This window comes from Klebsiella sp. 141161 (genome assembly GCF_050600815.1).
Lineage (GTDB): Bacteria > Pseudomonadota > Gammaproteobacteria > Enterobacterales > Enterobacteriaceae > Klebsiella > Klebsiella aerogenes.
Genome location: NZ_JAQIRN010000004.1, coordinates 170,772 through 226,951 on the forward strand (window position 1 = coordinate 170,772; position 56,180 = coordinate 226,951).

55 protein-coding genes (2 of these 55 cut by a window edge) are annotated in these 56,180 nt (G+C 55.9%); 23 read left to right on the top strand and 32 right to left on the bottom strand.

Annotated features, from left to right (window positions below):
* Both rpmG and mutM read left to right on the top strand, forming a co-directional pair.
* Positions 1–129: the 3' portion of a 50S ribosomal protein L33 gene (gene rpmG / locus PGR79_RS12675; RefSeq protein WP_002922510.1), read on the top strand. 39 nt of this gene lie to the left of the window's left edge; only the last 129 of its 168 coding nucleotides appear in the window; its start codon lies beyond the left edge, outside the window; its stop codon occupies positions 127–129.
* Between the two features lie 180 nt (positions 130–309).
* Positions 310–1,119 (top strand): bifunctional DNA-formamidopyrimidine glycosylase/DNA-(apurinic or apyrimidinic site) lyase, encoded by an 810-nt coding sequence (gene mutM, locus PGR79_RS12680; RefSeq protein WP_113374048.1) that lies wholly within the window; start codon positions 310–312, stop codon positions 1,117–1,119.
* Between the two features lie 78 nt (positions 1,120–1,197).
* Here the strand turns inward: mutM and coaD are convergent, their stop codons facing one another.
* The 7 genes from coaD to rfaQ form a co-directional block, all read right to left on the bottom strand.
* Complete coding sequence (gene coaD, locus PGR79_RS12685; protein WP_015703808.1) at positions 1,198–1,677, bottom strand: pantetheine-phosphate adenylyltransferase; 480 nt, start codon at positions 1,675–1,677, stop codon at positions 1,198–1,200.
* A 2-nt stretch (positions 1,678–1,679) separates the two neighbouring features.
* A complete protein-coding gene (locus PGR79_RS12690) occupies positions 1,680–2,450 on the bottom strand; it encodes a glycosyltransferase family 2 protein (RefSeq protein ID WP_087858930.1) in 771 nt (256 codons plus the stop codon).
* Positions 2,450–3,724 (bottom strand): lipid IV(A) 3-deoxy-D-manno-octulosonic acid transferase, encoded by a 1,275-nt coding sequence (gene waaA, locus PGR79_RS12695; protein ID WP_113374047.1) that lies wholly within the window; start codon positions 3,722–3,724, stop codon positions 2,450–2,452. Before waaA ends, PGR79_RS12690 begins: the two co-directional genes overlap by 1 nt.
* 92 nt (positions 3,725–3,816) lie before the next feature.
* On the bottom strand, positions 3,817–4,806 hold the full coding sequence (locus PGR79_RS12700) for a glycosyltransferase (RefSeq protein ID WP_087858932.1): 990 nt from the start codon (positions 4,804–4,806) through the stop codon (positions 3,817–3,819).
* A 30-nt stretch (positions 4,807–4,836) separates the two neighbouring features.
* The gene (locus PGR79_RS12705; protein WP_113374046.1) at positions 4,837–5,931 is read right to left on the bottom strand and encodes a glycosyltransferase; all 1,095 of its coding nucleotides are present in this window, start codon (positions 5,929–5,931) and stop codon (positions 4,837–4,839) included.
* A gap of 2 nt (positions 5,932–5,933) precedes the next feature.
* Positions 5,934–7,061, bottom strand: coding sequence for a glycosyltransferase family 4 protein (locus PGR79_RS12710; protein WP_113374045.1), 1,128 nt, complete (start codon positions 7,059–7,061; stop codon positions 5,934–5,936).
* Positions 7,058–8,134: a putative lipopolysaccharide heptosyltransferase III gene (rfaQ, locus tag PGR79_RS12715; protein ID WP_087858935.1), complete on the bottom strand. Its 1,077-nt coding sequence runs from the start codon at positions 8,132–8,134 to the stop codon at positions 7,058–7,060. The genes PGR79_RS12710 and rfaQ overlap by 4 nt, the downstream gene beginning before the upstream one ends.
* Before the next feature lie 111 nt (positions 8,135–8,245).
* On the opposite strand from rfaQ, the gene PGR79_RS12720 reads away from it, so the two are divergent.
* The 3 genes from PGR79_RS12720 (at position 8,246) to PGR79_RS12730 (ending at position 11,182) form a co-directional block, all read left to right on the top strand.
* The gene (locus PGR79_RS12720) at positions 8,246–9,208 is read left to right on the top strand and encodes a polysaccharide deacetylase family protein (RefSeq protein ID WP_045390617.1); all 963 of its coding nucleotides are present in this window, start codon (positions 8,246–8,248) and stop codon (positions 9,206–9,208) included.
* A gap of 96 nt (positions 9,209–9,304) precedes the next feature.
* Positions 9,305–9,946, top strand: coding sequence for a hypothetical protein (locus tag PGR79_RS12725; RefSeq protein ID WP_045386549.1), 642 nt, complete (start codon positions 9,305–9,307; stop codon positions 9,944–9,946).
* A 6-nt stretch (positions 9,947–9,952) separates the two neighbouring features.
* Entirely contained in the window at positions 9,953–11,182 is a 1,230-nt protein-coding gene (locus tag PGR79_RS12730) for an O-antigen ligase family protein (RefSeq protein ID WP_087858936.1), read from the top strand.
* Positions 11,183–11,202: 20 nt separating this feature from the next.
* Here PGR79_RS12730 and PGR79_RS12735 read toward each other — a convergent pair whose 3' ends face one another.
* The 4 genes from PGR79_RS12735 to rfaD are packed head-to-tail and all read right to left on the bottom strand — an operon-like array spanning position 11,203 to position 15,092.
* Entirely contained in the window at positions 11,203–12,117 is a 915-nt protein-coding gene (locus PGR79_RS12735) for a sugar glycosyltransferase (protein WP_087858937.1), read from the bottom strand.
* Positions 12,117–13,088, bottom strand: coding sequence for a lipopolysaccharide heptosyltransferase RfaC (gene rfaC, locus PGR79_RS12740; RefSeq protein ID WP_087858938.1), 972 nt, complete (start codon positions 13,086–13,088; stop codon positions 12,117–12,119). Before rfaC ends, PGR79_RS12735 begins: the two co-directional genes overlap by 1 nt.
* A 3-nt stretch (positions 13,089–13,091) precedes the next feature.
* A complete protein-coding gene (gene rfaF / locus PGR79_RS12745) occupies positions 13,092–14,150 on the bottom strand; it encodes an ADP-heptose--LPS heptosyltransferase RfaF (protein ID WP_015703797.1) in 1,059 nt (352 codons plus the stop codon).
* 9 nt (positions 14,151–14,159) lie between these two features.
* On the bottom strand, positions 14,160–15,092 hold the full coding sequence (gene rfaD / locus PGR79_RS12750; RefSeq protein WP_045390625.1) for an ADP-glyceromanno-heptose 6-epimerase: 933 nt from the start codon (positions 15,090–15,092) through the stop codon (positions 14,160–14,162).
* A gap of 212 nt (positions 15,093–15,304) precedes the next feature.
* Here rfaD and kbl point away from each other — a divergent pair, with 212 nt between their 5' ends.
* The 4 genes from kbl to PGR79_RS12770 all read left to right on the top strand — a co-directional run bounded on the left by kbl (position 15,305) and on the right by PGR79_RS12770 (position 19,398).
* Positions 15,305–16,498, top strand: a complete 1,194-nt coding sequence (gene kbl, locus PGR79_RS12755; RefSeq protein ID WP_113374040.1) for a glycine C-acetyltransferase — start codon at positions 15,305–15,307, stop codon at positions 16,496–16,498.
* Between the two features lie 12 nt (positions 16,499–16,510).
* Positions 16,511–17,536, top strand: a complete 1,026-nt coding sequence (gene tdh / locus PGR79_RS12760; protein ID WP_015369171.1) for an L-threonine 3-dehydrogenase — start codon at positions 16,511–16,513, stop codon at positions 17,534–17,536.
* A gap of 175 nt (positions 17,537–17,711) precedes the next feature.
* Entirely contained in the window at positions 17,712–18,440 is a 729-nt protein-coding gene (locus tag PGR79_RS12765) for a hypothetical protein (RefSeq protein ID WP_213317601.1), read from the top strand.
* A 166-nt stretch (positions 18,441–18,606) separates the two neighbouring features.
* Positions 18,607–19,398, top strand: a complete 792-nt coding sequence (locus PGR79_RS12770) for a glycosyltransferase family 2 protein (RefSeq protein WP_087858941.1) — start codon at positions 18,607–18,609, stop codon at positions 19,396–19,398.
* Positions 19,399–19,404: 6 nt separating this feature from the next.
* Here the strand turns inward: PGR79_RS12770 and PGR79_RS12775 are convergent, their stop codons facing one another.
* From PGR79_RS12775 to gpmM, 3 genes are read right to left on the bottom strand one after another with little or no spacing between them, the layout of a single operon-like run.
* Positions 19,405–20,352, bottom strand: coding sequence for a divergent polysaccharide deacetylase family protein (locus PGR79_RS12775; RefSeq protein WP_045390634.1), 948 nt, complete (start codon positions 20,350–20,352; stop codon positions 19,405–19,407).
* Positions 20,353–20,355: 3 nt separating this feature from the next.
* Positions 20,356–21,627 carry a murein hydrolase activator EnvC gene (envC, locus tag PGR79_RS12780; RefSeq protein ID WP_045390637.1) on the bottom strand — a complete coding sequence of 424 codons (1,272 nt, stop codon included), beginning with the start codon at positions 21,625–21,627 and terminating at the stop codon, positions 20,356–20,358.
* Between the two features lie 9 nt (positions 21,628–21,636).
* A complete protein-coding gene (gene gpmM / locus PGR79_RS12785; RefSeq protein ID WP_113374038.1) occupies positions 21,637–23,181 on the bottom strand; it encodes a 2,3-bisphosphoglycerate-independent phosphoglycerate mutase in 1,545 nt (514 codons plus the stop codon).
* A 246-nt stretch (positions 23,182–23,427) separates the two neighbouring features.
* Here gpmM and PGR79_RS12790 point away from each other — a divergent pair, with 246 nt between their 5' ends.
* The 5 genes from PGR79_RS12790 (at position 23,428) to cysE (ending at position 26,664) form a co-directional block, all read left to right on the top strand.
* Positions 23,428–23,859, top strand: a complete 432-nt coding sequence (locus PGR79_RS12790) for a rhodanese-like domain-containing protein (protein WP_015369178.1) — start codon at positions 23,428–23,430, stop codon at positions 23,857–23,859.
* Between the two features lie 105 nt (positions 23,860–23,964).
* On the top strand, positions 23,965–24,216 hold the full coding sequence (gene grxC, locus PGR79_RS12795) for a glutaredoxin 3 (protein WP_015369179.1): 252 nt from the start codon (positions 23,965–23,967) through the stop codon (positions 24,214–24,216).
* Between the two features lie 59 nt (positions 24,217–24,275).
* Positions 24,276–24,743, top strand: coding sequence for a protein-export chaperone SecB (gene secB / locus PGR79_RS12800; RefSeq protein WP_015369180.1), 468 nt, complete (start codon positions 24,276–24,278; stop codon positions 24,741–24,743).
* A complete protein-coding gene (gene gpsA / locus PGR79_RS12805; RefSeq protein WP_015369181.1) occupies positions 24,743–25,762 on the top strand; it encodes an NAD(P)H-dependent glycerol-3-phosphate dehydrogenase in 1,020 nt (339 codons plus the stop codon). Before secB ends, gpsA begins: the two co-directional genes overlap by 1 nt.
* A gap of 80 nt (positions 25,763–25,842) precedes the next feature.
* A complete protein-coding gene (gene cysE, locus PGR79_RS12810) occupies positions 25,843–26,664 on the top strand; it encodes a serine O-acetyltransferase (RefSeq protein WP_004106845.1) in 822 nt (273 codons plus the stop codon).
* An 81-nt stretch (positions 26,665–26,745) separates the two neighbouring features.
* Here the strand turns inward: cysE and trmL are convergent, their stop codons facing one another.
* The 5 genes from trmL to PGR79_RS12835 all read right to left on the bottom strand — a co-directional run bounded on the left by trmL (position 26,746) and on the right by PGR79_RS12835 (position 31,611).
* Entirely contained in the window at positions 26,746–27,219 is a 474-nt protein-coding gene (gene trmL / locus PGR79_RS12815; RefSeq protein WP_113374037.1) for a tRNA (uridine(34)/cytosine(34)/5-carboxymethylaminomethyluridine(34)-2'-O)-methyltransferase TrmL, read from the bottom strand.
* Positions 27,220–27,338: 119 nt separating this feature from the next.
* Positions 27,339–28,523: an FMN-dependent L-lactate dehydrogenase LldD gene (lldD, locus tag PGR79_RS12820; protein ID WP_113374036.1), complete on the bottom strand. Its 1,185-nt coding sequence runs from the start codon at positions 28,521–28,523 to the stop codon at positions 27,339–27,341.
* On the bottom strand, positions 28,523–29,296 hold the full coding sequence (gene lldR / locus PGR79_RS12825) for a transcriptional regulator LldR (protein WP_015369184.1): 774 nt from the start codon (positions 29,294–29,296) through the stop codon (positions 28,523–28,525). Before lldR ends, lldD begins: the two co-directional genes overlap by 1 nt.
* Complete coding sequence (gene lldP, locus PGR79_RS12830; protein WP_087858944.1) at positions 29,293–30,948, bottom strand: L-lactate permease; 1,656 nt, start codon at positions 30,946–30,948, stop codon at positions 29,293–29,295. The genes lldR and lldP overlap by 4 nt, the downstream gene beginning before the upstream one ends.
* Positions 30,949–31,248: 300 nt before the next feature.
* Positions 31,249–31,611 carry a YibL family ribosome-associated protein gene (locus PGR79_RS12835; protein ID WP_015369186.1) on the bottom strand — a complete coding sequence of 121 codons (363 nt, stop codon included), beginning with the start codon at positions 31,609–31,611 and terminating at the stop codon, positions 31,249–31,251.
* Between the two features lie 275 nt (positions 31,612–31,886).
* On the opposite strand from PGR79_RS12835, the gene PGR79_RS12840 reads away from it, so the two are divergent.
* On the top strand, positions 31,887–32,111 hold the full coding sequence (locus PGR79_RS12840; protein ID WP_087858945.1) for a hypothetical protein: 225 nt from the start codon (positions 31,887–31,889) through the stop codon (positions 32,109–32,111).
* Here PGR79_RS12840 and mtlR read toward each other — a convergent pair.
* The 3 genes from mtlR to mtlA form a co-directional block, all read right to left on the bottom strand.
* Positions 32,100–32,696: a mannitol operon repressor MtlR gene (gene mtlR / locus PGR79_RS12845; protein ID WP_020077694.1), complete on the bottom strand. Its 597-nt coding sequence runs from the start codon at positions 32,694–32,696 to the stop codon at positions 32,100–32,102. The two genes, PGR79_RS12840 and mtlR, sit on opposite strands and share 12 nt — an antisense overlap.
* Positions 32,696–33,844, bottom strand: coding sequence for a mannitol-1-phosphate 5-dehydrogenase (gene mtlD / locus PGR79_RS12850; RefSeq protein ID WP_113374035.1), 1,149 nt, complete (start codon positions 33,842–33,844; stop codon positions 32,696–32,698). The genes mtlR and mtlD overlap by 1 nt, the downstream gene beginning before the upstream one ends.
* Before the next feature lie 101 nt (positions 33,845–33,945).
* Positions 33,946–35,856: a PTS mannitol transporter subunit IICBA gene (mtlA, locus tag PGR79_RS12855; protein ID WP_047047680.1), complete on the bottom strand. Its 1,911-nt coding sequence runs from the start codon at positions 35,854–35,856 to the stop codon at positions 33,946–33,948.
* Between the two features lie 538 nt (positions 35,857–36,394).
* Here mtlA and PGR79_RS12860 point away from each other — a divergent pair.
* The 6 genes from PGR79_RS12860 (at position 36,395) to yiaY (ending at position 43,270) form a co-directional block, all read left to right on the top strand.
* Positions 36,395–36,760 carry a DUF3302 domain-containing protein gene (locus PGR79_RS12860; RefSeq protein WP_087858947.1) on the top strand — a complete coding sequence of 122 codons (366 nt, stop codon included), beginning with the start codon at positions 36,395–36,397 and terminating at the stop codon, positions 36,758–36,760.
* A 2-nt stretch (positions 36,761–36,762) separates the two neighbouring features.
* Positions 36,763–37,899: an HlyD family secretion protein gene (locus PGR79_RS12865; protein WP_113374034.1), complete on the top strand. Its 1,137-nt coding sequence runs from the start codon at positions 36,763–36,765 to the stop codon at positions 37,897–37,899.
* A 91-nt stretch (positions 37,900–37,990) separates the two neighbouring features.
* Positions 37,991–38,599, top strand: coding sequence for a glutathione S-transferase (locus PGR79_RS12870; RefSeq protein WP_113374033.1), 609 nt, complete (start codon positions 37,991–37,993; stop codon positions 38,597–38,599).
* Positions 38,600–38,704: 105 nt separating this feature from the next.
* Positions 38,705–40,093, top strand: a complete 1,389-nt coding sequence (gene selA, locus PGR79_RS12875; protein ID WP_430921780.1) for an L-seryl-tRNA(Sec) selenium transferase — start codon at positions 38,705–38,707, stop codon at positions 40,091–40,093.
* On the top strand, positions 40,090–41,949 hold the full coding sequence (gene selB, locus PGR79_RS12880) for a selenocysteine-specific translation elongation factor (RefSeq protein WP_213317597.1): 1,860 nt from the start codon (positions 40,090–40,092) through the stop codon (positions 41,947–41,949). The genes selA and selB overlap by 4 nt, the downstream gene beginning before the upstream one ends.
* A gap of 169 nt (positions 41,950–42,118) precedes the next feature.
* On the top strand, positions 42,119–43,270 hold the full coding sequence (yiaY, locus tag PGR79_RS12885; RefSeq protein ID WP_113374030.1) for an L-threonine dehydrogenase: 1,152 nt from the start codon (positions 42,119–42,121) through the stop codon (positions 43,268–43,270).
* Between the two features lie 49 nt (positions 43,271–43,319).
* Here the strand turns inward: yiaY and PGR79_RS12890 are convergent, their stop codons facing one another.
* Together PGR79_RS12890 and PGR79_RS12895 are read right to left on the bottom strand one after the other, a co-directional pair.
* A complete protein-coding gene (locus PGR79_RS12890) occupies positions 43,320–45,278 on the bottom strand; it encodes a glycoside hydrolase family 127 protein (RefSeq protein WP_430921782.1) in 1,959 nt (652 codons plus the stop codon).
* A 12-nt stretch (positions 45,279–45,290) separates the two neighbouring features.
* The gene (locus tag PGR79_RS12895) at positions 45,291–46,691 is read right to left on the bottom strand and encodes an MFS transporter (protein ID WP_113374028.1); all 1,401 of its coding nucleotides are present in this window, start codon (positions 46,689–46,691) and stop codon (positions 45,291–45,293) included.
* Positions 46,692–46,943: 252 nt separating this feature from the next.
* On the opposite strand from PGR79_RS12895, the gene PGR79_RS12900 reads away from it, so the two are divergent.
* The gene (locus PGR79_RS12900; RefSeq protein WP_113374027.1) at positions 46,944–47,759 is read left to right on the top strand and encodes an AraC family transcriptional regulator; all 816 of its coding nucleotides are present in this window, start codon (positions 46,944–46,946) and stop codon (positions 47,757–47,759) included.
* On the opposite strand, the gene araD is transcribed toward PGR79_RS12900, so the two are convergent.
* Genes araD through yiaK form a run of 8 tightly spaced genes read right to left on the bottom strand, consistent with a single transcriptional unit; the run spans position 47,746 to position 55,327 of the window.
* A complete protein-coding gene (gene araD, locus PGR79_RS12905) occupies positions 47,746–48,462 on the bottom strand; it encodes an L-ribulose-5-phosphate 4-epimerase (RefSeq protein ID WP_113374026.1) in 717 nt (238 codons plus the stop codon). The two genes, PGR79_RS12900 and araD, sit on opposite strands and share 14 nt — an antisense overlap.
* Positions 48,456–49,316 carry an L-ribulose-5-phosphate 3-epimerase gene (locus PGR79_RS12910; RefSeq protein ID WP_087858954.1) on the bottom strand — a complete coding sequence of 287 codons (861 nt, stop codon included), beginning with the start codon at positions 49,314–49,316 and terminating at the stop codon, positions 48,456–48,458. The genes araD and PGR79_RS12910 overlap by 7 nt, the downstream gene beginning before the upstream one ends.
* The gene (gene ulaD / locus PGR79_RS12915; RefSeq protein ID WP_113374025.1) at positions 49,309–49,971 is read right to left on the bottom strand and encodes a 3-keto-L-gulonate-6-phosphate decarboxylase UlaD; all 663 of its coding nucleotides are present in this window, start codon (positions 49,969–49,971) and stop codon (positions 49,309–49,311) included. The genes PGR79_RS12910 and ulaD overlap by 8 nt, the downstream gene beginning before the upstream one ends.
* Positions 49,968–51,473, bottom strand: a complete 1,506-nt coding sequence (locus tag PGR79_RS12920; protein ID WP_213794196.1) for an FGGY-family carbohydrate kinase — start codon at positions 51,471–51,473, stop codon at positions 49,968–49,970. Before PGR79_RS12920 ends, ulaD begins: the two co-directional genes overlap by 4 nt.
* A 47-nt stretch (positions 51,474–51,520) precedes the next feature.
* On the bottom strand, positions 51,521–52,840 hold the full coding sequence (locus PGR79_RS12925) for an MFS transporter (protein WP_087858957.1): 1,320 nt from the start codon (positions 52,838–52,840) through the stop codon (positions 51,521–51,523).
* Between the two features lie 50 nt (positions 52,841–52,890).
* Positions 52,891–53,814 (bottom strand): DUF4862 family protein, encoded by a 924-nt coding sequence (locus PGR79_RS12930; RefSeq protein WP_430921786.1) that lies wholly within the window; start codon positions 53,812–53,814, stop codon positions 52,891–52,893.
* 38 nt (positions 53,815–53,852) lie between these two features.
* Entirely contained in the window at positions 53,853–54,317 is a 465-nt protein-coding gene (locus PGR79_RS12935) for a YhcH/YjgK/YiaL family protein (RefSeq protein ID WP_113374022.1), read from the bottom strand.
* Between the two features lie 11 nt (positions 54,318–54,328).
* Positions 54,329–55,327, bottom strand: a complete 999-nt coding sequence (gene yiaK / locus PGR79_RS12940; RefSeq protein WP_045390698.1) for a 3-dehydro-L-gulonate 2-dehydrogenase — start codon at positions 55,325–55,327, stop codon at positions 54,329–54,331.
* A gap of 217 nt (positions 55,328–55,544) precedes the next feature.
* Here yiaK and yiaJ point away from each other — a divergent pair, with 217 nt between their 5' ends.
* A protein-coding gene (yiaJ, locus tag PGR79_RS12945; protein ID WP_045390824.1) for an IclR family transcriptional regulator YiaJ crosses the window boundary here: on the top strand, positions 55,545–56,180 show its 5' portion. 183 nt of this gene lie beyond the right edge of the window; only the first 636 of its 819 coding nucleotides appear in the window; the start codon lies at positions 55,545–55,547; its stop codon lies beyond the right edge, outside the window.

The window sequence follows — 56,180 nt, forward strand, 5'->3', positions numbered from 1 at the left end:
TCCGCTGGTACTGGTCACTTCTATACCACCACGAAGAACAAGCGTACCAAACCGGAAAAAATGGAACTGAAAAAGTACGATCCGGTTGTACGTCAGCACGTTATCTACAAAGAAGCTAAAATCAAATAATTTTAGTCTCCTTGTACTAAAACCCCGCCCCGGCGGGGTTTTTTGTTTTATGCTTCATCCTTCGAGCTACAGGTGCGTTGGCTGCATGCGTACAGCCTGGCCGCTTGCTTCGTTAAGCCTCCCGGCCACTCTTCCCGTCGCCTCCCTGTCACCCGAAACTGTGTGGTTAAGAGGAAAAAAATGCCTGAATTACCTGAAGTCGAAACCAGCCGTCGCGGCATTGAGCCACATCTGGTAGGCGCTAACATCCTGCATGCCGTGGTACGCAACGGGCGTCTGCGTTGGCCGGTATCCGAAGAGATTTACCGCCTGAGCGACGAACCGGTGCTGAGCGTGCGCCGACGCGCCAAATACCTGCTGCTGGAGCTGCGCCACGGCTGGATCATTATTCATCTTGGCATGTCCGGTAGCCTGCGCATCCTCAGTGACGAGCAGCCGGCTGAAAAACACGACCACGTCGACCTGGTGCTGAGTAACGGCAAAGTGCTGCGCTATACCGATCCCCGCCGCTTTGGCGCCTGGCTATGGACCAAAGAGCTGGATGGTCATCCGGTGCTGGCGCATCTCGGCCCGGAACCGCTAAGCGATGAATTCAACGCCGACTATCTCCAGCAGCGTTGCGCGAAGAAGAAAACCGCCATTAAACCCTGGCTGATGGATAACAAGCTGGTGGTGGGCGTGGGGAATATCTACGCCAGCGAATCGCTGTTTTCCGCCGGGATCCATCCCGATCGGCTGGCCTCGTCGCTCTCGCATCAAGAATGCGAGTGGTTAGTGAAGATGATTAAGCTGGTGCTGCTACGCTCAATTGAGCAAGGTGGAACGACGCTGAAGGATTTCCTGCAAAGCGACGGCAAACCGGGATATTTCGCCCAGGAGCTGCAGGTTTATGGCCGCAAAGGCGAGCCGTGCCGGATCTGCGGTACGCCGATTATCGCCAGCAAACACGCTCAGCGAGCGACCTTTTATTGCCGCCAGTGTCAGAAGTAGTGGAGAGGGTTGGGGATTATGCCAGGCCGGGTAAGCTGGTAGCCCCGCTACGTGCAGCGCGAGCGGGGCAGGAAATGCCTACTTCAGCTTATTTAACAACGCCTGATGTACGTTAGGCGGCAGGAAGTGGGAGACGTCGCCCTGGTGGCGCGCCACTTCCTTAACCAGCGATGAAGAGATAAACGACCACTCTTTGCACGGCATCAGGAACACGCTTTCCAGCGTGGGCATCAGATGGCGGTTCATGTGCGCCAGCTGCATTTCATATTCGAAATCCGCCACTGCCCGCAGGCCGCGGATTAAAATATTCGCCTGCTGCGCGCGGGCGAAATTGGCCATCAAATCGCTAAAGCCAATCACCTCAACGTTGACCAGATGCGCCGTTGCCTGCTCCGCCAGCGCAATTCGTTCATCGAGGCTGAACATCGGTTTTTTGCTCGGGCTGGCGGCGATGGCCAGCAAAACCTTATCAAACATACCCGCCGCGCGGGTGACGATATCGATATGGCCGTTGGTGATAGGGTCAAAGGTGCCCGGATAGATCGCTTTTGTGCCCATAATTACACTTTCTCCGAGTAGCCGCGGCTGAGTGCCCACAGCTCGGTGTATTTATTAAACGTGTATTGCGCATTGACTACCGCCAGCAGCCAACCCTGTTTTCCATCCAGCACGCCGCCGCGCAGCAGCAGCGTTTTGACGAAGGCGCCCAGCGTATGGCTGAAAATCCCCGCCATCGAGGTCTTCTTGCCCTTCTGATGGCGCTCAAGCGCCCAGGCCGCGGCATAAGCGAGCTGTTTCTGCTGGAAGCCGGAGAAATCGCGGCAGGTCAGGTGCAGCAGATCGCCGCTGAGCGGCACCACTTCGGCCCCAAGGCTATCCAAAGATTCATGCACCAGATTATCGTTATAGCGGTAACGCGCGCGTTCGTACAGGCGCATCACCCGATCGGGATACCAGCCGCTGTGGCGCATAAAGCGTCCGAGGAAGTAGTTACGCCGGGCGATACTGTAGATAACGCCGCGCTGCGGCGCGTCCAGTACCTTGAGGATAGCCTCTTTTAGTTCCGGCGTAACGCGCTCGTCGGTATCAATCATCAGCACCCAGTCGTGGGTGGCGAAGTCTTGCGCGCGCTGGCGCTGAATGCCGTAGCCTTGCCAGTCGGTATTGCTATAGACCTGGGCGCCGAGGCTACGGGCCAGTTCGACGGTATTGTCGGTACTGCCGGAGTCCAGTACCACCACTTCATCCGCCCAGCTTACCGATGCCAGGCAATCGGCGAGCAGGTCGGCGGCATTTTTGGCGATCATCACGACGGAGAGTCGGGTCGACATTAGTGGCTCCGCTGCGGCAGGTAGGGTTGCAGTAACTGTAGCAGACGCGACAGCGCGCCCTGGTTTTGATGCAGCACTTCCACCGCGTGGCGGCCGTACCACAGTCGATAATCTTCGTCGGTCAGCAGGGTAGAAACCTCTCTGACCAGCGAGTCGGCGTCCGTGACGGTGATCAGGCCATCGTCCTGCTGCAGCTTGGCGCAGATATCTTTAAAGTTGAAGGTGTGCGGGCCCATCAGCACCGGAATAGCATGGGCGGCGGGTTCGAGCGGATTATGCCCGCCGCGTTCTACCAGGCTGCCGCCGACGAATGCCAGGTCGGCAATGCCGTAGAGCAGCATCAGTTCGCCCATGGTATCGCCAATCACCACCTGGGTGCTGTTAGACGGAATTTCACCGGTGCTGCGCATGGTGAAGCTCATACCGGCCTTTTGCACCATATCGCGAGCGTCGCCGAAGCGTTCCGGATGGCGCGGTACGAGGATTAATAGCAGGTCGGGGAAGGTTTCCAGCAGTTTTTTATGCGCCAGCAGGATGATTTGTTCTTCGCCATCGTGGGTACTGGTGGCTATCCACACTTTACGGTGCGGCGCCCACTGGCGACGCAGGGTAACGGCGCGGGCCGCCAGTTCAGGGGTGACGGAGATATCGAATTTCAAGCTGCCGGTGACCGCCAGTTGGTTACGTTTAAGGCCGAGCGCGAGGAAGCGGTTGCCGTCTTCTTCATTCTGCGCGGCGATAAGCGTGATACGGCTGAGCAGGCGGCGCATGAAGCCGCCGAGTTTGGCATAGCCTTTCGCGGAACGTTCTGACAGGCGCGCGTTGGCGATCACCAGCGGAATTTTACGCTTATGTAGCGCGCTGACCATATTCGGCCACAGCTCGGTTTCCATCACGATGACCAGTTTCGGCTGCACGCTGTTGAGGAAACGGTTCATGGCGCAGGGGAGGTCATACGGCAGATAGACGTGGTGAACATCTTTGCCAAAAGCGGACATGGCGCGTTCAGAACCGGTCGGCGTCATGGTCGTGACGGTGATCGGCAGTGACGGATAACGATGGCGTAGCGCGCGCACCAGCGGGATAGCCGCCAGCGTTTCACCGACGGAAACGGAGTGCAGCAGAATGCCATCCGGCACTACCTTGTTTTGACAGAAGCCATAACGTTCAGCCCAGCGTTTACGGTAGGCCGGCGCCTTACGGCTGCGCAGCAGCAGTCGCAGCCATACCAGCGGCTGAATGAGGTAGAGTAGGGTGGTATAAAGCAATTCCAAACTATTTATCCGTTTTAGGTTTTTTGCGGGCAAATTCTAAGCATTTAACCCGCGTAAAGCTATCTCTTTGGCGGAAACCGAGGGATTTCGGCCTATGCGGCGTTGAGATAGCGCTTAATGCGCAAATAGCGGCGTCCCAGACGCCAGCGTAAACGGAACGTGCAGGCGTTAGTCCAGATCAGGCGCCAGATGCCGCGTTCGAAGAATTCTTTGATGATAATATGCTTTTTCGACTCATCTTTCATGCAGTCGAAGGTATGAATAATCCCCAACCCCTCTTTGGCTATCTGCCAGCGGCAGGCGGAAATGTGCCGTACCTTGTCCGGATAGCGTTGGTTGATGGCGCTGAGCATCTCGAGGATCTTCATATAATGGCGCGCTGAGCGCATCAGCGTATCGTCGTTGTCTGGCTTATGCGACACCGATTCCGAGTGAATGTAATAGTCGTAAAATTGCTCGCTGGTGTACTGCACGCGTTCGGCGGCCAGCAATGCTTCCGTCGTCCAGGGAATATCCTGATGGCGCAGGCCCGGCTCAAAGTGGAAATGGTGCTGGTTAATAAAATCACGGCGATAGATGTTCAGCCAGGTGACGTGCAGGAACTTACGCGAGTCGAGCGCCTGCTTTAGCCAGACGTAACCCGGCAGGACGCCTGTGGACTGCAGGCGTTCCGGCGGGAAAATTGGGTGGATATCGTCGCGGCTTTCGTACACATAGCGGCCATTACAGGTCGCGACATCGAGATTGCCCTTCTCGGCCATTTCCAGCAGCGTGCGGTACATGCCGGGATAGAACTTATCGTCAATATCCGGGAAGGCGAGGTATTTACCCCTTGCCGCCGCCATACCGGTATTACGCGCTACCGAGACGCCCTGATTCTCCTGCTCCAGCACGGTCACGTTCTGCAGCCTGTCTTTCCATTGGTCGATAACCGCCAGGCTACCGTCGGTAGAACCGTCGTTCACCAGGATCAGCTCATAGCTTGCCAACTGCTGTTGTTCGAGGCATTCAAAGAATTGCGCAAGGAATTTTTCACCGTTATACACGGCGGCCACGATGCTCAATAAAGGCGTTTGACTCATAACTCATTCGATCCTGGTTAAAAAACGACGTCAGGCGCTACGCAGCTGACGGTACTGTTGGCAAATCGACTCTACGCTGAATTTTTCCAGCGCGGCGGAATCAATGGCCGGCGGGCTATGGTAAATGCTTTGCATCGTCTGGGCTAGCGCAGAACTGTTGAGATCGGCCAGACCGCGGGACAGCTCGCCGCTGAGGATCTCGCTGACCCCGCCAGGACAGCGGGTGCTGGCAACCGGCGTATTCAGTAGTAGCGCTTCAACAATGACGTTGCCAAACCCTTCGCTGTCGGAGCTGAGCGTTAGCATTCTCGCATGTTTAATCCACGGCAGCGGGTTGGGCTGAAAGCCTTTAAACAGCACCCGATCGCCGACCTGCAACTGCTGGGCCAGTTGACGAAGCCGCTGTTCCTGCTCCGGTTTTCCCTGACCGAGCAGGACCAGCGGCGCGTCGATACCGCTTTGGGCGTAGGCTTCAATCAGCCGGTCATGGCGTTTACCCGGATGGAAGCGGCCGACGTGGATAATATAGTCCCCTTGAGGAATATCGGCCGGCGCCTCTGCCGCCGCGCGAATGGCGGCGATATCGAACGGGTTATAGATGGTTTTAAGCTGTGCCGGGCGAAGCGCGAACTGCTCAACTAAATCCTTTCCAACCGCATCGGAAACGGCCACCACGTTGCGTCCCTGGTATACACGCTTGATTTTCTGCTGCTTCATCCAGCGGTCAAAACCGCTGCGATGGCCAAGATAAGAGGTAGAGAAAACGCCGTGCAGACAGAACCAGACGTTTCGCCCCTGCAATGCCCGGCTGCGGGCGACGATGCGATCGGTTTTGTGCAGATTTGACAGTACCAGATCGAAGCGACCATGCTGTTCTGCTTGTTCAATCGCGCGATCAAGCTGGCGCGCGCGGCGGGAGAGTTCCGTTAGCTTGCGCCACGGTTTGCGGCAGCGGTCGGCGATAATCTGATAATCGAGCCCTTCCGGCAGCGGATAATCGCAGACGTCGCGCAGCGAAAACAGCGATACCTGTTCGCCCTGGCTAAGAAAATGTTCCGCCAGCGTGAGCACGACTTTTTCCGCGCCGCCCCCCGGCAGACCGTCGATAACAAACAATATACGCATCGTTATTTCACCAGATCCTGATAGAGGGAAAGCAGCTGCGTCGACAGTCGCTCGCTAGTGCAATCCATAATACGTTCGCGGGCGCGTGCGCCTTCAGCGGAGCCCAGCGCGCGCGCGGGCAGCGCCATAACAGCCTGCTGTAACGCGGCAATATCCAGCGCGTCGCAAACGTAGCCGTTATCGCCCTCGGTGATGAACTCCGCGCCGCCGCAGCCGGTGGTGGTGATAACCGGCAGACCGCAGGCCATCGCCTCAAGGATCACATTCGGGAACGGGTCGTATAGCGTTGGCAGCAGTAGACCATCGGCCATCTGATAGAACGGTAGCGTTTCGGACTGCATGCCGAAGAAGCGCACGCGATCTTCGCAGTTCAGCGATTTTGCTAGCTGTTGATAGCGGTTCTGTTCTTTATCTTTGCCGACCACCAACAGATAACGGTCGGTGGGGGCGATGGCGCGGATTGCCGCATCCAGCCCTTTTCGTTCAAATCCGGAACCGACATAAATCAGGCAGCTTGCCTGCAGCGGTAGCTGCCATTTGGCGCGTAAAGCGGCAAAGGTTTCTTCGCCTGGCGGCAGAAACCGCTGGTTATCAATAGCGTTGTAGATGACGTGGATTTTGTCAGCCGGCAGGCCGAAGTCTTCAATGATTTCCTGCTTAATCATCTCCGCATTGCAAATCACCCCGCGCAGGTGCGCGTCCTGATACATCTCGCGTTCCGCCTGCATCACATAACGGTGGTAGCGGTCGGCGAACAGCAGGCGGCTTTTCCAGGCCGGTAAAATGCGCGAGCGCTGCAGCAGCCAGCGGCGATGGACGCCGTCGCCGGCGCGGTAGAGATCGCAACCCGGAATACGCTCATGGCTTTGCACCAGGTCGAATGATTCACTCTGCCAGAGCGCGCGCGCGGCGTTGGCGAAACCGCGTTCCCGGCTGATGCGCCCCCATTTGCGCGGGTTGCAGATGTGAATATGCCAGTCCGGTTTGACAGGCCCTTGCCACTCGCGGGTGATGACGTTCAGTTCCAGATTACTGCTGTCGAGGGCTTCCAGCGCGCGGGAGACAAAGCGCTCCGCGCCGCCGTCAGGGCGATACTTTTGCCGTACCAGAGCCAGCCGGAATTTACTCATGCCAGTACCTTTTTCGCCGCCGCGATGACCGCGTCGGTAGGGATTAAATCAAGATAGCGTTCTTCGGTGTTGGTGTTGATGTCGTCAGGGTCGGGCAGCGGGCCGAAGTCGCCTGCCCAAATAACCTCGCCTTTCGCCTGCCACGGCCGCCAGAAGGTCAGCTTTGATGGGCCAAATAACGCGACGAGCGGCGTACCCAGGGCTGCCGCCATATGCATCGGCACCGAATCTACGCCGATAAACAGGCGGGCGTGATCGATAACCGCGGCCAGCTGGCGGAGCGTCAACTGGCCGGCTAACGAGTGCAGTCGCGCCTGCGGGCAGCCGCTGATGATGTTCTCTACCATCTGCTTTTCTTTGGCGTCAGGGCCAGAGGTAAGCACCACCGCGTAGCCTTCTGCTGACAGCGCATTAATCAGCGCGCTCATGCGCTCTTCGCGCCAGCATTTAAAGAACCAGCGCGAAGTCGGCTGAATCACGATGTAATTTTCCTGGAAGCCATCCGGCAGCAGCGCGCGGCTGTAGGCCCAGTCAGATTCGCTGTAGCCCATCCGCGCCGGCGCATCGTTTATCTCAAGCCCCAGCGGCGCCAGAATAGAGAGGTTTTGCTGCACCGTATGCAGCTGATTGTGCTGCTGGGTAGAAGCAAGCGCGGTGTGGCAGTATCGCCAGAACGGATGACGGCGCTTAGGGAAATCGAAACCGATGCGCGTCGGCGCGCCGGTTAATTTGCTAATGATCGCGCTGGGCCATTGATCGGCAAGGTTGAGCACCATGTCGTAGCGCTGCTGGCGCAGGCTGCGAATGAGCTGCCATTCCATCTTAAGCTGATGCCGCTTGCCCTGCTTTTTCCAGCTGCGATCGATCGCGTAAATCTGGTTAATCTCCGGGTTTGCCGCCAGCATATCCCTGGTCTCAGCATACAGCAGTACATCGACGCGAGCGGCGGGATACTGCTGTTTTAACGCGTTTACAAGCGGGGTGATCAGCAACATGTCGCCGTGGTGGCGCAGCTTAATGACCAGGATCCGCGCCGGGTTCTGCTGGCCGGGGGAGAGGGTTTCAGGCGTCATACTCTGTTCTTCATCCAGGATAAGGGTTCCGATTCTAGGGGATCGCGTAGATTGAGAGAAGCGTTGTATTGCTCTACCATGGACCGATACGTATGGCCTGAGGACGTTTTCGTGCACAATCCCGCATTTCTCATCACGATTGATACAGAGGGTGATAACCTCTGGCAAAAACATGACAGCATCACCACGGAGAATGCGCGCTATCTTCCGCGTTTTCAGCAGCTTTGCGAAAAGTATGGCTTCAAACCGGTCTATTTGACCAATTATGAAATGGCCATCGACCCTTTTTATATCGAATTTGCTAAAGATGTGATTGCGCGCGGCACCGCGGAAATCGGTATGCATCTGCACGCCTGGAACAGCCCGCCAACCGAGCCGCTGACCGCGGATGACTGGCGTCATAAGCCTTATCTCATCGAGTACAGCGATGCCGCCATGCGTGAAAAGGTCGACTATATGACTCATCTACTGGAAGATACCTTCCAGACCAAAATGGTGAGCCATCGCGCCGGGCGCTGGGCGTTTGACGAGCGCTACGCGCGCCTGCTGGTGGAGTACGGTTATCAGGTGGATTGCTCGGTGACGCCGCGGGTGAACTGGAAAACCGCTAAGGGCGCGCCGCAGGGCGATGGCGGTACGGATTATCGCCGCTTCCCGCAACATGCTTATTTTCTCGATGAAAATGATATCAGCCGCGAAGGGCATTCCCCGCTGCTGGAAGTGCCGATGAGCATTCAGTATAAGCACTCGGCGTGGATGAATAGCGTGAAGCAGGGCTACGATAGACTACGCGGTAAAGTTCGTTCGCCGTCCGTGCACTGGCTGCGTCCAATGGGCGGCAACGTCGAAACCATGAAAAAAGTAGTTCAGCAGACGCTGGCGCAGGGTAATGATTATGTTGAGTATATGCTGCATTCATCGGAGTATATGCCAGGCGGTAGCCCGACCTTTAAGAATGAACAAGATATTGAACGTTTATATGCCGATCTGGAAGCGTTCTTTAGCTGGCTTGCGCCGCAGGTCCGCGGAATGTCTTTAGCAGAATATTATAATTTCAAGAGAAATCTTACATAAAACAATCATTACTGATAGAGGTGCGGCGTTAATCTGGTGTAATATCATCAGTCTAATGAATAATTAACGCCTGAATTATTAAGATACTGAGGTTTTATGAAGATAGCAACCGTACTACGCTCTGGCGGTGATTATAACCAAAGCCATGTGCAGTGGTTATACAAACAATTGCCAGCAGACATCGAGAAAGTGTGCTTTACCGATTTAACTATTCCTGGCGTTAACACCATTAAACTAACTGAAGATTTGCCAGGTTGGTGGTCAAAAATCGAGATGTTTAATCCGGATTCGGTTGCCGAAGATATTTTTTATCTCGATTTAGATGTCGTCGTTGTCGGCGATATTAGCGATATTCTGGCAAATAAACAGCTGACCATGCTGAGTGATTTTTTCTTTCCTCAGAAAACGAAAAACTCCGCCATCATGCGCGTTCCGCATGAGGAAAAGTACAAGGTCTGGGAAGCGTTTAAGCGCTATCCTGAGCTATTCATGACGCGCTATCAGAGCGGTGGCGACCAGGAGTTTATCAGCAAAATCTATCCACACGCCGCTATCTGGCAGGACATTTTACCCGGACAGATCGTTAGCTATAAAAAGCATGTCATTCATAAGAAGAAGAATGAACATGCCACCGGTGATGGCACCGTGCCTGCGGGGACGCGAATTGTCTGTTTCCATGGAAAACCACGTCCTTGGGACTGCGGTGAAGCCTGGGTGCCACCATTTGAGAAAGCTTAATTATTTATGAGTAAAGTGATGTCGCCTGTGACAATATTGCTTCTGGCAATATTGTCATGTGTTTTTGTGATGCCGGAGAAAATCATGGGTAGGAATCTTTTTTACCTGTCTTCGGTGATTACCTTAATTTATGCCGTAATTAACAGAAAGCGTCTTACTTTTAAAAAAGAGGAGATATTTCTGTCTCTGACGTTATTGATGTTAGGGGCCTCACAGCTTATTTGGTCATATCGCTTTCCGGGTAATCCGTCTGAAATTTATATGGCTGATGTTAGCTATCCTCGCTCAGGCGCTTATTTGATGATCGGCTCGGTGATGATGCTACTCTTGCCAGCGGTATTACGGACAACAGCAATACAATATGGCAAAAGTTTGAGTTACGCATTAGTCGCGGGCTTTTCAGTATTGACGTTGTACGCTTTACATTATCATTTTTTTGTTTCCGGCGATCGTCTGAGAATCGATAACTCCGCAACTCTAAGCGCCTATCTTTATACGATATACTCGTTATTGACGCTGTATGCTTTAGCTTGCGTCAATATCCGCTATCGCAACTATATTGCCAGCGGTGTGATATTTTTCTCGCTGTGGATTATTTTCCTGACCGAAACTCGCTCGGCGCTGCTTATTTATCCGGCGGTACTGCTCTATGCCCTACTGACCGGTAACGTGATGTCGAAGAAAAAATCAGCGCTGGCGTGCCTGATGCTGTTGGTTGCTGGCCTGGCAGTGATTGAGTTGGCGTTTCCCTCGCTGAAAGATCGGGCGAGTGAAGCGGTCACTGAGATCTCGGACTATCAAAGCGATAACAATACCTCGATGGGTTCCCGGCTCAGTATGTGGCATACCGGGATCTATGAAATTATTGCTCATCCCGGTGGCGTAAGCTCGCAGCAGCGTTTCCAGATCCTCTCGCAATTGATGTATGAGAAAGAGCAGGGGAATCCAGAGGGGTTGCGCAACATTGTTTATCATCTTCATAATGATTTGATCGAAACCATGTCGCTACAGGGCGTTATTGGCGGCCTCTTCCTGCTGGCGTTGTATGGCGCGATGCTGCTCTATGTTTACAGAAAGGCGACGCTGAAATGCGCATTGGCGTTTATTGGCGCGCCGGTGATTCTTTTTGGCTGCGTCGATACTCTGTTTATCCACGACAGATTTATCATTATGTTTATTGTGGCGTTAGCCGTTTTCACGGCGTTATCGCCGGAAAAGTCTGCGGAAGAATCGTGATGGAATGATGAAGTGGCCGTTCAGGCCACTTCATGTAGCGCTTGAGATAACGGCATTTTAGGAAATACCTGTTCAGGAATTGCGCTATTAAGGGAAAGATTAATTACCGTAATACCCTTTGCCTGTAAATGACGGCTGGCGAGTTCAAAGGCGGGGAAAACCATACCATCTACTTTATCTGCGAGATAGGATGGGAGCTTATTGTCGCCGTTTTCATAAAATCGCGGTTGCTCAAAATTATTCATATCCAGACCGGCAATAATAATTCTGTTGAATCCCAGCCAGGCGATAATCTGCAGCGCCCAGTAAGCCACCGTTCCCGCATCAAATATCCCTTTGCGAATATCGGTTGAGAAACCAATATGGCTTAAGTGCTGGTGCAAAAGCGCACTTGGGGAGCGGCTAAAGGCCGTTGCGATATCGTTTCCGGGGATCTTCGGCTGGTAAATCTTATAACAGGCATCTTCAATCAGGGCGAGTCGACACTGAATATTGTTGAGCCCGATGCGCTCAATGATTTTGGCAATACCGTGGGTAGTGGTAAAAAAGAGGATTCGCGGATTACTGACAATACCGGCGATAACCTCGGGTTTACGATCAAAAAACTCCATATCAACGATCAGATACAGAGAAAACCCTAGCTTTCCTTCGAGAAAGTAAGCGCCGTTGACGCCCATTACCGGCAACGATGACGGGATAATCGAAAAATCGACATCGTTGATCGATGGGCCGGTCGCGGTGAGCAGCATTGGCCCGGAGAAAGCGTTTTTTAATTCACTTAGGCTACACAGCGGTACCGATTCGCCCTTGTATTGTAAGGCACAAATTTCACCGCTTTCCGCCCGGCGGATCTTTACCCACGGCCACAGGTTTTCATTGTGGCGATAGGCGCGCGGGCGGGTATAGCGATAAATTTGCTTGAATAGCGATCCCATTAAACCAATCCCTGTGCTTGCAACAGTTGCTGAACATGCTCAGCGGTAATATCGCCGGTGCTGCTACCGTGCGGCGGGCGGACAATATGCTGGTTTTTACCATATCCGCCAATCAGTCCCGGATCGGTTGGGCCGTAGAGCGTGAAATTGGGTTTATCGAGCGCCGCGGTCAGATGGCTCAACCCGGTGTCGACGGAAACCACGCCGCGTGCGCCAGCCAGAATCTGCGCAACCTGCTCAAGGCTCATGCGCGGCAGTACATCGACGTTATCGCGTCCTTCCGCCAGCCGTTTTGCCCGCGCCTCTTCGTGCGGCGCGCCCCACGGCAGCTTAATACGTACGCCGCTACCTGCCAGTAGATCGAGAAGCGCTTGCCAGCATGCTTCCGGCCAGTGTTTATCATCGCGGGTGGTGGCGTGCAGGAAGACCAGATACGGCTCTGTTGCCGGTGCGTCAGGGCGAATAAAGTGGCGCGCGATGGCGTAATCACCCTGCGTTTGCGGCCTGGCATAGCCCAGGCTTTTGGCGAACAGTTCGCGCGTACGCTCTACTGCGTGCTGCTCGACAGCAATATGGTGGCGACGGTTATAAAACAGGCTTGCCAGCGGCTCGCGGGCGGACTGCCAGTCCATGCCATGTTTGACGCCGTGCGCCAGACGCGTTACCAGCGCGGCGCTTTTCACCAGCCCCTGCGCATCAATAATGGCATCGTAGTTGACGGCCTTTACGGCATCGCGAAAGGCTTTTCTTTCCGCTTTGATAGGCGCGGAAAACCAGGCTTTGCGCCAGCGGCGAATCGCCACCGGAATCACCCGCTCGACGGCGGCATGCCATGAAGGGATCTGCGCGAAGCCTTCTTCAACCACCCAGTCAAAGCGGATACCGGGGATGGCCTGCGCGGCGTCGGTTAGCGCGGGCAGCGTGTGCAGCACGTCGCCCATGGACGAGGTTTTTACGATCAATACCCGCATCCGCTACGCTTCCTCGTGCTCGGTTTTTTCCGCTAACAGTTCGTTCAGCTCTTGCAGGACGCGTTCTGGAGTGATGTCGATCAGGCTTTGATGATAGCCCTCAGCGGCATCGCCTTTGCGCACCTTGTGGTAGCCGCTAATCAGGCGAATAACCCGCGCTTTATGCGACAGGGGCGGGGTAAAGTCCGGGCTGCTCGGGCCGTAAAGCGCCACCAACGGGCGGTCCAGCGCGGCGGCGACGTGCATCAACCCCGAATCGTTGCTGACCACGGCCTGACAGGCGGCAATCAGAATCACGGCCTGTTCCAGCTGGGTTTCGCCAGCCAGGTTACGACACCAGGCCTGCTGCTCGCTGCTAAGCGCGGCGATGATCTCTTTGCCGGCATCGTTATCTTTCGCCGAGCCGAAGAGCGCAATCTGATAACCATCGTCAATGAGCTTTTTCGCCAGCGCGGCGTAGTGGTAATGCGGCCAGCGTTTGGCAGGGCCGAACTCTGCGCCGGGGCAGAAGCCGATAATGGGCCGATCGTTTGAAAGATTAAAGGCGTTGCAGGCCTGTGATTTTTCGCCGTCGTTGACCTGCAGCTGCGGCCATAGCAGCGGCTGCGGAAGGTCTTTAGCGCAGCGCATGACGCCGTTGTCGTAGGCCAGCGCCACGTAGCGCTCCACCATCAGCGGCCAGGCGTCTTTATCCAGCACGCGGGCGTCGTTAAGCAGGCCATAGCGCATCTCGCCGCGCCAGCCGGTGCGCAGCGGGATGTTGGCAAAGAATGGCACCAATGCCGATTTAAACGAGTTCGGCAGCACGTAAGCGCGATCGTAGCGACGATCGCGCAGACTGTGGCCGAGTTTGCGGCGTTCGCCGATAGCCAGCGCGCCGTGGCCGAGCGGCATGGCGATCGCTTCGTTGACTTCCGGCATGCGCGATAACAACGGACGGCACCATGCCGGCGCCATCACGTCGATAATCGCCTGGGGATAGCGCGCCCTGAGCGTACGATAAAGACTTTGCGACATCATCATGTCGCCCACCCAAGACGGGCCTATCACCAATATTTTCATGCTTGTTTCTTACGCGTCGCGGTTGAGCCAGGCCATATATTCCGTTACGCCTTCGGCAACGGTTTTGAACGGTTTGTCATAGCCCGCTTTACGCAGGTTAGTCAGGTCGGCCTGCGTGAATGCCTGATAGCGGCCTTTCAGTTTGTCCGGGAACGGGATGTATTCAATGCTGCCTTTCTTATGGTACGCCAGGGTCGCATCGGCGACGGCCTGGAAAGATTCCGCGCGGCCGGTACCGAGGTTGAAGATACCGGAAACGCCATTTTCCCAGAACCACAGGTTCACCGCGGCGACGTCGCCGACATAGACGAAGTCGCGTTTGAAGCCGTCGCTGCCTTCGAACAGTTTCGGACTTTCGCCATTATTCAGCTGGGTATTGAGGTGGAAGGCCACGCTCGCCATGCTGCCTTTGTGCCCTTCGCGCGGCCCGTAGACGTTGAAATAACGGAACCCGACGATCTGTGAATCCGCTTCCGGCAGGATCTGACGGACGTATTCGTCGAACAGGAATTTAGAGTAGCCGTAGACGTTCAGCGGTTTTTCAAATTCGCGGGACTCGATAAAGTCGCTGGTGCGCCCGCCGTAGGTGGCGGCGGAAGAGGCGTACAGGAACGGGATTTCGCGCTCCAGGCAGTAGTGCAGCACCTCTTTGGAGTACTGATAGTTGTTATCCATCACATACTTGCCGTCCCACTCGGTAGTGGAAGAGCAGGCGCCTTCGTGAAATACCGCTTCAATCTCGCCAAACTCTTCGCCGGCCATAATCTGGATCAGAAAATCTTCTTTATCCATGTAGTCAGCGATGTCCAGATCCACCAGGTTTACGAATTTGGTGCCGTCTTTCAGATTGTCTACAACCAGAATATCGGTGATGCCTTTGTCATTCAGGGCTTTAACGATGTTGCTGCCGATAAAGCCTGCGCCGCCGGTTACGATGATCATAACTGTACCTTTGAAGTAGAAAGCCCGGAAACAATCCGGACATGAATACTCCTATCATATCACTACATCCGAAAGGCTTCAGCCATTCGCCGAAAAGGTGCTGGCCGTGCGTGATTTATGCTGCAAATTATTCATTCAGGCATGCATCATCTCGTATCAACGTATAGCTTTGGGTAATATGTGCCAAATTTTGCCGAATCTGGAGAGTTGCAATGCGTGGTGATTTCTACAAACAGTTAACCAATGACCTGGATACCGCGCGCGCGGAAGGGTTGTTTAAAGAAGAGCGTATCATTACTTCGGCTCAGCAGGCGGACATCACCGTCGGCGACAGCCACGTCATTAACTTCTGCGCCAACAACTATCTGGGCCTGGCGAACCACCCGGAACTGATTGCCGCGGCGAAATCCGGCATGGACAGCCACGGCTTCGGGATGGCCTCGGTGCGCTTCATCTGCGGTACCCAGGACACACATAAGCAGCTCGAGAAGAAGCTGGCGGATTTCCTCGGTATGGAAGACGCGATTCTCTACTCCTCTTGCTTTGATGCCAACGGCGGCCTGTTTGAAACGCTGCTTGGGCCGGAAGATGCCATTATCTCTGATGCCCTGAACCACGCGTCGATCATCGACGGCGTGCGCCTGTGCAAAGCTAAGCGTTTCCGCTATGCCAACAACGATATGCAGGAGCTGGAAGCGCGTCTGAAAGAAGCGCGCGAAGCCGGCGCTCGCCACGTGCTGATCGCTACCGATGGCGTTTTCTCGATGGACGGCGTGATCGCCAACCTGAAAGGCGTCTGCGACCTGGCGGATAAATATGATGCGCTGGTGATGGTCGATGATTCTCACGCCGTGGGCTTTGTCGGCGAAAACGGCCGCGGTTCCCATGAATATTGCGACGTGATGGGCCGCGTCGACATCATCACCGGCACGTTGGGTAAAGCGCTGGGCGGCGCGTCAGGCGGTTACACCGCCGCGCGCAAAGAAGTCGTTGAGTGGCTGCGCCAGCGTTCTCGTCCCTATCTGTTCTCCAACTCCCTGGCGCCGGCCATTGTCGCCGCTTCCATCAAGGTGCTGGAGATGGTGGAAGCGGGCAGCGAACTGCGCGATCGCCTGTGGGCTAACGCGCGCCTGTTCCGCGAAAAAATGACCGCAGCAGGCTTTACCCTGGCAGGCGCCGACCACGCGATTATCCCGGTGATGCTCGGTGAAGCTACCGTCGCCCAGGAGTTCGCGCGCGAATTGCAAAAAGAAGGTATTTACGTCACCGGTTTCTTCTATCCGGTGGTTCCAAAAGGCCAGGCGCGTATTCGCACCCAGATGTCGGCGGCGCATACCCCTGAACAAATTGAACGTGCGGTGGAAGCCTTTACCCGCATCGGCAAACAACTGGGCGTCATCGCCTAATAAGGGTGTGAGATGAAAGCGTTATCCAAACTGAAAGCGGAAGAAGGCATCTGGATGACCGACGTACCGGAACCGGAAGTCGGCCATAACGATCTGCTGATTAAAATCCGTAAGACCGCGATTTGCGGTACCGACGTGCACATCTATAACTGGGACGAATGGTCGCAGAAAACCATCCCGGTACCAATGGTGGTGGGGCATGAGTATGTCGGCGAAGTCGTGGGTATCGGTCAGGAAGTTCGCGGCTTTAAGCTTGGCGATCGCGTTTCCGGCGAAGGGCATATCACCTGCGGACACTGCCGTAACTGTCGCGGCGGTCGCACGCATCTGTGCCGTAATACCATCGGCGTGGGGGTAAACCGCCCGGGCTGTTTCGCTGAATATCTGGTGATCCCGGCCTTCAACGCTTTCAAAATCCCGGACAATATCTCTGACGATCTGGCATCCATCTTCGACCCGTTCGGCAACGCTGTGCATACCGCGCTCTCCTTCGACCTGGTCGGTGAAGATGTTCTGGTTTCCGGCGCTGGCCCGATTGGCGTGATGGCCGCGGCGGTGGCGAAACATGTCGGCGCGCGTAACGTGGTGATTACCGATGTTAACGAATATCGCCTGGAGCTGGCGCGTAAAATGGGCGTCACCCGTGCGGTTAACGTCGCCAAAGAGAATCTGAACGATGTGATGGCGGAGCTGGGGATGACCGAAGGCTTCGACGTGGGTCTGGAGATGTCCGGCGCGCCGCCGGCGTTCCGCACCATGCTTGATACCATGAACCACGGCGGACGTATTGCGATGCTGGGTATTCCTCCGTCGGATATGTCTATCGACTGGACCAAGGTCATCTTCAAGGGGCTGTTTATCAAAGGGATTTACGGCCGCGAAATGTTTGAAACCTGGTATAAGATGGCGGCGCTGATCCAGTCTGGCCTCGATCTTTCGCCAATTATCACCCACCGTTTCGGTATTGATGACTTCCAGAAAGGCTTTGACGCGATGCGCTCCGGCCAGTCTGGCAAAGTGGTACTGAGCTGGGATTAAACTTATTATCGTCAGGATGACGCTAATAAGCATTCTTGCTGCCCATAGTTTATGGGCAGCATATTCTTCACATATATATTGATAATAAAGTTTTTGTTATTACCACAGCCACTATTGAACTGAACCCAGTTTTATTTATATTCTGCCATATCTTCATTTAACAAGGATGGTATATATGGCGCACCCTATTTTTATCAACCGTCTTTGGCAATTGAAGAGTATTGTTTTACCGGCGTTACTGTTTTTTATGAGTTTCAGCATCCTGGCTGAGCAAAGGCTTGAACATGGCGTGCTGCAAGCCTACTGGAAGGCGCAATGGAGCGATAATGCGACCATTAATGTTCCGGCCCTCGGATTTCGCTATTATTGGCTGGATGACCAGGGGAAATTTAAAAAAGTCATCAATATATATGTTAAGGGAACGCTGAAAGAACAGTTGCTGTTTATTCGGCAGAACTTTAGTGATATCCCAGAAAATTTTATCAGATTTCGCGAGTGGTACGTTAACCAGCAGGGCAGTCTGCTGGTTAATAATATCGCGCAGTATACTGAATGCAGCAGTGAGAATTATAGCGCCGTATTGCTTTCTTTTGTTCCTGCGCAAAATAAACCTGTATCCAATATCGACGATATGCATGCTCAGGTCCCCTGCGGCGGGGACGGACGCTATCCCTGGTTAACGACATATCATTTACAGCATGAATGGAATCAGCATTCATTCAAAGAATGGCCAGATGATAATGCGAATAATACATATTCCGTTATGGCTGATGACGTGGTGGTTAAAATACGCACTATTAACAAATACTGGATCTATGCCGCTCTTTACGATGACAGCAAAGCGGACCGTATGAGTGATAAACGGGGGTACATCAGGAGGGAGCATCTCAAACCCGATAACTGACACCTGGCGGTATCGGGCAAGGTGATGAAATTTATCTCAAGGTAGATTTATTTAGATTTGGATAACATTTCTAAAATAATACGTATCTACCGCACTATTTCCGCATCGATCTTTTGCCTATTCGTTTATACAGTTGGTTTACTCTTCGTTTAATCGCATAAACCCTATGTTTAAGCTCTCAGTATGCTTGCTTACCTGTAATTCGGCCCGCTTATTACGGGAAGTCTTGCCGCCGCTGTTGCGGGTGGCGGATGAGTTTATTGTCGTTGATTCAGGCAGTACGGATGAAACGCTGCAGATATGTCAGCAGTTTGGCATAACGGTTCATCACCACCCCTATGCCGCCCACGGCCTGCAGATGAACTATGCGACCTCGCTGGCGACCCATGACTGGGTGCTATGTATGGATAGCGATGAAATTCTGGATGAACAAGTGGTTGCGGCGATTCTGGCGCTTAAGGCGGGAGAGGAGCCGGACCCCAGTTGTGCATGGCGCCTGCCGCGCTACTGGTTCGTGCTTGGCGAACAGGTGCGGACTATTTATCCCATCTCATCGCCGGATTACCCGGTACGCCTGTTCAACCGCCAGCGGGCCAGTTTTAACCAGCGGCCGGTAGACGATCAGGTGGTCGGCCATCTGACCTCGATAAGGCTGCCGGGCTTTGTCCGCCACGACACCTTCTATTCACTGCATGAGGTGTTTAACAAGCTCAACAGCTATACCACCCGGCTGGTGAAGGCGCAGAAGGTCAGGCCGTCGCTCAGTCGCGGGATCATCAGCGCTATCGGCGCATTTTTTAAGTGGTATCTGTTCAGCGGCGCGTGGCGCAGCGGCAAAGTGGGGGCGGTAACCGGCTTGTACGCCACCTTGTACAGCTTCATGAAGTATTTTAAAGCCTGGTATGCTCACGACGGTAAGCGGCAGGGAACCGTGACGGAGAAGCGCACGGATCCCTGATGAAGATTAGTTGGTGGGGCTATCCCAGCCCTGCCATTTAAGCTGGTAATACTGGACCAGTGCGCTCTGGCTGATGCTTTCGCTCAGAATGCTAAAGAAGCGGCTGGCGTTCACCGGCTCCAGCGGACGCTTCGGTTTGCAGTACTTCACGCCGTGGAACGGGTTACGCGGCTTCTGCTGCTGCGGCACGTTTGGCTGGGCAGGCGTGTTCGGCGTCGAGTTGTCGACCTGCGGTTCGTTTAGCAGGCTGCTCGGGCGCACCAGCGTGATATCTGGCGGCAGGTTATAAACCATTTGCTGTAGTACCCGCACCGTTGAAGGATGGGGATGACCAATGGCGATAGCCGAACCGTTACGCCGCGCCAGCGCGATGGCGCGATTGAACTGAGTGCGGATGTCCGCCTCGTTCTGGGTGTCGTCGAGAAACACTTTGCGTTTAATTACCTTCACGCCGGTTCCCTGAGCGGCACGCATGGCCTGGGTGTTGCCGATAGTCACACTATCGAGAAAATAGAGATTGTAGCGTTCCAGCGCCTGCATCACCTTCTGCATGCCGAACAGGTTAGAAGTCATGGCGCTACCCATGTGGTTGTTCAACCCGACCGCGTAAGGCACTTTACCGTAAGCCTCACGAATAATACGTTCGATCTCATCGCTGCTCATATCCGGGCGCAGGGTGTCTTTTTCCAGCGGTTGCTTGCTGAGCGGCGCCATCGGCAGGTGGATCAATACTTCATGGCCCAGATTATGTGCTTTGGTGGCCATTTCCCGGGCGTGGGGGGCATTCGGCAGCACGGCAACGGAGATGGTGGGCGGCAGCGCCAGCACCTTATTTTCCGTCTGCGGACGGTAGCCGAAATCATCGATAACGATAGAGAGTTTACCGGCGAAAACCGGCGCAGCAATAGCCAGTGAACCGGCTACAGCAAGTGCAATCATGCGAAATTGAAGCAAAACTTATCTTCCCAACCACGGCTGTGGATTGACCGCCTGACCCTGGCGGCGAATTTCGAAATAGAGCGACGGACGACCCTGACCGCCGCTACTGCCTACCAGCGCGATAGCCTGGCCCGCGCGGACCTGGGTACCGACGCTGACCAGCGCGCTTTGGTTATAGCCGTAAAGACTCATGTCGCCTTTGCCGTGTTCAACGACGACCACCAGGCCGTAGCCCTGCAGCCAGTCGGCGAGGATCACCCGACCGTCGGCAATGGCTTTGACTTCGGTGCCCTCAGACGCAGCGATAACCATCCCTTTCCAACGTAGTTCACCTTGCAGCTGTTCGCCATAACGATGAAGAATTGTTCCGCGAACCGGCCAGAAGGCCTGACCGCGCGGCGCGCCGAGGCCGCCGGTTCGCGACATCAATGAACGTTCGCTTTCGGTTGGTTTATAGGTGGTGCCTTTGCGCGAGGCTTCCTGCTGACGGTCGCGTACCGCCTGGGCATCACGAGCCTCGCGATCGGCGCGGGCTTTGGCTGCCGCTTCCGCCTGGGCGATGCGGCCGCGCAGGCGCGATTCGTTAGCGCGCAGTTCGCTGAGCTGCTGTTGGCCTTTCTGAATGGAGGACTCGAGGCTGGAGAGCGTCTTTTTACGCTCGTTGCGCGCCTGCTCAAGCTTGGCCTGCTGCGCTTTTTGCTCGTAAACCAGCGTTTGCTGCTGGCTTTGTTTTTCTTCCAGCATCGATTTCTGTACCGCGACTTCTTCGCGCGTCTGCTTGAGCTGGGCGATGGTCTCCTGACGGGCCTGGTTAAAGTAACCAAAATAGGCCTGCAGGCGCTGGTTGCGCTGCCCCTCTTCGCCGCTGAGGATCATCTGCATGCCGGTATGCGGCCCCTGGCGGAAGGCGGCGTCAAGCTGCGCGGCGAGGTTACGTTCCTGGGAGGCACGCTGGCGCTCCAGCTTAGCGATAGACGCGTTCATCTCGTCGATCTGCTTATTGAGCTGGTTGAGGGTATCCTGAGTTTCACGCAGCTTACGCGCGGCGGCGGAGATCGCTTCTTCCTGCGCTTTTAGCTGGGCGAGCAGAGAGGAACGTTGCTGCTGCTGTTGCTGAATCGCGCGCTGTTTGGCGGCGATATCGGCCTGAATGGATTTCAGCTGGTCGCGGTCATCGGCGTGAGCGGATGCGGCGCACAGCAATACGCCAGCGCTAAGCGCGCTGGCGTAAAGAACGGATCGAACAGCCGTTGCGATCCATGTATTTGAATAAGTCGCCTTTCCCCTCATGGGGAAGGATTATTCCACGATGAACAGCGGCTTGCCAGTCATCTCTTGCGGGATTTCCATTCCCATCAGCGATAGCATGGTTGGCGCGATGTCGGAAAGCTTGCCGCCTTCGGCTACTTTCACGGTTTTGTCGCCAACGTAGATGAGCGGAACCGGCAGGTTAGTATGCGCGGTGTGCGCCTGTCCGGTCGCCGGATCGCGCATTTGCTCGGCGTTGCCGTGGTCGGCGGTGATCAGCAGCTGACCGCCGACGGATTCAACGGCCGCGGTCACTTGTTCGATACAGTGATCCAGTGCTTCAACCGCTTTCACCGCCGCTTCCATCACCCCGGTATGGCCAACCATATCGCCATTCGGGTAGTTACAGATGATGGTGTCATACTGGCCGCCTTTGATGGCCGCAACCAGTTTTTCGGTCAGCTCGGCAGAGCTCATTTCCGGCTGCAGGTCGTAAGTGGCAACCTTCGGCGAGTTAATCAGAATACGGTCTTCGCCTTTGAACGGATCTTCTACGCCGCCGTTAAAGAAGAAGGTCACGTGCGCATATTTCTCGGTTTCGGAGATGCGCAGCTGGGTTTTGTCGTGCTTCGCCATCCACTCGCCGAAAGTGTTAACCAGTGAAGCTGGCGGATAAGCGCAAGCGACTTTGATGTCGGCGGCGTATTCGGTCAGCATCACGAAATCGAGGTTAACGACTTTCTTACGCGCGAAGCCGTCGAAGTCGGCGTTAACGAAGGCGCGGGTGATTTCGCGCGCGCGGTCAGCGCGGAAGTTCATGAAGATCAGCGCGTCGCCGTCTTCCATCGCGGCATCGGCCTGGCCCACGGCGCGGATAACGGTCGCTTTGACGAACTCGTCGTTTTCATCACGGGCGTAGGCTGCCTGCAGGCCCGCCACCGCGGTGTCGGCCTGGAATTCGCCTTTGGCCAGCGTCATCAGGTCATAGGCTTGTTCTACGCGATCCCAGCGGTTGTCGCGGTCCATGGCGTAGTAGCGGCCGATGATAGAGGCGATACGGCCTTTGCCCAGCGCGGTGAATTTAGCTTCGAATTTAGCCAGCGTGGCTTCAGCGCTGCGCGGCGGCGTGTCGCGGCCATCGAGGAAAGCGTGCAGATAGATTTTCTCTGCGCCGCGTTCGGCGGCCAGTTCTACCATCGCCATGATGTGGTCTTCGTGGCTGTGAACGCCGCCTGGCGACATCAGGCCCATGATGTGTACCGCTTTACCGGCGGCGACGGCTTTGTCGACCGCGCCGGTCAGCACCGGATTGGCGAAGAAGGTGCGTTCTTTGATTTCAACGTCCAGACGGGTCAGATCCTGATACACGATACGACCCGCGCCGAGGTTTACGTGGCCCACTTCGGAGTTACCCATCTGGCGGTCAGGCAGGCCGACTTCCAGACCGGATGCGTCAATCAGGGTGTGCGGACGTTTTGCCCACAGCGCGTCCATTACCGGCGTTTTAGCGCTATAAATGGCGTTATCCTGTTGGTCTTCACGGTAGCCGTAGCCATCCAGAATCACCAGTACCATAGGTTTTTTAGTAACCGACATTGCGACAACCTCATGCTCAAAGACAGAAAATTTGCGTAATTTTACTACAGCTGAATCGATCAAATCACCGTAAAAGATCAAAGAAAGGGAAGAGGCGACGCCAGAGCTGATGGCGAAGTCGGCTTTTTTTTCGTGACGGGCCGCAGAAAATACATTACATCGCGCTCACTGGCTGTATTTGCCGCAATGCACAGGTATACTCCTTCCCTGGTTTTTTTATCACTTAGTCGGGAGTTGTAACCCCCCATGCAAGAAATTATGCAATTCATCGGCCGTCACCCGGTCCTGAGCATCGCGTGGATCGCGCTGCTGGGTGCGGTACTGTTCACCACCTTTAAAGGCTTGATGTCAAAAGTTAAAGTCATTACCCGTGGTGAAGCGACGCGTCTTATCAACAAAGAAGAAGCCGTTGTTGTCGACCTGCGTCAGCGTGACGACTTCCGTAAAGGCCATATCGCTGGCGCTATCAACCTGCTGCCTGCCGATATCAAAGCAAATAACGTCGGCGAGTTGGAAAAACACAAAGCACAACCCATTATTGTTGTGGATGGGTCCGGCATGCAGGCGCAAGAGCCTGCCAGCCTGCTGAATAAAGCCGGATTCGAAAAAGTCTTTGTACTGAAAGAAGGCATCGCAGGCTGGAGCGGCGAGAACCTTCCGCTGGTACGCGGCAAATAATTTACCCCCGCGTCGTTATGGCGCAGCGGTTCCCCCGATAACCCCTCAGGCGGCGGGGGAGCATCTGCGGCGTAAAATCCCTCGGGGTAAAAACAGGAGTGAGTCATGGCCAATATTGAGATCTATACCAAAGCGACCTGCCCGTTCTGCATCCGCGCCAAAGCGCTGCTGAACAGCAAGGGCGTGACGTTCAACGAACTGCCTATCGATGGCGATGCCGCGAAGCGCGAAGAGATGATCCAGCGCAGCGGCCGGACGACGGTTCCGCAGATTTTTATTGATGCGCAGCACATTGGCGGCTGTGACGACTTGTATGCGCTTGATTCACGTGGTGGACTTGATCCCCTCTTGCGCTAATTTTTACGCTTTCCCCATTCAGGGGCGCGTATTTAAGGACAACACGAAAGGGTTTTACTATGTCAGAACAAAACAGCACCGAAATGACTTTCCAGATTCAGCGCATCTACACCAAAGACGTTTCCTTCGAAGCGCCAAATGCGCCGCAAGTTTTCCAGAAAGATTGGCAGCCTGAAGTTAAACTTGATCTGGATACCGCTTCCAGCCAGTTGGCTGAAGGCGTTTATGAAGTGGTGCTGCGTGTCACCGTAACTGCTTCGCTGGGCGAAGAAACCGCATTCCTGTGCGAAGTACAGCAGGGCGGCATCTTCTCCATCGACGGCATCGATGGCAACCAGATGGCGCACTGCCTCGGCGCGTACTGCCCGAACATTCTGTTCCCGTACGCTCGCGAGACCGTTACCAGCCTGGTTTCCCGCGGCACCTTCCCGCAACTGAACCTTGCGCCGGTGAACTTTGACGCGCTGTTTATGAACTATCTGCAACAGCAGGCTGGCGAAGGTGCTGAACAACATCAGGATGCCTGATGAACGCGCTTAATGCTGCAATGACTGTGATCGGTGCCGGCTCTTACGGCACCGCTCTTGCCATCACCCTGGCAAGAAATGGCCACGAGGTCGTCCTCTGGGGTCATGACCCGAAACATATCGCGACGCTGCAACACGATCGCTGCAACGCCGCGTTCCTTCCCGATGTGCCCTTCCCGGACACGCTGCGCCTTGAGAGCGATTTAGCGACGGCGCTGGCCGCCAGCCGCGATATCCTCGTGGTGGTGCCGAGCCATGTCTTCGGCCAGGTTCTGCGCCAGATTAAACCGCTGATGCGTTCCGATGCGCGTCTGGTGTGGGCGACGAAAGGTCTGGAGGCCGAAACCGGCCGTCTGCTGCAGGACGTGGCGCGTGAAGCGCTGGGCGATGACATCCCATTAGCGGTCATCTCCGGTCCGACTTTCGCCAAAGAGCTGGCCGCCGGCCTGCCGACGGCGATTTCGCTGGCGGCGACGGATCCGCAGTTTGCGGAAGACCTTCAGCGCCTGTTGCACTGCGGTAAAAGCTTCCGCGTCTACATCAACCCGGACTTTATCGGCGTACAGCTGGGCGGCGCGGTGAAAAACGTTATCGCCATCGGCGCCGGAATGTCTGACGGTATCGGCTTTGGCGCGAATGCCCGTACGGCGTTGATCACCCGTGGGCTGGTGGAAATGTCCCGTCTCGGCGCGGCGCTGGGCGCCGATCCGGAAACCTTCATGGGCATGGCCGGGTTGGGCGACCTGGTACTGACCTGTACCGATAACCAATCGCGTAACCGCCGTTTTGGCATGATGCTCGGACAGGGCATGGACGTGCAAAGCGCGCAGGACAAGATTGGCCAGGTGGTTGAAGGCTATCGCAATACCAAAGAGGTTCGCGTTCTGGCGCAGCGTTTAGGCGTCGAAATGCCAATAACCGAGGAAATTTATCAGGTATTGTATTGCGGAAAAATTGCGCGCGAGGCAGCATTGACCTTATTAGGTCGCGCACGCAAGGACGAACGCAGCGCCAACTAGCCGCAGGGAAAGTCTGTTACCTGTATGACCCGGTCAGCGAAGAACTGACCGGTCATAATTCTTACCGTCTGGAGTATGCAATGCCGTGTGAAGAACTGGATATCGTCTGGAACAATATTAAAGCCGAAGCCCGGGCTTTGGCCGACTGTGAGCCGATGCTCGCCAGTTTTTACCACGCAACGCTACTCAAGCACGAAAATCTGGGCAGTGCCCTGAGCTATATGCTGGCGAATAAGCTGGCCTCGCCGATTATGCCCGCTATCGCCATTCGCGAAGTGGTGGAAGAGGCCTATGCCGCTGACCCGGAGATGATCGCTTCCGCCGCCTGCGATATCCAGGCGGTACGTACCCGTGACCCTGCGGTCGATAAATACTCAACGCCGTTGCTCTACCTGAAAGGCTTCCATGCGCTGCAGGCCTACCGCATTGGCCACTGGCTGTGGAATCAGGGGCGTCGCGCGCTGGCTATTTTCCTGCAAAACCAGGTCTCCGTCTCTTTCCAGGTCGATATCCATCCGGCGGCGAAGATTGGCCGTGGGATCATGCTCGACCACGCCACCGGTATCGTGGTCGGTGAAACGGCGGTGATTGAAGACGACGTATCCATTCTGCAGTCCGTGACCCTCGGCGGTACCGGCAAAACTAGCGGCGACCGTCACCCGAAAATTCGCGAAGGCGTGATGATTGGCGCCGGGGCGAAGATCCTCGGCAATATCGAAGTCGGGCGCGGGGCGAAGATTGGCGCCGGTTCCGTGGTGCTGCAACCTGTGCCGCCGCATACCACCGCCGCAGGCGTACCGGCGCGCATCGTCGGCAAGCCGGAGAGCGACAAGCCGGCAATGGATATGGATCAGCATTTTAATGGCATCCACCATACCTTCGAGTACGGCGACGGGATTTGATTTATTGCCATTTGCCGCTGTTAAGCTCAGAGAGGTAGCCCGGATAAGGCGCAACGCGCCGCAATCCGGGAACCGCTCAGGTTAGCTGCGCAACACGGCTCCAGGGTATCCCAACTGACGCCAGGCTTCATACACCACCACCGACACCGCGTTTGACAGGTTCATGCTGCGGCTGTCCGGCATCATCGGAATACGGATTTTTTGCTCCGCCGGTAGGGCATCGAGAATGCTGGCCGGTAGGCCGCGCGTTTCCGGACCAAACATCAAGAAATCACCATCCTGATAGCTTACCGCGCTGTGGGCGGGCGTGCCTTTGGTGGTGAGGGCGAACAGCCGCTGCGGCTTCGCGCTGGCGACAAATTCTGCGTAATCCGCGTGGCGCTGTACGGCGGTGAACTCGTGATAATCCAACCCGGCGCGTCTCAGGCGTTTATCGTCCCAGGTAAAGCCCATCGGCTCAATGATATGTAAATTGAAGCCGGTGTTGGCGCACAGGCGGATGATATTGCCGGTGTTCGGCGGGATTTCTGGTTCGAATAACACGATGTTCAGCATACTGCCCCCTTAATTGCGGGGGGCAGAATAGCAGATATTTGTTGAACCCTCACCCCGACCCTCTCCCAGAGGGAGAAAACCGATTCCAGCAGGGGCGGTGTAAGGGAAAACGCGGGGAATTACGCGGCGTTGCCCTGCTTGAGCGCATCAAAGGTCTGCAGCGCTTCGGCATTTTGCACCAGCGAATCACGGCTGATTTCGCTGATGGATTTCGCCCCGGTCAGCGTCATCGCCACTTTCATCTCTTTCTCGATAAGAGTGAGCAGATTCGCCACCCCTTGCTTGCCGTGGGTCGCCAGCGCGTACAGATACGCGCGGCCTAGCAGCACGCTGTCAGCGCCCAGGGCGATCATCCGCACCACGTCGAGACCGTTGCGGATGCCGCTGTCGGCGAGAATAGTGATGTCGCCTTTAACCGCATCGGCAATGGCGGGCAGGGCGCGGGCGGAAGAGAGCACGCCGTCAAGCTGACGGCCGCCGTGGTTAGAGACGACAATACCGTCAGCGCCGAAGCGCACCGCATCGCGGGCGTCCTCCGGGTCGAGGATCCCTTTGATCACCATCGGGCCGTCCCAGAAGTCGCGGATCCACTCCAGGTCTTTCCATGAAATCGACGGATCGAAATTATTCGCCAGCCAGCCGATGTAATCCTCAAGCCCGGTCGGTTTGCCGAGGTAGGCGGAGATATTGCCCAGATCGTGCGGGCGACCGTTGAGACCGACGTCCCATGCCCACTGCGGATGAGTGACGGCCTGCCAGTAGCGGCGCATGGCGGCGTTCGGACCGCTCATGCCAGAATGGGCGTCGCGATAGCGCGCGCCGGGGGTCGGCATATCCACGGTAAAGACCAGCGTGGAGCAGCCCGCAGCTTTGGCGCGCTCCAGCGCATTGCGCATAAATCCGCGATCGCGCAGGACATACAGCTGGAACCACATCGGGCGCTTGATGGTCGGGGCGACCTCTTCAATCGGGCAAACGGAAACGGTAGAGAGGGTAAACGGGATGCCTTTGTCGTCCGCCGCGCCCGCCGCCTGCACTTCGCCGCGGCGCGCGTACATGCCGCACAGTCCGACCGGCGCCAGCGCCGTCGGCATCGCTAGCTTCTCGTTGAATAACGTGGTCTCCAGGCTCAGATCCGACATATTGCGCAGAATGCGCTGACGGAGCGCCACGTCGGAGAGGTCTTCAACGTTGCGGCGCAGGGTATGTTCGGCGTAGGCGCCGCCGTCGATATAGTGGAACAGAAACGGTGGCAGGATACGCTGTGCGGCGGCGCGATAGTCGCTGGCGGCGGAAATAATCATCACGAGTTCTCCCTGGAATTTTCATTGTGGTCACCGGGCAGGCGGGTAATGCGCGCCTGGCGGGCCTGGTCTTCATCAAAACGTTTAATGGTGGCGTGGACAAAACCGAGGTGAGCCATCATCGCCTGGCGGGCGCCTTCCGCGTCGCCGGCGAAGATCGCTTCCATTACCGCCTGATGTTGTTCGGTCAGACGCGCGAACACCGGCGGCACCAGATACATGCGCTGGCGGCTCTGCTTCACCGAGGATTGCAGAAGCTCGAAGAAACCGCGCATGGTTTGCAGCAGCACCACATTATGTGAGGCTTCAGCGATCGCCAGGTGGAAGCGAACATCCGCCTGTGAGGCGAGATCCGGGTCATCGCTGAGGGTGGCTTCAAAACAGAGGCGGATTTTTTCTTTTTCGGCGTCGGTGGCCCGCATCGCCGCGTGCCAGGCGGTGCTGGCTTCAATAGCGTGGCGGGCTTCGAGAATATCAAAACTGTAGTCGGGGTCGTCGGCGAGCAGCGTTTTCAGCGGCTGGACGATGTTTTGCTCCGACCAGGGTTCATGCTGCCAACGCACGAAGGTGCCGCCGCCGCGACGGCTAAGCAGCACCCCTTCGTTGACCAGCATCGCCAGCGCTTCACGCAGCGAATTGCGTGAAACACCGAGCTGGACGGCAAGCTGGCGCTCGGCGGGCAAACGCATGCCCGCCTCCAGCTGTTGTTCTTCTATCAGCGCCCGGACGCGGTTTGCGACGTCGTCAGCCAGGCGTTTTGGCATCACTTTCACGGAATCATCCAGGTTAAGACATAAGCCTGCAGGGTGGTAATCAGGCCCACCATGCAGGTGAATATCAGGCTGTGCTTGACGGTAAAGCGGAACAGGTCCGACTCTTTACCCACCAGGCCTACCGCGGCGCAGGCAATGGCGATCGACTGCGGCGAAATCATCTTGCCCGTCACCCCACCGGTGGTATTCGCGGCGACCAGCAGAATATCGGAGACGCCGATTTGCTGGGCTGCCGTCGCCTGCAGCGCGGCGAATAGCGCGTTAGACGAGGTATCCGAACCGGTCAGGAAGACCCCCAGCCAGCCGAGGAACGGCGAGAAGAAGGTAAACGCATGGCCGGTATGCGCCAGCGCCAACGCCAGCGTCGATGACAGCCCGGAGTAGTTCGAGATAAAGGCGAACGCCAGCACCATACCGATGGAGTAAATCGGCAGCGCCAGCTCTTTCAACGTCCCGGCGAAGGTGGTCAGCGCATCCTTTGGCTTCATACGCAGCCAGACGATAGACAGTATAGCGGCGAACAGAATGGCGGTGCCGGTCGCCGACAGCCAGTCGAATTTATACACCGCGGCGTACGGTGTCGCGGCGCTCACCACCGGCGGCATGCGGGCGACCATTTTGTCGAGGAACGGTACCGAGATGTTAACCACGAAGTCATACATCGCCCCGCCCGGCGCAAACAGCGCTTTAAACGGCGGTACGCTCCACAGGGTGACGGTGGCGGTGAGGAACAGGAACGGCGACCAGGCGCGAATAACCTGACCGGCGGTGTAATGCGTACGCGCCAGGGTTTGATCAACCTGCGCTGCCCCCATGTCGCCAAAGCGGAAGATACGTACCGGCTGCCAGCGTTTGAGGAACAGCGTCAGGCATACCAGCGACACCAGCGAAGAGATGATGTCCGGCAGTTCCGGGCCGAGGAAGTTAGAGCTGAGGTACTGTGCGATAGCGAACGAGCCGCCCGCGACCATCACCGCAGGCCACGTCTCTTTCACCCCGCGCCAGCCGTCCATAATCGCCATGATCCAGAACAGCACGATAATGGTCAGGAACGGCAGTTGGCGGCCAACCATCTGGCCGATGGCGAAACTATCGATGCCGGTCACCTGACCGGCGACCAGAATCGGGATCCCCATGGCGCCGAAGGCCACCGGCGCGGTGTTAACAATCAGGCACAGCCCGGCGGCGTATAGCGGATTGAAGCCGAGCCCGACCAGCAGCGCGGCGGTGATCGCCACCGGCGCGCCGAAACCGGCGGCCCCTTCGAGGAAGGCGCCAAAGGAGAAGCCCACAATCAGCATCTGCAGGCGCTGGTCCGGCGTAATTGAAAGAATCGACGAGCGGATAATGTCGAACTGCCCGGTCTTCACCGAGATTTTATAGACGAAGACCGCGGCGATAATAATCCACGCGATAGGCCACAGGCCGTAGAAGAAGCCGTATACCACCGACGATAAGGCGCGGTCGACCGGCATTTTGTAGAACAGCAGGGCGACAAGCAGCGCGATGGCTACGGTCCAGGTGGCGGCGACATAGCCTTTAAGCTTGAGCTTAATCAGGGCGAAAAAGAAAAACAGAATCGGTAGTGAGGCGATAAGGCTCGATAGCCAGATATTACCAGCCGGATCGTAATTTTGTTGCCAGAGGTTCATGCAGGTCTCCATCGGGCCACATCCAATGCGTCAGGTTGGGTCTGCGCCCATTGCCGATCACACTGTTTGTAAAATTGGCCCAGCCAAATTGCGATTGTAGGGTTAACGACAATTGATGGTTAACCAAATGTTATGGCATGGCAACGCGTTTGTGATGCAAAGTGATGGATATGTGAACCGATTGACGGTTTAAGAAATAATTGGTTGGGCCAATTTGGCGAGGAAGGGGGAATTGGCTGTGAGTTCACGGCCCGGTAGGGCTACCGGGTAATAGACGACGAACTCACAGCGGGCAAAAGATTAAAACTCGCTCTTCGCGAAGCCGGTCATCTCTTTAAGGCCCATTTCACGGCCCAGCGCGGTCATCGGGTGGACGACAACCAGTCCGCGCACGCTTTTCTTCAGCTTGCCCATATCGGCCTGCTCTTTCTTGGTAATGGCGCGACGATGCGGCATGCTCATCAGCTTCTGCGCTTCTTTGCTCAGCTTCTGCGACTGAACGGAACGCAGACGTTCGATTTCCGTTTCCAGGGTCGCTTTTTCTTTTTCCAGCTCCGCGTATTTATCGGCGGCTTCGACCAGCGACAGGTCGGCCTGCTGGTGGCGGATGGCGTCGAGACGGTCGCTCAAACGCTTGATTTCATTCTTTTCGACTTCTTTCATGGTAATTTTATCTGTGAATAAAAGGGCTTCGACGTTACATAGTATGGGCCGGGCGGGCCTTTGTTGATAGTTTTTTATCGAAATACTCGCGGCGACACGGCCATAAGCATAAGAATCAATATATTATAATTGACTGAATAATAATGATATTGTCGTTTTAACTCAGCTGTTTGTCATTTTTGTGAAGCCTGACGGCCATTCCGCACGTTTTCCTCAACTTGCTCCCTTTTTTTCGCCAATCCTTAATCAGATCCCCCTGAACAGAGGAGAGCGTGATGGCGAAAATCGGCGACGGCATCCCACGTATCATCGATAAAACGGTAGATTTCATGGCCTCGAGCCAGGCGTTTATGGAATATCTGAAAAAATGCCCGCGTTTACAGCGGATACCGCGCGATATTCCTGAGGATAAAAAAGCGCTATTTCTGAGTCGTCTGGAGTATTACCGGCAGCTGTACCGACCGACGTGCGACCAGCAAGAAACGGAGTCAGAGCGTTGATTTCTGGAAGGCTTTTTTTAAGCTGATTCGGGAAATCAGCTCAGTCAGAGACAACACCATCGTAGAACGTACCATCTGCTGGTAGCGCAGTTTCTGCATTGCCAGCAGTTCCTTATCGCTCTCATCAAACAGCGGCGTCGGCGGAAGCGCGGCGACGCAGTGCAGCTCGCCTAACGGCCCGAGAATTTCATCGTCGGTGAAAGCGTACTCATTGCCGTCATGATTGAGCTCTTCACGCAGGGCCATCAATAGCTCGGCATCTTCGTATTCGGCGCGGCTTATCACCCCAAGGCCGTAGATAAGCTTCAGGCGTACGGAAAGGTCGCCCAGCGGCCCACTGCCGTCCAGCAATGGCTCCACTGCGTATTTCACCGCGTAATCGTCTTTGCGGAATACCTGAAGTACCAGAATATTGACCGCCTCCGTCAGGAGTTCGACGGCGGCTATCAGGAAACTTCTTACGGTCTTACCAGCATTTAAACGCTCAAGTACGCGGTTTTCAAATGCCTGTGTTTCTTCCATTATTGCCTGCATATCGGACAGGAGTGGTATTGGGCGCGGCATCGGCCGCGCCAGGTTGTACATCATTTTACCGCGTTGTAGTCGTTAACGGCTTCCGCCACTACAGCGCTTGCGGCATCCAGACCGGAAATCTGCGCCAGCGCAGCCTGTGGCCCTTTTTCGCTAATCAGCGCCGCCAGTTCTTGCGCTTGCGGATCGTCTTCGCTGCGGAAATGCATGGCCGCGGCAATCCCTTTCACCAGGTTCCGGTGCGGAAGGCCGTATTCCAGCGTGCCAAGCAACGGCTTGATTAAACGATCGCCCGCGCTCAGTTTACGCAGCGGCTGGCGGCCGACGCGCTCCACATCATCTTTCAGATACGGGTTCTCGAAACGACCGAGGATCTTCTGGATATAAGCCGCGTGTTTCTGCGCATCAAAGCTGTAGCGTTTGATCAGCACCGCGCCGCTCTCTTCCATCGCGCCTTTTACGACGGCGCGAATGCTCTCATCGAGAATCGCGTCGCGAATCGTTTGATGGCCCGCCAGTTTCCCGAGGTAGGCGGTTATAGCATGCCCGGTGTTTAAGGTGAATAGCTTACGTTCGACAAATGCCATCAGGTTATCGGTTAATTCCATTCCTGGGATGTTCGGCAGCTCGCCTTTAAACTGGGTTTTATCCACAATCCATTCGCTGAAGGTTTCAACGGTGACTTCCAGCGGATCGTGGGTAGCGGAAGCCGATGGCGGCACGATGCGGTCTACGGCGGAATCGACGAAGCCGATATGCGCTTCAACCCATGCTTTATCTTCTTCCGCCAGCGCGTTAAACACATGGCCTTTCAGCTGGGTGGTGCCGCGCACCATGTTTTCGCAGGCGATGATATTCAGCGGGCGTTCAATACCCTGCGCTTTGCGTTTCACCAGGCCTTTGGCGATGGCCGGAGCGATACGCTCCAGAACGACGGGACCGACGGCGGTGGTCACCAGGTCGACAGTGGCGATCAGATCCACCACTTCATCGCCAATGCTGCTGACGGCATTCACGCCGGAGACGGTGTCAACCTGTTCGTTTTCGCCCACCACGTGAACCTGATAGCTATGACGGGCATTCAGGGCGTCAAGGACCACCTGATTAACATCGGCGAACGTGAGGGTGATACCGGCGTCAGCCAGCAGTTTGCCAATGAAGCCACGTCCAATATTACCTGCGCCAAAATGTAATGCTTTCATAGTATTAACCTTCAATTAATGTTTTTACCTGAGAGGGCTGGGGTGAGGCATTTCCCTCACCCCAACCCTCTCCCAGAGGGAGAGGGAATGGACCTCGCGGGTTATTTATTCAGCAGCGACAGGACTTCTTCGACGCTGGTGGTTTTCGCCAGCCGCTCAATCACGGTTTCGTCATCCAGCGCGTTGGTCAGGCTGGTGATAACGTGAATGTGTTCGTTGTTGCGGGCGGCGATACCAATGACCAGACGTGCGACTTCATCTTCTTCTTCACCGAAGCGCACGCCTTCCGGATACTGGCAGAAGACGACGCCGGTTTTCAGCACCCGGTCTTTCGCTTCGATGGTACCGTGCGGTACCGCGATGGATTCGCCAAGATAGGTCGAGGTCAGCTTCTCGCGGTCGAGCATCGCCTGCACATATTCCGGCTCAACGTATCCACCTTTCACCAGTTGTTCACCGGCGAAGCGAATCGCCTCTTCTTTGGTGGCCGCTTTGCGCCCAAGGAAGATGTTATCCGCGCCCAGCTGGAACAGATTTTTGTCGTCATTATCAAAACTATCTTTCAGGCTATCGGTGACTTTCACTTCGTTGTCGATGTGGCGCTGGGCCGCCACCAGACGCTCGGTCAGGCTGGTGTACAGGCCGCTGTCGAGGAAGTTGGTCAGCGAAATATGCTGCGCCTGTGGTACCTGGCGCATGGCGCGCTCGGTCAGATCGCGGTGGGTGATCACCAGGTCGACATCCGGCGGCAGGTTGTTAATCGCGCTGTTGGTAACCGAAATGTTGCTCAGTCCGGCATCCTGCACCTTCTTACGCAGTACCCCGGCGCCCATGGCGCTGGAACCCATACCGGCGTCGCAGGCAACGATGATTTTACGCACGTGGCTCAGGTCGTTAGCCACGTCGCCCGCCGCCAGCGGCGTCGCCGCGCCTTTGGACTCGGCCTTCATGTCGTGCATGCGACGAGTCGCCGCTTCGATATCGTCTTCTTCTTTCACTTTGCTGGTTTTCAGCAGGATGGCAGAGACAATAAAGGAGACCGCCATCGCCGCAATAATGGCCGCGATGTTAGCGAAGTAGGCGCCTTTTGGCGTCATCGCCAGTACCGCCAGAATGGAACCCGGGGAAGCAGGGGAAACCAGGCCGCCGTTGAGGATAGTCAGGGTGAAGACGCCGGTCATACCGCCGAGGATAACGGCCAGAATCAGACGCGGGTTCATCAGCACGTACGGGAAGTAAATTTCGTGAATACCGCCCAGGAAGTGGATGATTGCCGCACCGCCCGCAGACTGCTTCGCGCTGCCGCGGCCAAAGAACATGTACGCCAGCAGAACGCCCATCCCCGGACCCGGGTTAGCTTCAATCAAGAAGAAGATGGATTTGCCAAGCTCATGGGACTGCTGGATACCCAGCGGCGAGAAGATACCGTGGTTAATCGCGTTATTGAGGAACAGGATTTTCGCCGGTTCAACAAAGATAGACGCCAGCGGCAGCATGTCGTGCGCCACCATGAAGTTAACGCCGGCCGCCAGCAGTTTTGACAGCACTTCAACCGCCGGGCCGATGCCGAGGAACGCCAGAATGGCAAGGATCATCCCGATAATGCCGGCGGAGAAGTTATTCACCAGCATTTCGAAACCGGATTTGATCTTACCGTCTACCCAGGCGTCAAATTTCTTAATGCAGTAGCCGCCGAGCGGGCCGGCGATCATCGAGCCGAGGAACATCGGCATATCCGCACCAACGATAACGCCCATGGTGGTGATAGCGCCGACGACGCCGCCTCGTTCGCCGCCAACCAGCTTACCGCCGGTATAACCGATCAGCAGCGGCAGCAGGTAGGTGATCATCGGGCCGACCAGCTTCGCCAGCGTCTCGTTCGGCAACCACCCTGTTGGAATAAATAACGCGGTGATAATCCCCCACGCGATAAACGCGCCGATATTCGGCATCACCATATTGCTGAGGAAACGACCAAAGCTTTGCACTTTGATCTTGATATCGGATGACATAAAACACCCCTTCTTCTGTTTTGCTTATCGCGCAGGCTGAACGCCCGAGGTTTGTTGTTAATGTGGCGGCAGAGGTAGCCGGACCCTGATTGATAGTGCGAAATCTGGCACTGAATCGTTAAGCTGTCCAGCGAGCGACTTTTTATGTGATTTGCGTCACATGAATATAGGTGTCTGGTACTTATATGTAGTGATCTTCATCACAAAAATGATGTGTAAAAAAACAACAACAGGAGATGAATGGCCATAAATCGCATATTTATGTGACGTTTATCACATTATAACTTTGTGTTTTTGTTATTTGTTTGTGATGCATATCACAAAATATTTTGCACTCAATTCCGCTGTGTGTGATCCACCGCAGGTTCTGCTTTCCCCAGCGGCCAACGATGTAACTTTGCAACCCGTCTGGGCGAAGAACATTTTTTGCCGCTAATGGCGGAAATGAAAGCGGTGAATTATGCTCAAATTGTCAGTCAGGCGTCGCTTCAGCGACGCTCACAATTCCAATAATCTATTAGCGTGAATCGAGGAAATTATGTTTCTCAATTATTTTGCGCTGGGCGTTCTGATCTTCGTTTTCCTGGTTATTTTTTACGGGATTATAATTTTGCACGATATTCCGTATCTGATCGCGAAGAAACGTAATCACCCGCACTCTGATGCGATTCACGTCGCAGGGTGGGTTAGCCTGTTTACGCTGCACGTGATATGGCCATTTTTATGGATTTGGGCGACCCTTTATCAGCCGGAACGCGGCTGGGGAATGCAGCATAAGCCGAATGACGCAGAGCCTGATGGCACCGACAGCGAGCTGGCGCAGCTCAATCAGCGTATCGCGGAACTTGAACATAAAATCGCGCATTTGCAGCCGACAGCGCCGCCGTCCTCGCCGGAGAAATAATCATGGACCTGTTGATCATTTTGACGTACGTGGCCATTGCGTGGTCGGTATTTAGAATATTCCATATTCCGGTAAATAAATGGACAGTCCCGACAGCGGCCTTAGGCGGTGTATTTATTGTTAGCGCGCTTATTTTATTAATGAACTATAACCACCCTTATACTTTTACTGCGCAGAAAGCGGTTATTTCCATTCCTATTACGCCGCAGGTTACCGGCATTGTTAGCAGCGTGACCGATAAAGCCAACCAGCGGGTGAAAAAGGGCGAAGTACTATTTACTATCGACCCGGCGCGCTACCAGGCGCGTGTCGACAGGCTGCAGGCCGATCTGGTCACCGCGTTGCATAGTATCAATACCCTGAAAGCCCAACTGCAGGAAGCCCAGGCGAACACCGTGCGCGTCTCCGCCGAGCGCGACCGGTTGTATAAAGATTATCAGCGCTATTTGAAAGGCAGCCAGGCGCGGGTCAATCCGTTTTCGGAAAGCGATATCGATAATGCGCGGCAAAACTACCTTGCCCAGGATGCGTTGGTGAAAGCCTCGGTCGCCGAGCAGGCGCAGATTCAGAGCCAACTGGATAGTACGCTGAATGGCGAACAGTCGCAGGTGGTGAGCCTGCGCGCGCAGTTGGCGGAAGCGAAATATAACCTTGATCAGACCACCGTCCGCGCGCCGAGCGATGGTTACATTACCCAGGTGCTGATTCGCCCGGGAACCTACGCCGCGTCGCTACCGCTGCGCCCGGTGATGGTCTTTATTCCGCAACAAAAACGGCTGATTGTCGCTCAGTTCCGCCAGAATTCGTTGCTCAGGCTGGAGGCTGGCGATGATGCCGAAGCGGTGTTTAACGCCCTGCCAGGGCAGGTGTTCCACGGTAAACTGGTCAACGTATTGCCGGTGGTGCCTGGCGGGACTTATCAGGCGCAGGGTTCGCTGCAGTCGCTGAGCGTCACGCCGGGTAGTGATGGCGTGCTGGCGACAATTGAGCTGGATCCGGATGCGCAGGTCGATGCGCTACCCGACGGCATCTATGCCCAGGTGGCGGTCTATTCCGACCATTTCACCCACGTGTCGGTGATGAGAAAAGTGCTGCTGCGCATGACCAGCTGGATGCACTACCTCTATCTCGATCATTAATGCGATCGGCGGCAGGTTGAGACAATGTCGCGCCTGCCATTTGCCTGCGCCTGAACCATACTGATCTTTTCGTTGGCGAAAGGAGCAGGCAATGAAACTTATCGGCAGCTACACCAGTCCTTTTGTACGCAAAATTTCTGTCATCTTGCTGGAAAAGGCGATCCCCTTCGAGTTTGTGAACGAATTCCCCTATAACGACGTCAACGGCGTGGCGCAGTACAACCCGCTGGGTAAAGTTCCGGCGCTGCTGACCGATGACGGCGCATGCTGGTTTGATTCGCCCATTATTGCGCAATATCTTGAACTGCTTAACGTCGCGCCGGCGATGCTGCCTACGGAACCTCTGGCGGCGCTGAAGATGCGGCAGCTTGAAGCCTTGTCTGACGGCATCATGGAGGCGGCGATCGCGCTGGTGCGGGAAAAAGCGCGTCCGGCGGCGCAGCAGTCAGAAACCGAACTGCTCCGCCAGCGGGAAAAAATCGCCCGCGGTCTTGATATGCTGGAAGGGTACGCCGCCGACGGCACCTTGCGTCACGGTGAGCTGAATCTGGCGACCATTACTGCCGCCTGCGCCATTGCTTATCTCAATTTCCGTCGTGTAGCGCCCGGCTGGTGCGCGACGCGGCCAAAACTGGTCAAACTGGTCGAGACGTTATTTCAGCGCGCCAGTTTTGCCCGTACCGAACCGCCAGGGAGTTGACCCAGGCAGGTAACAGTTTCTTCGCGCAGGCGTTACAATCGCCACTCATTGTTGACTCCCTCTCCCGTCGGGAGGGGGGAAAATAACTTATCGTCAGGTTCACTCATGTCTACCGATACTCGCGCGCTTTATACCCGGCTTCCGGCCATTGATCGTTTACTTCGCGATCCCGCTTTTGCTTTACTGCTCGATCGCCATGGCCATTCGCAAATCGTGGCGCTGCTGCGCCAGATGTTGGATGAGGCGCGGGAGCATATCCGCCAGGCGCAGGCATTGCCAGAGTGGTGCGACGACTGGCCTCAGGAGACCGCCAGTCGGCTGAACCATAGCCAGCAGAGCGCGCTGCGTCCGGTATTCAACCTGACGGGCACCGTGCTGCACACCAATCTGGGTAGAGCCATTCAGGCGGAAGCCGCGGTGCAGGCGGTGGCGCAGGCGATGCGCGCGCCGGTCACGCTGGAATACGATCTCGACGATGCCGGGCGCGGTCATCGCGACCGGGCGCTGGCCGATCTGCTGCGCCGGATCACCGGCGCGGAAGATGCCTGTATCGTCAATAACAACGCGGCGGCGGTGCTGCTGATGCTGGCGGCGACGGCCAGCGGGAAAGAAGTGGTGGTCTCGCGCGGTGAACTGGTCGAGATCGGCGGCGCATTTCGCATCCCCGATGTCATGCGCCAGGCCGGTTGTCTGCTACATGAAGTGGGCACCACTAACCGCACCCACGCCAAAGATTATCGTCAGGCTATCAATGAGCAGACCGCCCTGCTAATGAAAGTGCATACCAGCAACTACAGCATTGAAGGCTTTACCAAAGCGGTCGATGAGGCGGAGCTGGCGGAAATTGGCCGCGAACATGGCGTGCCGGTGGTGGCCGATCTCGGCAGCGGCTCGCTGGTGGATTTGAGCCAGTACGGCTTGCCGAAAGAACCGATGCCGCAGGAATTGATTGCGGCGGGCGTGAACCTGGTGAGCTTTTCCGGCGATAAGCTGCTTGGCGGGCCGCAGGCGGGGATTATCGTCGGCGATCGGGCGCTGATCGCGAAGTTACAGAGTCATCCGCTTAAGCGCGCGCTGCGGGCGGATAAAATGACGCTGGCGGCGCTGGAGGCGACTCTGCGGCTGTATCTGCATCCGGAAGCGCTGACCAACGATCTGCCGACGCTACGTCTGCTAACCCGCCGCGCCGAGGATATCCGCCAGCAGGGCGAGCGTATTCAGCCTGCGTTAGCAGCGCACTATAGCGATTTTGACGTGCGCGTCGAAGCGTGTTTATCGCAGATTGGCAGCGGGTCGTTGCCGGTCGACCGACTGTCCAGCGCCGCGTTAACCTTTACGCCGCGCGATGGTCGCGGCAGCCAGCTGGAAGCGCTGGCCGCCCGCTGGCGCGCCTTACCGATACCGACGATCGGCAGAATCTATGATGGCCGTCTGTGGCTGGATCTGCGCTGTCTTGAAGATGAACCCCGGTTTATGGAGATGTTATTGAGATGATTATTGCCACCGCCGGTCATGTGGACCACGGCAAAACCACGCTGCTGCAGGCGATTACCGGCGTCAACGCCGATCGCCTGCCGGAAGAGAAATCGCGCGGGATGACTATCGATCTCGGCTACGCCTATTGGCCGCAGCCTGATGGCCGGGTGTTGGGTTTTATCGATGTGCCGGGGCATGAAAAGTTTTTGTCCAACATGTTGGCCGGCGTGGGCGGGATCGATCACGCGCTGCTGGTGGTGGCCTGCGATGACGGCGTGATGGCGCAAACCCGCGAGCATCTGGCGATTCTGCAGCTGACGGGAAAACCGACGTTAACCGTCGCGTTGACCAAAACGGACCGCGTGGAAGCGGCGCGCGTTGCCGAAGTTCGGGCGCAGGTGGAATCCACGCTGAGCGAGCTGGGGTTCGACGCCGCCGCTTTCTTCGCTACCGCGGCAACGGAAAACCTCGGCATTGCCGAACTGCGCAGCCATTTGCTACAGCTGGCCGAGCGCGCGCATCCGCAACAGCAGCGTTTTCGTCTGGCGCTGGATCGCGCCTTTACCGTCAAGGGCGCGGGGCTGGTGGTGACCGGGACGGCGTTATCCGGCGAGGTAAAAATCGGCGATACCCTCTGGCTGACCGGCGCCAATAAACCCATGCGCGTCCGCGGGCTACATGCGCAGAATCAGCCGGTTGAACAGGCGCGGGCCGGGCAGCGCATCGCGCTGAATATCGTTGGCGATGCGCAAAAAGAGGATCTCAGCCGCGGTGACTGGCTGCTCTCGGCTCAGCCCGCAGAACCTTGCGAGCGGGCGATCGTCGAGCTGACCTGTCACGCGCCGCTCAGCCAGTGGCAGTCGCTGCATATCCACCATGCCGCCAGCCATATCACCGGCCGCGTTTCGCTACTGGAAGGCAATCTGGCCGAGCTGGTGCTGGATACGCCGCTGTGGCTGGCGGATAACGATCGCCTGGTATTGCGCGATATTTCCGCCCGCTTGACGCTGGCCGGCGCGCGGGTGGTGACGCTGAATCCGCCGCGCCGCGGTAAACGCAAGCCGGAGTATCTGCAGTGGCTTTACGCGCTGGCCGAAGCGCAGGGCGACGACGTGCAGGCGTTGGATATACATCTGCAGCGCGATGCGGTGCGTCTTGACGAGTTTGCCTGGGCGCGGCAGCTGAGCGCTGACGGCCTCACGGCATTAATTAACCGTCCGGACTATCTGCAGGCCGGGAATAGCCTGCTTAGCGCGCCGCTGGCCGCCCGCTGGCAGAAAAAACTGCTCGACGCGCTGGCCCGTTATCACGACCAGCATCGCGATGAACCGGGGCCGGGGCGCGAACGCCTGCGGCGAATTGCGCTGCCGATGGAAGATGAAGCGCTGGTGCTGCTGTTGATTGAACAGATGCGCAGCAGCGGCGTCATTCAAAGCCATCACGGCTGGCTGCACCTGCCGGAGCATAAAGCCGGGTTTACCGATGAGCAGCAGGCCATCTGGCAGCGGGCGGAGCCGCTCTTCGCCGATGAGCCATGGTGGGTACGCGACCTGGCGCGCGATCTGAACGTCGAAGAGTCGTTGATGCGCGCGGTGCTACGCCAGGCGGCGCAGCAGGGGATGATTACGGCGATCGTGAAAGATCGTTATTATCGCAACGATCGGATTGTTGAATTTGCGCAATTGATCCGCCGTCTGGATCTGCAGCGCGGTTCCACCTGCGCGGCGGATTTTCGCGATACGTTAAATATTGGCCGTAAACTGGCGATTCAAATACTCGAATATTTCGACCGCATTGGCTTTACCCGCCGCCGGGGCAACGATCATCTACTTCGCGATGCGCTGTTATTCCCTGAAAATAAAAACGGCGAATAATAACGCAAATGAAAAATTAAGCCGGTAATGTTTAACAGTACGTTAAAAAAGGAAATATTAACGTACTGTTTTTCATCAAATTTCTTGCTAGAAATGGCGTTCAGGTCATGTTTTTTATTACGACATCCTCGTACCCTTCCATGATATTCACCTAAATGAAGGAATCATCATGGCTGCATCGACTTTTTATATTCCGCCAGTGAACGTCATTGGCACTGGTTCTGTTACTGAAGCGATGAATACTATCCAGCAATACGGATATCGTCGGGCATTAATCGTCACCGACGCGATGCTGAATAAATTAGGTATGGCGGGTGAAGTACAAAAGGCGTTACAGGAACGGGATATTTTCAGCGTGGTGTATGACGGCGTGCACCCCAACCCGACGACCCTGAACGTCGAAAGCGGTCTGGCGCTGCTAAAAGAAAATAACTGCGACTGCGTGATTTCCTTGGGCGGCGGCTCGCCGCACGATTGCGCGAAAGGCATCGCGCTGGTCGCGGCAAACGGCGGCAACATCCGTGACTATGAAGGGGTGGACCGTTCGGCGAAACCGCAATTGCCGATGATCGCTATCAATACCACCGCCGGTACGGCTTCCGAAATGACCCGCTTCTGCATCATTACCGATGTCGATCGCCACATCAAAATGGCGATTGTCGATAAACACGTGACGCCGGTTCTGTCGGTTAACGACTCTTCGCTGATGATGGGTATGCCGAAATCGCTGACCGCCGCTACCGGTATGGACGCGCTGACTCACGCTATCGAAGCCTATGTTTCCATCGCGGCGACGCCGATTACCGATGCCTGCGCGTTGAAAGCCATGACCATGATTTCACAGAATTTAACTCATGCAGTGGAAGATGGCAGTAATGAACAGGCGCGTGAAGCGATGGCCTATGCGCAGTTCCTTGCCGGTATGGCCTTCAACAACGCGTCGCTGGGCTACGTCCACGCGATGGCGCACCAGCTGGGCGGCTTCTACGATCTGCCGCACGGCGTCTGCAACGCCGTCCTGCTGCCGTTTGTGCAGGAGTACAACTGCAGCGTCGCCGCCGCGCGTCTGCGTGACTGCGCGCAGGCGATGGGCGTGAACGTAGCCGGGCTGAATGACAAACAGGGGGCGGAAGCCTGCATCGCGGCCATCCGCGAGCTGGCGCGTAAAGTCGGCATCCCGGCTGGTCTGCGCGATCTGAACGTTAAAGAAGAGGATATCCCGCTGCTGGCCAGCAACGCGCTGAAAGATGCCTGCGGTTTAACCAATCCGATTCAGGCGACCCACGAAGAGATTATGGCGATTTTCCGCGCCGCGATGTAAAACAAAAAGCGCCCGGCCTTTGCTGCCGGGCGTTTTTCTTGCCTTTTGCTTATGCGCTTTCCTGTACCCACACCCGCATTTCACCTTCGCCGCGGTTAGCCCAGCTAAACCACGGAATGAACGTGAGCGTCTGCGCCTCGCGGGTAGCGGCGGGGCTGTCGTATCGCCAGAGCGTCTGCTGCTCCGCCCGTTCTGCCGTCAGCTTGTAGCCCGGCGCCTGAATCAGCATTTTATGAGCGAAAATCCCTTTTCCTTCAAAGGTGGTGAACTGCGCATCGCGTGGCAGCTGCAGATTATGCAGCGCCTCGCCGTTATCCGCCTGTTCCAGGCAGTAGACCAGCGGGCCGCGCTGCAGGGCGACCTGGCCTGCCTGATGGCGCACCAGCGGATTGCCATACAGACGACGCACCGGCATCGGCAGCGTCAGTACCAGGGTATCGCCTTCCTGCCAGCGGCGATTGATGTGCAGGTAGCCTTTGCGGATATCCTCGGCGACCGGAAGGCCGTTCAGCGTCACCTGCGGATGGTCGCACCAGTCCGGCAGGCGTAACGCCAGAGTATGAGCGATCGCGACAGGCGAATCGATGGCGATTTTGACCTGTTCCTGCCACGGATAGTTGCCGCTGATGCGCAGGCGCAATGTCTCCTCGCCGACCGCAACTTCTACCTGATTGCCGACATACAAGTTGATATACAGCGCCTCATCGCGCGGCGTGTAGATATAGTGGCCGAGCGAGGTCAGCACGCGGGCGATATTCGGCGGGCAGCAGGCGCAGCCAAACCAGCGCTGGCGGACGGGCTTCACATGGTCGTAGATATGGTTGAATTTCAGCGCTTTTGGTTGTACTTCCAGCGGGTTGACGTAGAAGAAGTGCTTACCGTCGAGCGCCATGCCGCCCAGCACGGTGTTGTAAAGCGCGCGCTCCATGACGTCGGCATACTGGCTGTCCGCTTCTAGCTCGAGCATCCGGCGGGCAAACATCATCAGCCCAATAGAGGCGCAGCTTTCCGCGTATACCGTATCATTTGGCAGATCGTAATCGCTACTAAACGCCTCACCGCTGCTTTGTGAGCCGATGCCGCCGGTAATATACAACTGGCGCTGGACCATATTGTTCCACAGCCGCAGGCAATCCTGGCGCTTACCTTCGTCCTTGCTCAGCCGCGCCAGATGCGCGACGCCGGTCATCAGGTAGACAAAACGTACCGCGTGACCAATGGCAGTGGGCTGTTCGGCAATCGGCAGATGCGCCTGGCTGTAGGGTTTGTCCATTACCATCCATGCCGGGCCGTAGGTGTTCCAGTAGGACGTCTTGCCGCGTTTCTCGTATTCGATATCGTAAAAGTGTGGCTGTGTTCCACGCTGTTCGACGAAGTAATTGACCAGCGCCAGATAGCGCGGCTGCTGAGTGACGTCATACAGGCGCATCAGCGCCAGTTCAATCTCCGGGTGGCCCGGATAGCCGTGCAGCTGGTGGTCGGCGGGGCCGAAGACGCTATCAATGTGGTCCGCCAGGCGGCAAACCACCTCCAGCAGGCGGCGTTTGCCGGTGGCCTGAAAGAAAGCGACGCCCGCTTCAATCATATGCCCGGCGCAGTATAGCTCGTGGCATTCGGCAAGGTTGGTCCAGCGGGCGTTCGGCTCCTTTACCGTGAAATAGGTGTTGAGATAGCCATCGGCGCACTGTGCGGCAGCCACCAGTTCGATCACCTCATCGGCGGTTTTTTCCAGCTCGGCATCCGGCTGTTGGCATAGCGACCAGGCGACGGCCTCCAGCCATTTCGCCACATCGCTATCCTGAAAAACCATGCCATAAAATTCCCCTTCCTGTAGCCCGGCGGCGATGCGGAAGTTTTCTATCGCGTGGCTTGGATCGGCCTCGGCGATCCGGTCATTGAGCGCGTCCCACTGGTAGGGGATCACGACATCGCGCACCAGTCGCTGATACTGACCGAGGAACGGATCATTAATTTTAAGCTTGTGCAGATCGACTTCCATTACGGACATGACGGAGACTCCTTAAGACTGAACGTGACGCGCGCGCAGGTCGGTGGCGATGCGCGACATCATAGGGTTATTGAGCTTGCAGGCGCGGATGGCGAACGCCAGCAACAGGTGAAAGAGCGCGGGCAGTAGGGTTTCCATCGCGGCGATCCCGGCCAGTGAAGAGGTCGTTTGGTTATCGGCGCCCGGCTGATAGGCGACGAAAATAAAGACCAGGCTGATAATGCCGGCGCTTGAGGCCCAGGCGAGCTTGATAAAGAACAGGTTGAAGGCGAAGTTCATCCCCGAGGAGCGCACGCCGGTTTTCCATTCGCCATAGTCATCGGAGAAGGCCATCAGCGAGAAATGCAGCGGCAGGGTGAAGCCGAGAATAATGCCGTTGCCGAGGATGACCGCCAGCCACAAGGTTTGCCAGGCGGGCCCGGTCGGCAGGAACCACATCGCTACCGCCAGCGCGGCAAGCAGCAGGTTGGTGTAGTAGTAAAGCTTAACCGTATCGAAGCGGCGTGACAGCAGGTTAATAATGACGGAGCCGAAAATCGAAGCGAAAGTCACCATGGTGAAAAAGAGTGAGGTGTAGCCGGTCGAGCCGCCCAGCACGTAGGTGATGAAATACATGTAGCCGCCGCCACGGATGTTAAACACGTTGATCAGCAGGAAAGACATCACCAGCATCAGCAGCAGCTGATCGTTTTTACGCAGCCCGGCAAGATGTTCGCGGAGGGTAAATTTGCCCATCACATTCAGCGACACGCGCTCGCGCACCCAGAAAAAGCAGCACAGGAACATCACCACGGCAATGGTGCACAGTACGCCGACGCCGTACTGATAGCCCTGTGCGATATTGCCCTGGCCGAGCGCTTTCACCAGCCACGGCAGACCGACCGAGACCAGAAAACCAGCCACGCCGCACAGGACGAATCTCCACGCCTGGCAGGAGATCACCTCGTTGTGGCGGCTGGTCATGGTGTTGATTAACGCGCAGTAGGGAACGTTGATGGCGGTGTAGCTGACGGAAAGCAGCAGATAAGTGCCAAACGCCCAGGCGATTTTTACCCCCATGCCGGCATCCGGCACCGTGAAGGTCAGGACGCCGATAATGCCGATGGGCACCGCAATCCATAGCTGCCACGGGCGAAAGCGCCCCCAGCGGCTCTGCGTGCGGTCGGCCAGCACGCCCATGACCGGGTCGGAAATGGCATCGAAAACGCGCAGCGCAAGAAACATCGTGCCGACCAGCGCTGGGGTGAGACCAAAGACATCGGTATAAAAAAAGGTCAGAAAATTCATGATCAGGCAGGTAATCACGGTCCCGCCGGCATCTCCCAGGCCGTAACCTATTTTTTCACGGAGGGATAACGTGTCGTCCTGCGCGCGTTGCGCTATTTCACTTGTGGTAATCGGAGCCGAAGTCATAAATAACTCCCGGGAAGGATATTCGGAAAATATTCCGCTGTATGGCGGGCTTTGGTTTTGTCATTAGCAAAGTACGTTAATTATTTTGCACGGAATATTAACGGCAACAAGGGAAGGAAAAAGTATAAAAAGATGACGATTCCGACTTCATCGCGAAAATGTGATTTCGATCCGGCAGAGCGCTATTTTATGATGAATAATCAAAGCATAATCCACTTAATTATTGTCGTGATAATAGAATATTGAATATATATGCTTAATTTATCCATGCCGCTGCCAATTAAAGTCCAAAATGGTGGCCTGTTTATCTCTCGCGGAGTCGGCAGCCACCCGGCGAGGAAGTTACAGTCTTGGGAGATCATTTTTGTTGAAAAGGGGACATTAACGATTTGCGAAGATGAGGAGACATTCTGCGTTCGTGCCGGAGAAAGTTTGCTGCTTTGGCCGGAGCGGTTACATGTAGGTGTGGAACAATTTCCGGCAGACCTTAAATTCTACTGGCTCCATTTTGAAATGATCCCGGAGGCGTTGGTTTCATCATGTCAGCCAAAAATTGCGCTGCCGCAGCATACCCGCGTAGCTGAACCTCAATATATTATTTCGCTATTCCGCCAATTCTTGCGTGAGCAGGAAAATATTCATCGCAGCGTCGCGCTGGAATTAATATTGCTGCTGATTTTGCAGCAACTTTCCGCCGCTGCAGAAGAGTTGCCGGTCGATACTCCTGGTAATGCGTTGGCGTGGAAAGCACAGCAGATAATCCTTACCCAGTATCATCTGCCGCTTTCCGCGGCGACCCTCGCCAAAGAACTGCACTGCAACGCGGACTATCTCGGGCGGGTTTATCGCCATGCGTTTCATTTAACGCTGACCGACGCATTACACCGCCAACGGGTAAGGGCGGCGGAGAAGCTGTTAATCAGCGATTCATTATCGCTTAGCGAGGTGGCGCGGCAGTGCGGCTTTAACGATGTGGGCTATTTCCGCAAAATCTTTCGCAAACATACCAGCCTGACTCCCGCGGCCTGGAAGCGACGCTACTGCAAAGAGCACATTAATTCGGCATAGAAGACGTGTCCTGTCCGTAATAGGCGTTGGCGCCGTGTTTACGCAGGTAATGCTTATCGAGTAACTCTTTTTGCATATCGGCCAGCTGCGGCGCTAGCTGACGGGAAAAAAGCCCCATATAAGCGCACTCTTCGAGGACGACGGCATTATGCACGGCGTCGGCGGCGTTTTTACCCCACGCAAATGGACCGTGTGAATGCACTAGCACTGCCGGGACCTGCATGGGATCGAGATCGCGCGCTTCAAAGGTTTTAACGATCACCTCGCCGGTCTGATACTCATATTCACCATTAATTTCATCGGCAGTCATCAGGCGGGTACAGGGGATCGCGCCATAAAAATAATCCGCGTGCGTGGTGCCCCAGGCCGGTAAATCCAACCCTGCCTGCGACCAGATCGTCGCGTGGCGCGAATGGGTGTGAACGATACCGCCAATTTGCGGGTAGCGGCGGTACAACGCAAGGTGGGTTGGCGTATCGGAGGAGGGCTTTTTAGCGCCTTCAACCACATGGCCGCTGGAGATATCGACGACCACCATGTCGTCAGTGCGCATGACGTCGTACTCCACCCCGGATGGCTTGATAACCATCAGCTTTCCCGTTTCGTCGATGGCGCTCACGTTGCCCCAGGTGAACGTCACCAGCTGATGCGCAGGTAGCGCCAGGTTGGCGGCTAATACCTCAGACTTCAATTGTTCTAACATGTGAAACCTCCTTCTTGCATTCGCGCTTCTATCCAGCGGCGCGCCTGTATAATTTCCAGTACCGGCTCTTTGGCTTTTTCCGTCCACATTTCAATTAAGAATGAACCGCGATAGTTCAGCTCATGCAGCGTTTTGAAAATGCCGACAAAATCGACACAACCCTCGCCGAAGGGGATGTCGCGAAACTGCCCCGGCGATTGTGCGGTTACGGGTAGCGTGTCTTTAAGATGGATAGCGGCGATGCGGTCGATGCCCAGTTTGAGCTCGGCGCTGACGTCGTTGCCCCAGGCGCTCAGGTTGCCGACATCCGGATAGACGCTGAACCACGGCGAGGCAAGCATCTCGTCCCATTTTTTCCACTTGCTGATGGAATTCATAAATGCGGTATCCATGATTTCGACCGCCAGCATGACCTGCGCCGCGGCCGCCTGTTCGACCGCCCACGCCAGTCCTTCGGCAAAACGCTGCTGTGTGCCGTCATCGTGTTCTTCGTAATAGACGTCATAGCCTGCCAGTTGGATGGTGCGGATCCCTAAATCGCGAGCCAGTTGAATGGCTTTGGTCATGATCTCGCGCGCCCGCAGCCGGGTTGATTCATCGCGGCTGCCAAACGGGAAGCGACGATGGGCAGACAGGCACATTGAGGGGATGGCTACCCCGGTTTCCAGCATCGCCGCGACCAGCGAGGCGCGCTGGGTGGCGCTCCACTCCAGGCGCGCCAGACGCTCATCGGTTTCATCGACCGACATTTCGACAAAATCAAAACCGCAGCTTTTCGCCAGCACCAGCCGTTCCGGCCAGCTAAGGTTTTTCGCCAGCGCTTTCTCATAGATACCTAAGGGATGATTACGCATGCTGTTCTCCCCAGATGGCGTCGATTTGGGCGTGGAAATCACCTGCCACCTGCGCGGGCTGCGCCGCGCCCGCCAGCGCGCGTCCGGCAATAAACGCTTTGACGTCAATATCGCTAAACAGGGATAAGTCGGCCGGCGTGATGCCGCCGGTAATAGACAGTTGCAGGCCGATATCCGACAGCGCTTTCATACGCGCCAGATCGGCGTCGCCCCACTGCTGGCCGCTGGCCTGCGCATCGCGGCCGCGGTGATAAATCGCCTGGCGGACGCCGATGCGGTACCAGTCGCGCGCGTCGTCCAGCGTCCAGTTACCGAAGAGTTCGATCTGAATGTCGCCGCCGCAGGACTGGGCGACGGCATGGCCTTTCTCAACGGTCGCCAGCGGCGCGGCGCAGATAATGGTCATCCAGTTGGCGCCTGCGGCAAAGGCCTGTTGAGCCAGCGTTTCGCCAGCGTCGGCGACTTTCCAGTCGGCGACGATAATTTTATCCGGACACTGGGCGCGCAGGGCTTTTACCGCGTTGAGTCCTTCGGTCAGACACAGAATTGTGCCCGCTTCCACGATATCAACGTGATGGCGCAGTACGGCGACATCGCGCTGGGCGGCTTCCAGGCTGGTATGGTCGAGCGCCAGTTGCAGTAATGGTCGGCTCATAATGTGTGCTCCTTAATGCGGGCGTGGTAGCCCTGTAGTGCGCTAATCAATTGCTGGTATTGGCGGTATTTACGCTGATAAAGACGGTGTGCGGTCATGTCGGGCTGCAGGGTTCGTACCGGATGCTGCAGGCTGCTCAGGGCCTCGCGAAAGTGGCGATAGACGCCGGTGCCGACGCGGGCGGCAAGCGCGGCGCCAAAACAACCGGTCTCTTCAACCTGCGGCAGTTCGATGCGCAGGCCGCTGACGTCCGCCAGCATTTGCATCCATACATCGGAATGCGCCGGTCCGCCGGTGACGCGCAGAGCCTGGACTTGGGTAAAGCGCTCGCGCATGCGGTTGAGATGCGTCATATGGCTGAAGACCACCCCTTCATACACCGCCTGTAGTAAATGCGCGCGGGTGTGCATGGCCTGCATGCCGTAAAAACCGCCGGTCATCTCCAGGCCGGCGTTGCTACCGTAAAGGAACGGCAGAAAGAAGAGCTCGCTACCGGCTGTTGGCAGGCTGGCGACGGCCTCATTAATCTCGGTAAATGAGAGCCCTCCCCACTGCGCGGTAAACCATTCAAGATTGCCGGAAGAGGTGGGGCTCGCTTCGTGCACAATGTATTCGCCGTCATTGACGAACCGGCCATAGACGTAAGGATGAGCCTCATGCTCACGCAGCCCGTGGGTGATCCCGCTGGTGACCGCCCAGGTTCCCATCACCGCATTGAGCACTGATTCATCGTTGAGGCCCGCGCAGAGCGCGGTAGAAACCACATCAAACAGACCGCCGACGACGGGCGTTCCCGCCGCCAGACCGGTAACGGCAGCCGCCTGAGCGGTGATTTCCCCGCATATTTCCGCAGAGCCGACGATCGGCGGCAGCGCCTCGTCAATTTCACTAATGCCTAACCACCGGGTCAGGCGCGGGTCGTATTGCCCGCTATTCATGTTGTAGAGATTGGACTCAGAAATGTTGCTTTCTTCGCAGCCTTTTATGCCGGTCAAACGCCAGCGAAGATAATCATGGGCCATCATGACGCAGCCGATTTGCCCATAGCGCTGCGGCTCATTTTCTTTCAGCCACCGCAGCAGTGAAGCGGGATGGCCGGTCCACAGCGTCTGGCGAGTGAGAGGGTAAAGCTGCTCAGGGATGCCATCCTGTTGCCAGCGCTGAACGATATCTAACGCCCGGCGATCGGAGGAGAGTATTGCGTTACCTAACGGGCGATCCTGTTTATCAAGCAGAAATAGCCCTTTACCCTGCGCGGAGATAGCGATGCCCTTGATTTGCTTACCATTGACGTTAGCGGCGTTGAGCAGCCTGGCGATGGTTTCATGGCAGCGTTGCCAGAGCAGATCCATTTCCCGCTCGGCGTAGCCCGGCTGCGCGCTGAGGGTGCGTAAAGGGCAGCGTTCGATACGCCGCTCTACGCCCTGGCTGTTATATAAACCGGCTTTTAGATAAGTACCGCCACAATCGATACCCAGCCAGAAGGTCTCTTTTTCACTCATCTTAGTCTTCCAGTTTTCCGGACGACGCCTGGCCGTCCGGGGCAGTTTTAAGCTGCGTGGTTACGCGGAGTCATGGTCTTTGCGGGTGCTGCGCCGGCATCGCATTTTGCCGGCAGCAGCAGCGCCATCAGGGCCGCCAGCGCCAGTGAGATAGCCAGGCAATAAACGCCGGCATCTTTGCTGTAGAGGGTGATCAGTACGCCTACGGCGTAAGGGCCGCAGAAGCCGCCGAGGTTGCCAAGAGCGTTGATCACCCCGCGGGCGCCACCGGCCATTTCGGCGCTGAACAGGCGCGCCGGAATGGTCCAGAACACACCGGCGGCGGATTGCAGGAAGAACCCGCAGCCAACCAGCGCGGCATAGGCCAGCCAGATGTGATTTTTCAACGCCACGGAGAGGAACATGCACAGTGCGAAGCCGATCAGCGGCAGGCAGACGAATAGCTTGCGTTTGCCGGTACGGTCGGAGAGCGAAGAGAAAAGGAACATACCGGCAATCGCGCCAACGTAGGGCAGAATAGCGAGCACGCCGACTTGCCCCATACTGCTGTGGGTCAACTCTTTCAGAATGGTCGGTAGCCACAGGGTGTAACCGTAAATCCCGGTTTGATAGAAAAAGTTAAGGGCGATGAGCTGCCACATGGTTTTGTCAGAGAGCACCGCGCCGAGCGAGGCATTTTTGACTTCAGTACCGGCAATCGCCTTTTGTTCCGCCGCCAGCGTTTCGACCAGATAGTTTTTTTCCGCTGCTGATATCCAGCGCGCTTCCTGCGGGCGGTCGTAAACGGTGTATGCCCACAGCGCCAACACGACCACCGAGAGCAAGCCTTCGATAATAAATAGCCAGCGCCAGTCGAGAACGGTGATGATCCAGCCTGACAGCGGGGCGGTAATAATCCCGGCAATCGGCACAAACATAATCACAATGGCGTTGGCGCGGCCGCGTTCAGCGTCCGGGAACCAGTTGCTGATCATCGTTAGCACCACCGGCAGCATGCCGCCTTCCGCCACCCCTAATAAGAAGCGCAGGATCAGTAGTTGGTATTGATTGGTGATTAAACCGGTCAGTACGGAAATAATGGCCCAGGCGACCAGCGACCAGCCGATAAATTTCTTGCCGCTGCCGTGTACGGCGATTTTTCCGCCAGGGACTTGTAAGAATAAATAACCAATAAAGAAAATACCACCAGCGAGCCCCGCCATGGTAGCGGAAATACCCAGTTCGGCATCCATACCGCCCGGCATCGCAAATGCGATATTAACGCGGTCCATATAGGAAATAATACAGGCAATAAGAATCGGTGGGATAATTCTCAGCCAACGCTGGCGTGGAATATCTTTTGCTGTAGGGCGAGAGGTCATGTTCATATTAATATTCTCGTAGAGTAAATATTATGACAATGAAAACGTAGTTGTTCTTATGCGTTTTTTAATATGCTGATACCGTCACGCAAAATGGCTATGCGGTGGTTAACATCGGCATTTGGGTCTATTTCCAATGATTTAATACCGGCAAACTGCAACGATGCGCCTGCAGCGCAGGCGAAAATATCGCGGGCATGCTGCGCGGTCATCAGGCTTTGCGGGCAGAAGGGCGCAAATGGCGCGTGTAAATCCTGCCATTCGCCATATTCACCCTGGCGGGCGGTGCCGGAAAACATCAGCGCGCCCAGTTTACCGGCCTGTTTAACCTGCCGGGTATGGGCCAACGGCAGCGCGGTATCGCGGCCTTCAATGGCCGAACGCGCCCAGTTGATGCACACGCTTATCTCATGGTCGGCAATGACTTCCAGTACATTATCCAGTGGCAGAAAGCCTTTACGCGGCGCTGGGCCATTCATCGCGTCACAGTGTTCCAGCACCAGATTGCAGCGCCAGTCCCAACTGGCGATTTCTTTGAGCGAGCGTGAAAAGGCGTCCGTTGCCTGGGCGATGTTTTGATCTCCCGCCAGCGGCGCGGCCTGTAGCTCAAGCGCGGTGACTTTACCGGGTTGAATACCGTTGATTTTATTAATTTTGCGATGAAGGTGGCGGTAGTATTCAACGCAGGCTACACGCTGTTTTTCATCGCTGGAGGCCAGGCCGAAGCCGGCGTTTTCTCCGCGGCGGCGCATGGTTTCCATAATGGCGGTAATCACAATTTGCCAGTTATCCGGCGTATGGCGCAGCAGCCACTCATCGCCTAATGGATGGATATGCTCAAGACAAGGCTGTTCTATGCCACGAATATCTGGAGTATCGGCAAGTTGTCGCCAGAATTCCTTCTCTTCCTCTTCACTCTTTTGGTGAAATGAGGGTGCACAGGGATACGCACCGATAATATAACCGGTAGTAATATTCATTATGTGCTCCTGTAAATTTAATGAGATGATTAGTTCTTTTACAGAATATCGATAGCTACCTTAACGACGATTTTTCTAATAGGGGTGGCGGTGCTTTTAATACACCCAGGTCGATGTACATCTTGTGGGAAGAATATGGCATAGCTACCGGGTATCATTTCAATAAACGATTCGTGTTCACTATCGTGATAAAAAATAATATCGCGCTGTTCTAATAACGATTCGCTGATCTGGTTATTCCCATTATCAATGGCGATACCTATTTTTTCTTCACCGGAAGCGAGAAATTGAATATCTAAATAACGCCGATGTACCTCCGGACGGTTTTCTGTCGCCGTACGGGTAGTCAGATCGATGATCTGCGCAAAAATATTCTTACCATCAATTTCGACGACGCCGGGGGGCTGGTGGCGAAAATCGGTAGTCCGAAGAAAATCGAGCGCCTTTTCAATCGCTGCCGGTAGACGGCAAGGATTCGGTTGTGAAATATGGCCGAAAATCATAGTGGTTTCCCCTACAGAGCCTGAATTTTGGCCCATACGCTGTCGTCGACGGTGATCCCGTTACGGCGGTTTTCTTCCAGTAATCGCGTAAACTCGTGGCCCGGTAGGCGGACCGCTACATTTTCATCGGCGCGTTCGGCGGTGGTGATGAAGTCCATGATCCGCTGTAGTTTGGCGTCACGCGTTTTGCCATCAATGAGCTTGTCGACTTCAATAGCGATGAAAATCTGCGATACGCCATATTCGTCGCTATTGTCCTGGGTGACTTCAGCAACGGAGGAACCGTTGGAAAGTAGGGTGGCTATCATATCCAGCACAATTGATAAACCGGAACCCTTCCAGTAGCCCATCGGCAGGATACGGCGATTTTTCTCAATCACGCCGGGCTCTTTCGTCAAATTACCGTCATCATCAAACCCGCCATCTACCGGCAGCGTGCGACCAGCCAGGCGATTAACCTCCAGCATGCCGTAGGAGAACATCGACATCGACATATCGACCATTGTGATCGGAGTGGATGGAATTGCCACGATCAGCGGATTGGTGCCAATGCGGCACTCTTTAGCGCCCCACGGCGGCATGACGGCGATAGAGTTGGTCCAGCAGATGCCGATATAGCCTTTTTCCGCCGCCTGCCAGCCGTAGCTGCCGCCGCGCATCCAGTGATTGGCGTTGCGTAATGCCACCAGGCCAATGCCATGGTCGGAGGCCAATTCAATGGCGCGATCCATCATCTTTTTCGCCGTCAGATTGCCAATTGAACGCCGGGCATCCCACTGCTCAATAGCGCCAAGGCTGGTGACGCGCTGAGGTTTCGCATCCGGAATGATATCGCCGTTATCCAGTTGCTGAATAAAACGTGGAAAGCGATTCACTCCGTGTGAGTAGACGCCGGATTCCGTGGTGCGGGCGAACATTTCCGCGCAGGCGTCGGCGGTTTCCGCCGCAATACCGCGTGAGAGTAATACCCGATTGAACGCCTCTTTTAGCTGCGCAAAAGTTACTTTCATTCCCGTGTTCCCCTTAGGGTTTGAGTGATTTTTTATCTTCATGTTTCACATATCGAAATCTGATTTCAAATATAACGATCAATTTTTGACAGATCAACGGCAGATGCTATTTTTAAAAATCATTAAAATCAGGTGGTTGTGTTTTTTCGGTTCAGATCGTGAACTGAACCACACTTTGCGCTACCATCAGAGCGCGATTAAAAAGGAAGCCGAAGCGATGGGCACAAAAGAGAGTGAAATGACGCAAGAGAAAGAGAGGCCAGCCGGAAGCCAGAGTCTATTTCGCGGGTTAATGCTGATTGAGATCCTCAGTAACTATCCAAACGGTTGTCCGTTGGCGCATCTGTCTGAACTGGCGGGCCTGAATAAAAGTACCGTGCATCGGTTGTTGCAGGGCCTGCAGTCCTGCGGCTACGTTACTCCGGCGCCTGCCGCCGGAAGTTACCGCCTGACCACCAAATTTATTGCCGTTGGGCAAAAGGCGCTGTCGTCGCTGAATATTATTCATGTCGCTGCGCCGCATCTTGAAGCTTTAAACATCGCCACCGGCGAGACGGTGAACTTCTCCAGCCGTGAGGACGATCACGCGATTCTGATTTACAAGCTGGAGCCGACTACCGGTATGCTGCGTACCCGCGCCTATATTGGCCAGCATATGCCGCTGTACTGTTCGGCGATGGGCAAGATCTACATGGCGTTCGGCCATCCTGACTACGTTGCCAGCTACTGGGACAGCCATCAGGATATTATTCAGCCGTTGACCCGTAACACCATTACCGGCCTGCCGGCGATGAATGACGAGCTGGCGCAGATTCGCGAACGTAATATGGCGATGGATCGCGAAGAGAACGAA

What these genes read in the sequence shown, in the direction of transcription:
- mutM (WP_113374048.1), top strand. Translation starts at nt 310, where the DNA reads ATGCCTGAATTACCTGAAGTCGAAACCAGCCGTCGCGGCATTGAGCCA.
- coaD (WP_015703808.1), bottom strand. Translation starts at nt 1,677, where the DNA reads ATGGGCACAAAAGCGATCTATCCGGGCACCTTTGACCCTATCACCAAC.
- PGR79_RS12690 (WP_087858930.1), bottom strand. Translation starts at nt 2,450, where the DNA reads ATGTCGACCCGACTCTCCGTCGTGATGATCGCCAAAAATGCCGCCGAC.
- PGR79_RS12700 (WP_087858932.1), bottom strand. Translation starts at nt 4,806, where the DNA reads ATGAGTCAAACGCCTTTATTGAGCATCGTGGCCGCCGTGTATAACGGT.
- PGR79_RS12705 (WP_113374046.1), bottom strand. Translation starts at nt 5,931, where the DNA reads ATGCGTATATTGTTTGTTATCGACGGTCTGCCGGGGGGCGGCGCGGAA.
- PGR79_RS12710 (WP_113374045.1), bottom strand. Translation starts at nt 7,061, where the DNA reads ATGAGTAAATTCCGGCTGGCTCTGGTACGGCAAAAGTATCGCCCTGAC.
- rfaQ (WP_087858935.1), bottom strand. Translation starts at nt 8,134, where the DNA reads ATGACGCCTGAAACCCTCTCCCCCGGCCAGCAGAACCCGGCGCGGATC.
- PGR79_RS12725 (WP_045386549.1), top strand. Translation starts at nt 9,305, where the DNA reads ATGAAGATAGCAACCGTACTACGCTCTGGCGGTGATTATAACCAAAGC.
- PGR79_RS12730 (WP_087858936.1), top strand. Translation starts at nt 9,953, where the DNA reads ATGAGTAAAGTGATGTCGCCTGTGACAATATTGCTTCTGGCAATATTG.
- PGR79_RS12735 (WP_087858937.1), bottom strand. Translation starts at nt 12,117, where the DNA reads ATGGGATCGCTATTCAAGCAAATTTATCGCTATACCCGCCCGCGCGCC.
- rfaC (WP_087858938.1), bottom strand. Translation starts at nt 13,088, where the DNA reads ATGCGGGTATTGATCGTAAAAACCTCGTCCATGGGCGACGTGCTGCAC.
- rfaF (WP_015703797.1), bottom strand. Translation starts at nt 14,150, where the DNA reads ATGAAAATATTGGTGATAGGCCCGTCTTGGGTGGGCGACATGATGATG.
- rfaD (WP_045390625.1), bottom strand. Translation starts at nt 15,092, where the DNA reads ATGATCATCGTAACCGGCGGCGCAGGCTTTATCGGCAGCAACATCGTT.
- kbl (WP_113374040.1), top strand. Translation starts at nt 15,305, where the DNA reads ATGCGTGGTGATTTCTACAAACAGTTAACCAATGACCTGGATACCGCG.
- tdh (WP_015369171.1), top strand. Translation starts at nt 16,511, where the DNA reads ATGAAAGCGTTATCCAAACTGAAAGCGGAAGAAGGCATCTGGATGACC.
- PGR79_RS12765 (WP_213317601.1), top strand. Translation starts at nt 17,712, where the DNA reads ATGGCGCACCCTATTTTTATCAACCGTCTTTGGCAATTGAAGAGTATT.
- PGR79_RS12770 (WP_087858941.1), top strand. Translation starts at nt 18,607, where the DNA reads ATGTTTAAGCTCTCAGTATGCTTGCTTACCTGTAATTCGGCCCGCTTA.
- envC (WP_045390637.1), bottom strand. Translation starts at nt 21,627, where the DNA reads ATGAGGGGAAAGGCGACTTATTCAAATACATGGATCGCAACGGCTGTT.
- gpmM (WP_113374038.1), bottom strand. Translation starts at nt 23,181, where the DNA reads ATGTCGGTTACTAAAAAACCTATGGTACTGGTGATTCTGGATGGCTAC.
- PGR79_RS12790 (WP_015369178.1), top strand. Translation starts at nt 23,428, where the DNA reads ATGCAAGAAATTATGCAATTCATCGGCCGTCACCCGGTCCTGAGCATC.
- grxC (WP_015369179.1), top strand. Translation starts at nt 23,965, where the DNA reads ATGGCCAATATTGAGATCTATACCAAAGCGACCTGCCCGTTCTGCATC.
- secB (WP_015369180.1), top strand. Translation starts at nt 24,276, where the DNA reads ATGTCAGAACAAAACAGCACCGAAATGACTTTCCAGATTCAGCGCATC.
- gpsA (WP_015369181.1), top strand. Translation starts at nt 24,743, where the DNA reads ATGAACGCGCTTAATGCTGCAATGACTGTGATCGGTGCCGGCTCTTAC.
- cysE (WP_004106845.1), top strand. Translation starts at nt 25,843, where the DNA reads ATGCCGTGTGAAGAACTGGATATCGTCTGGAACAATATTAAAGCCGAA.
- trmL (WP_113374037.1), bottom strand. Translation starts at nt 27,219, where the DNA reads ATGCTGAACATCGTGTTATTCGAACCAGAAATCCCGCCGAACACCGGC.
- lldD (WP_113374036.1), bottom strand. Translation starts at nt 28,523, where the DNA reads ATGATTATTTCCGCCGCCAGCGACTATCGCGCCGCCGCACAGCGTATC.
- lldP (WP_087858944.1), bottom strand. Translation starts at nt 30,948, where the DNA reads ATGAACCTCTGGCAACAAAATTACGATCCGGCTGGTAATATCTGGCTA.
- PGR79_RS12835 (WP_015369186.1), bottom strand. Translation starts at nt 31,611, where the DNA reads ATGAAAGAAGTCGAAAAGAATGAAATCAAGCGTTTGAGCGACCGTCTC.
- PGR79_RS12840 (WP_087858945.1), top strand. Translation starts at nt 31,887, where the DNA reads ATGGCGAAAATCGGCGACGGCATCCCACGTATCATCGATAAAACGGTA.
- mtlR (WP_020077694.1), bottom strand. Translation starts at nt 32,696, where the DNA reads ATGTACAACCTGGCGCGGCCGATGCCGCGCCCAATACCACTCCTGTCC.
- mtlD (WP_113374035.1), bottom strand. Translation starts at nt 33,844, where the DNA reads ATGAAAGCATTACATTTTGGCGCAGGTAATATTGGACGTGGCTTCATT.
- mtlA (WP_047047680.1), bottom strand. Translation starts at nt 35,856, where the DNA reads ATGTCATCCGATATCAAGATCAAAGTGCAAAGCTTTGGTCGTTTCCTC.
- PGR79_RS12860 (WP_087858947.1), top strand. Translation starts at nt 36,395, where the DNA reads ATGTTTCTCAATTATTTTGCGCTGGGCGTTCTGATCTTCGTTTTCCTG.
- PGR79_RS12865 (WP_113374034.1), top strand. Translation starts at nt 36,763, where the DNA reads ATGGACCTGTTGATCATTTTGACGTACGTGGCCATTGCGTGGTCGGTA.
- PGR79_RS12870 (WP_113374033.1), top strand. Translation starts at nt 37,991, where the DNA reads ATGAAACTTATCGGCAGCTACACCAGTCCTTTTGTACGCAAAATTTCT.
- selA (WP_430921780.1), top strand. Translation starts at nt 38,705, where the DNA reads ATGTCTACCGATACTCGCGCGCTTTATACCCGGCTTCCGGCCATTGAT.
- selB (WP_213317597.1), top strand. Translation starts at nt 40,090, where the DNA reads ATGATTATTGCCACCGCCGGTCATGTGGACCACGGCAAAACCACGCTG.
- yiaY (WP_113374030.1), top strand. Translation starts at nt 42,119, where the DNA reads ATGGCTGCATCGACTTTTTATATTCCGCCAGTGAACGTCATTGGCACT.
- PGR79_RS12890 (WP_430921782.1), bottom strand. Translation starts at nt 45,278, where the DNA reads ATGTCCGTAATGGAAGTCGATCTGCACAAGCTTAAAATTAATGATCCG.
- PGR79_RS12895 (WP_113374028.1), bottom strand. Translation starts at nt 46,691, where the DNA reads ATGACTTCGGCTCCGATTACCACAAGTGAAATAGCGCAACGCGCGCAG.
- PGR79_RS12900 (WP_113374027.1), top strand. Translation starts at nt 46,944, where the DNA reads ATGCTTAATTTATCCATGCCGCTGCCAATTAAAGTCCAAAATGGTGGC.
- araD (WP_113374026.1), bottom strand. Translation starts at nt 48,462, where the DNA reads ATGTTAGAACAATTGAAGTCTGAGGTATTAGCCGCCAACCTGGCGCTA.
- PGR79_RS12910 (WP_087858954.1), bottom strand. Translation starts at nt 49,316, where the DNA reads ATGCGTAATCATCCCTTAGGTATCTATGAGAAAGCGCTGGCGAAAAAC.
- ulaD (WP_113374025.1), bottom strand. Translation starts at nt 49,971, where the DNA reads ATGAGCCGACCATTACTGCAACTGGCGCTCGACCATACCAGCCTGGAA.
- PGR79_RS12920 (WP_213794196.1), bottom strand. Translation starts at nt 51,473, where the DNA reads ATGAGTGAAAAAGAGACCTTCTGGCTGGGTATCGATTGTGGCGGTACT.
- PGR79_RS12925 (WP_087858957.1), bottom strand. Translation starts at nt 52,840, where the DNA reads ATGAACATGACCTCTCGCCCTACAGCAAAAGATATTCCACGCCAGCGT.
- PGR79_RS12930 (WP_430921786.1), bottom strand. Translation starts at nt 53,814, where the DNA reads ATGAATATTACTACCGGTTATATTATCGGTGCGTATCCCTGTGCACCC.
- PGR79_RS12935 (WP_113374022.1), bottom strand. Translation starts at nt 54,317, where the DNA reads ATGATTTTCGGCCATATTTCACAACCGAATCCTTGCCGTCTACCGGCA.
- yiaK (WP_045390698.1), bottom strand. Translation starts at nt 55,327, where the DNA reads ATGAAAGTAACTTTTGCGCAGCTAAAAGAGGCGTTCAATCGGGTATTA.